Source organism: Streptomyces sp. NPDC056479, assembly GCF_042795335.1.
Taxonomy (GTDB): Bacteria; Actinomycetota; Actinomycetes; order Streptomycetales; family Streptomycetaceae; genus Streptomyces.
This window is the reverse complement of the sequence record NZ_JBHTRZ010000002.1, coordinates 906358-964028: the sequence shown is the minus strand read 5'-3', so window position 1 is coordinate 964028 and position 57671 is coordinate 906358. Positions and strand designations below refer to the sequence as shown.

Sequence of the window (57671 nt, the reverse complement as noted above, 5' to 3'; positions counted from 1 at the left end):
CACCGCCGCTGACCATCGTCGTCTCGGAGACACCGCCGCCGGGGGAGGGGGCGCCGGAGGCGGCCGAGCTGCTGGACCGGGCCGGGACCGACCGGACCGTCGTGCTCGGACCGGCCGTCACTCCGGACGGCGCCGGCCGCCCGGTTCGCGCCGCCGTCGAACTGACCCGCGAGGGACCGGGCGCCCCGGTCCGGGTCCGCCCGCTGACCGGCCCTCCGCCCACGGTGACGCCGGAAGGCGATACGGCCACCACACTCACGACGGAGACCGACTTCCCCGGCGCGGACGTACTGCTGCCGCTCGCCGATGCCCTCGGCCCGGTATCCCGCCCCGTCACCGAGAGCTCGACCCCACCACCCTCGAAGGTCGGCACCGAGTCCACAACCGCCGTACACGACAACGGAGTCGGCCCCGATTCCAAAGTCACCACCGTCACCAGCACCACCGAACCCCCCGCCGCCAAACTCGCCACCTTGTCCCGCCCCTGGACCGAACCTGCCACGGACCTGCACCTGGAGTCGGGGCACGGCAACGGAACCGACGGTCATGAACCCGGCCTCGGTGGCGGACGCGGGCCCGGGAACGACGGCACCCCGCCCCCACCCCCGCCCACCACGCAGGACACCCCCGAGGCGACTCCCTCCGTGCCGCCCCCGCCGCCGGGACGGATCGTCGTGCGCCCCGCGAACAGCGGCAACGGCAGCACCCCGCCCGCCCGTGAGCCGGTCGTCACCACCCTCGACGGTCACACAGTGCCCGTCGAGCAGCTGCGGCGCTTGGTGCCGGACACGTCCGTGAAGCCCCAACCCGGGCGCGCCGTACGGACGTTGACGATCTCGCAGAGCCCCGCCGAGGACAGTACGTCGCAGGGTGCGGCGCGCCAGAGCCTGCTCGGTCAGGACACCTTCCGCGGCGTGCGCACCACCTCACGTCCGCTCACCCCGGAGAACAACTCCGCCCAGCCCTCGCCGCGTACGGTGTTCACCGGCCCGCCGGTCGCGCTGCCCGGTTCGGGCACAGAGCACGGCGCCGACTACTTCGCGGGCCACGGCACCCCCCGTACCGTCACACTCGGCACCGACGACGCGGCGCGCCCCACCGTGAAGGTCAGCGGTGTGCAGCTCGGTGAGGTGCTCAAGTCCTGGGCGCAGGACGGCGATCAGGACCGGCCGCTGGTGCTGTTCTCCTGTGAGACCGGGCGGCAGCCGGAGGTGGCGGGGCTGCCGGTGGCCCAGCACGTGGCGAACCGCACCGGCCGGCCGGTGTACGCGCCGACCACCGAGGTGGGTACGGCCAGGGACCGGGACGGCGACGTCCGAGCCGTGCTCACCGAGGGCCAGGACGGGCCGGGACGGTGGCGGCTGTTCACCCCGGAGCCCGGCGGCGCCGACCTGGACGAACTGGCACGTGACGCCGGCCTGCACACCGGCCCGGAACCGGCCGACGCCTTCGCCCGGGCCCGCACCCTCCAGCAGATCCGCACACTGCGGGACGCCCTCGGCCCGGACGCCGAACAGCGGCCGGAGAACCGGGAGTTGCTCGCCGGGCTCGCATACGTGGACGGTCTGCGCTGGCTCAGCCCGGACACCGCGGCCCGCTACGGCGACGGACGGATGACCCCGGACCTGCTGCGCCGGATGGTCACCGACCGGCCCGGCGCCACCGTCGATCCGGCGGCCGGACCCACCCCGGAGCAGTACACCGAATTCCTCCGCGCCGCAGCGGAGTTGCGCTCCTCCGCCGGACCCGACACCACACTCGACGCCCTGCTGCCCCCGCCACCGCCCGCGCTCCCACCGAGCACCCTGGTCTCGCCGGAGGACGTGCGCGGTCTCACCTACGCACCGTCCGCGCAGATCACCTGGTCGCTCTCCACCACCCCGCTGCCGCTGTCCGAGCTGGGCCTGAGCGCCGAGGACTCCGCCGAACTCGCCCGCCGCAGGCCCGACCTGGCGCCCGCGCCGAGCCGCCCGGAGAGCCTCGCCGAAGACCTCACCCTGTTCAGCAAGGGCGCCGCGACCGCCGACCCGGCGGACACCGTGCGGGCGGACGGCCGGAACTTCAGGCGGCTCGACACTCCGGGCGGCGGGAACTGCCTCTTCCGGGCGCTGCTCGACAGCGCACGCAGCCAGGACGTACCGCCGGCCTGGGCCGCGCGGAACGTCGCCGGACTGCGCGGCCTGCTGCGTGACCGGCTCACCGGGTCCGAACTGGCCGCCGCGGCGGCCGAGGCCACCCCGGACCCGGTGCTCGCCGTGGTGGACGACCTGCGGCTGACCGCCCTCGCCGGCGTACGGGACGCGGACGCGCAGAGCCGGATCACCCAGCGCTGGAACCGCATCGCGCAGGCGGTCGTCAACGACGGCGACCCCCGCCGGTGGCGGCGCATCCTCCGCGACAGCGGCTACCCGCAGCTCGCCGACGTGGCGCCCACCCCCGCCGACGCCCGACGGCTCGGCACCGAGGGGCTCATGGCCGCGGCGGCCGAACAACCCGGGCTGTGGGCCTCACCGTTCGCCGACCTGCTCCCGCAGGCGCTCGCGCACACCCTCGACCTCGATCTGCGTCTCGTCCAACCCGACCCGCACGCACCGGGGAACACCTTCGTCACCACCCTCCACCCGGGCGGCCAGGACGGCACCCTGCACCTGGCCTACAACGGTACGGATCATTACGACGCCCTGGTCCCGGCCACGGCCCCGCTCACGCCCGTACCGGACCCCGACACCACCACGACGGAATCGGCCACCGACGATTCTGACGGCTCCGACCCCTTCGGCGAGTGGCTGCGCGGCATGGGCGGGATCACCGATCTCGACCGCCCCGACACCGAGTCCCCCGACCGGGGCGACCCGGTACCGCTGGAGACCCAGCTCGATCGGCACCGCCCGGCCCGCCTGCTGACCGGAGCGGACGCCCCGCCCCCGGGCCCGACACCGCGCACCGTCACCTTCGAGGACGGCAGCCGGCTGCCCACCCTGCTCATCGACCCGGGTGCCGATCCGGATCCGGCCGACGGCAGCCCCGAGCCCCGCACGGACGGCACCCCGCGACCCCGGCCGGCCGGCCTCTTCACCGGCCCGGGCGTCCTCACCCTGCGCTCACCCGAGCAGGTGGCCGAAGAGGTCCTTGGGCAGCTGCCGAAGAAGCTGCGCGATCAGTTCGACGAGGCGGAGCTGCTGCGCCTGCTGACCGAGCAGCCGGGCGCCTTCACCGCCCCGCGCGGCGCACGCTTCGTGGGCCGGGAGAAGTCCGGCGTCGGCCACGAGATGACCGTCGAGGCCATCCCGTACCACCGCTGGGAACGCTTCTCCGACGTCGACGGCGGCACCACCCGGCTGGACACCATGCGGCGCGGCCAGGCCGGCACCGGCGGCGGGCGCAGCGTCGGCTACGGACGCCGGATCGCCGCCGCGCTGAGCATGGGTCCGCCGCTCAACTGGCTGCTGAAGATCGGCGTTTCGCTGGGCTGGACCCGCCGTACCGACTACTCCCTGGGCACCCAGGCGTACCACCAGACCGAGCACCGCGCCCACGAGGGCTCGCACCTGCACCTGGACGACGTCCACTACCGGGTGCGGGTGGAGCGGGTCACCGAGGCGCCGAAAGCCACGGGGCCGGACACCTCGCCCGCGACGGCCCCGAGCTGGCGGCGCAGCCCGGTGCACACCGCGGAGTTCGCCATGCGGGACGGGCTGAGCTGGCGGCTGCCGGACGACCTCACCATCCCGTTCCAGGGGCCGCGCCGGGCGCCGGAGACGCTCACCTTCCCGGACGGGATCGAGCCGAGGATGGCCGACACCACCGGACTGCACCTGCTGGACCCGCCGGAGGACGTGGCCCTCGCCATCTCCGGTGCCCGGCCCGGCAGTTCGGCGCACCGGACACTGGTCTCGTACGTCCGTCCGGGGCGGCTGCTCGCGCTGTTCGGGCGGTTCTCCGGGCCGGTCAGCGGACCCGAGCTGACCCGGGGGAGCGGTCAGCATCCGCTCGGGCACCTCGTCGTCGAGCGGTCGATCCCGCACCGGGCCACCCTGGTCACCGAGTCGGTCAAGGCAGAGCTGCGCGACCTCACGCAGACGACGTACCAGAACGAGCGCGGCCACGTGCGCGACACCCGCTTCGGCGTCCAGGTCACCGCCGGCCCCAACTACACCATCATCGGCCCGGAGACCGACGTACGCCTCCAAGGCGGCCCACTGGTCCGCGCGGACCTCAGTACCGGGCGCGGCCACTACCTCGGCACCGACGCGGCCCGCAAGACGACCGGCCGCGTCCGCAACCAGCCGGTCGCGCTCTACCGGGTCGAGCGCACCCTGATGGTGCGCAAGGCCGGCGAGCCGGCGTCAGCGGCCCGCCCGCTCCGGGTGGTCAGCCTCGACTGGATCTCCACCCAGGACGCGCGACGGCTCGCGGGCTGGGACAGCCGTACGCCCGGACAGACGGGTCCGAACCCGGACGCCCAGCCGCCGGTGCCCTGGTATCTCACTCGGGAGGACCCGGTACACCTCAGCGGCCAGGTCCGCGCCGAGGGCTTCCGCCCCGACCGGCCGCAGAACGCCGTACCGAACCCTGTGCCGACCCAGGGACAGGGCCAGCAACAGAACCAGCAGCCGGATCCGCAGCAGAACCCGCCGCAGGGTCAGCAGCAGAACCCGCCGCAGAACCGGGATGGGCAACCCTCCCCCCAGGACCCCCTGCGGGCCTTCGCCGACACCGTCCTCGACACCCTGCACCGCTCATACCCGTCGCTCTTCGTCCCGCCACTGATGGTGCGGCACCCGCGGCTGGCCAGGTTCTGGTACGGCGACGGGCGGATGCGGACCGCGCTGCACAACGACCGTCAGGTGCGCGAGGCCCTCAACCGGCCCAGCCTGGCACAGAGTCTGGACGACCTGGCCACCACCGGAGTGCCGGTCACCCTCACCGAGGACGGCAAGGTGCGCCGCGGCCACCACACGCTGATCCTCCGCGCGCGGCTCACCGACCGGCGGTTCGAGACCACCATGAGCGAACGCTCGCTGCGCAACGCGGTGATCGGCACCGAGGTCTCCGGCCAGGGGCAGCAGGCGTCCGCCACCCTGTCCGGCGGTGTCGAGCTGGGCATCTCGCCACGTGATCACGACAAGGTGCCCGAGGCCGGACTGCCGCGCCAGACCGGCAACGTGTCCCTGGGCGCCCGCTATGCCAGGACCGACCAGAAGGCCACCCGCAATACGGTGGCGGTCAACCACGACCACCTGATGTTCCAGAACGGCGCCGACCTCTACAGCTACCAGGTCGAGCTGGGCGCCACCTTCGAGGGCCACCGCCGCCCGCGCGGCTGGGCCCGGCTCGCCTCGGTCGGACTCCTCGGTGCCGGCGTCTTCGTCAGCAAGGTCGAGGAACGTCCGCTGTTCAACCGGGGCAGCGAGACCGTGGGCCGTGTGGAACTGGCCGTGCCCGCGGCGCACGGCTCCGACCGGCACGCCCCCGCGGACCCGGCGCCCACCGGACCGGCACCGGCGCCCGCACCACCCGTGCGGCTCTCCGCCGTCGAGGCCGATCAACTCCTCGACGGCACCCGCCCGTTGCCGAGGACGGACTCGGCCGGCCAACGGCTCGTCCGCAGGCTGCTGCGCGCCCCGCACGTGGTGCTCAGCACCGAGGGCGGCGGGGAGCGCCAGCAGCTGATGCAGGACACCGCCGACCGCGCCTCGGGCACCTCCTGGCACGTCAGCGCGCCCGGCGCCCCGGTGCGCGGCGCGCTGCGCCGGGCGATGGCGAACCTCCACGTGGCCGGCCAACTCGGCCAGTACCTGGGCCCGTTCGGCTCCCGCATCACCGGACTCAACGGCGCAGGACCGCTCCAGACCCACTATGTGAAGGGCGCGATCCGCGGCGAACTGGACAACCTACGGGTCAAGAGCGACCCGAAGCCGGCCACGCTCGAAGCCACCATCGGCAACGAGCACCGCGTCGCCGGCAGCGCGAGCACCGTCTCGCGCACCACTGTCGGGGTCCAGGGCGCCGACATGCCGCTCCAGCAGGCTCCCGGCGGGCCGGTGGTGGTCGGCTCCTACTCGACCGCCCTGCAGTACGCGTGGGGCAAGGGCCGCAGTGTCGCGCAGACCCTCACCCGGGGACGCAACACCACCCTCACCTACGGCGGGCGGATGTACCTCGTGGTCGCCGACGCCGTCGAGACCGTCGCCGTACGGGACCGCTGGACGGCCGCGATGGGCGCGGTGGGCACCCGCGCCGGGGCCGGCATCAGCTCCGCCGCCGGACGCCTGTCCGAGCGCCTCGGCCGCGCACTCGCCCCGCGCCGGGCGGCCGCCGCGCTCCAACGCGTCCGTGACGCGGTGATGTTCCATCTGCCGATGCAGGACGTCATCGAGGCCGGGCTCGCCCAGGACGGCCTGGGCACCACCACCCCGCGCAACCTCGGTGGCGGATACCGGGTGCCCCCCTTCCTGCGCGGCCGCCGCTTCCCCAGCCACCCCAGCGGCCAGCTCGACGCGAGTCACGCCGCCCAGCAGCTCATGGGGCGGATGGCGAAGATCGGAGTGCCCTCGCACGACCGGGAGCAGGTCCTCCAGCGGCTCTCCCCGGACTTCCTGCGCGCCCATCTGCACGAGCTGACGACCGACGGGATGACCCTGCCGGTCCGCTACCGCACCTGGTCCAGCCCGACCCACCTCCCGGTCGGCGGCAGCCCCGGACAGGTCCGCTTCAAGCTGACCCCGGTCACCACGACCGTGGAACGGCTGCGCACCGGCTTCGAGTTGGAGGACTACCGCACCACCGCCCGCGACGACGCCGGCAGCTCCTCCCAGGACCGCGGCGCCGACGTGACCCTCGGCGTCGGCCAGCGCGCGGCGGACAGCGGCGTCCTGCTCGCCAACCCCTCGATCCAGGGAACCGCAGCCAAGGGCCGGTCGAGCACCCGGACCGAGACCACCGGCAACACCTCGATGCCGAACATCGCCACCACCCAGGCGCACGCCGAGATCGTCACCAGCTACACCCTGACCGTCACGATGACGGACGCGACCGGCGAGACGCTCTCCCCGCGCGCCGTCGCGTCGGTCGGCACCCTCAACGAGATCGTCCCGGCCGGGCTGCTCACGCCGGACGGTGACAGCGCTGACGGCGCGCTCACCGAGGAGGACGTGCCCGAACCGGAGCGTGCGGTAAGGATGCTGACGGCGGATCAGGCACGCCCGCAGGGCATCGCCGCCTGGCGCACCGGCGACGACGGCACCGGCACCGCCGACCCGGACGTCCTGCCCTTCGACGACCGCATCGGCTCCGGCATCCTCGCCGTGGACATCCGCGGCGCGGCCAACGTCCAGGACGCCCTGACCCTCGCCACCGCCCGCGCCGACGGCCTCGGCGACAGCGACCTCGGCCGTCGCCACACCGGCACGGTCCTCTCCGAACGCGTACGCATGGCCCGCCTCACCCCCCTCACCGGCCTCGGCACCGCCCCCGCGCAGGCCCAGCAGGAGGCCACCACACAGGTCGGCCTGACCTCCGGTTTCCGTGAGGCGCTCGGCACGGACGGCTCACCACTGCCCGCCCAGGCCTCCGCCCGCCTCTTCGGCCAGTCCCACACCGCCGACTCCCGCCTCTACGCCAAGATGCACCGCCGCGGCGCCAGGCTGCTGGCCGTCGAGAGCAAGCCGCGCATGGAGGCCATGCAGCGCTCGAAGACCTCCGACGCGCTGGAGGCCGGCATCACCGACAGCGTCGAGGGCGTGGTCGGCACCGCGCCGCTGGCCGGCAACAGCAACGCGGGCGTGATGAACCCGGGCGCTTCCGTCCCGATCGGCGGCGCGACCGACGGCACCGCGCTCAAGGGCACCGTCGACACCACCCTCGGCACCCATCTCAAGGTCGTCACCGACCGCAGCATGCTCTTCGCGGTGCCGGTGAGCTGGCTGTCGGTGGCCGAAGTGGACCATCGCCTCACCGACAGCCGCCCGCTGCACGCGCTCGGCAAGGCCAAGCGCGGCCCGCGCGCAGCGGAAGCCGAAACCACCGCCCTGGTCTGGCTGCGCGAGGACATCGCCCGCGACTACGGCCTCCTGGACGACGCGACGTTCCCTGGAGAGGTCGGCGCGGCCTGGGACGACATGGCCAAGGCGGCGGGCGACCTCGCCGCGGCCGAGAAGAACTACTACGACGCCCGGGCGCGAGCCCGCGAGACGTGGCTGGACCTGAGCGCGCAGGAGCGGGCCGCGCTCGGCGACGACCACCCCGACCGGCCGACCGTCCTGCCCCGGGCCGTGGCCCAGTCCCCGGCCGTCGTCGCCTGGCAGGCCGCCCGTGAAGAGGTCCGCCGCTGGGAGGGGCACACCGATGCCGCCGCAGCCGACCACCACCGGCTGCACCTCGCGGCCTCCCGTCTCACCGCCCACCACCAGGGCCGGGCGGCGGTCCCGGTGCCGGACCGGCAGCAGGAGTACGCCGAGCCGGACTGGCGCTCCGAGGTGCCCGAGCCGTACCGGATCACCGACGGCACCGACTCCGACCCGCGCACCCTCACCTCGCCGGACGGCACCACGGTGCGCGAGGTGCACGACATGCCGCACGACGGCGCCTCCTTCTTCCATGCCCTCATCGCCGTGGCACAGGACCGCGGGCGGCTGCCCCACCTGCTCGGCACCGACCTCGCGGCCCGGTTCGCGGCCGACCCCGGCGACCCGGCGGTCACCGCGCGGGCCGTCCGAGCAGCCCGCAACCGCCTCGCCTGGGAGCTCGGCGAGGACCGCAACCAGGACCTGCTGGACACCCTCGCGCTGGATGCCGCGGACACCTTCACCCAGGACGAACTCGACTTCGCGGGAGTGCGGTTGACCCCCGCCCAGCAGGCCGAGTTCGACGCCTTCGGCCGGCTCCCGCAGACGCTCTGGCCCACCCCCGCGCAACGGGTCGGGCTGGCCACCGCGGCCATGCTCCGCCCGTTCACCGGCGAGGCACGGCCGGACGGCACCGGGCGACCGGACGGCGAACCGGCCCCGCCCGAGCGCCGCGCCGGCGACCACGGCGGCGCCGACCTGCTGCCCGCCCTCGCCGCCCGGGTCCTCGGCACCCCGGTCACCGTCGTCACCGGTGAGGGACGCGAGCAGAGCTTCCTCCCGCCGGGCACCGATCCGGCCGCCGTCGACCCGGCCCGCGATCCGGTCCTCCTCGCCGCCGACGGCTTCTTCCACGCCACCCTTCCGCCCGGCACCCCGCCCCCGGTCGCCACCCCGCTGCCGGCGACGGCGACCACGGCCGGCACCGATACGGACGCCGGGACCCCGGACACCGGGCTCACGCGTCCCACGCCCGCGCACCGCAGCCACGCCACCCCGCCCTGGCATCCGCCCGTCGAGAGCGCGGGCCCGAGTTACCGTCTCGTCCGCGACGGCGTCCTCACCGCACCGGACGGCGCCACCTACACCCAGGGCACCCCCACCGGCCGCGGCAACGGCTTCTTCGCCGCGCTCTCCACCGCCCTGCACCACGCGGCCCAGCAGCCCGGCCCGGACCGTCACGAGGCGACCCGCCTGCGTCTGCGCGCCGAGACCCCGCCCGGCCGGCTGATGCGTCTGAACGGCCTGCCCGGCGCCAGGGCCGAGCGCGACTCGCTGTTCACGCCGCCGCCCTTCACCGTCCGCCCGGGCGCGCCCCCGCCGAGCCAGGACGCCCGCGACGGCCATCTGCGCCGCCATCTGGCCGAGGCCCCCTGGGGCCCCGGGGCCGACCGTGCGGTGGCGGAGTGGGCCGCCGCCGCGACGGGCGCCACCGTCACCCTGATCGAGGAGAACGGCACCGCCCACACCTACCCGGGCCCCTCCGGTGAAGCCGGCCCGCACCTTCGACTCCGCCGTCGCGGCGGCGACTTCGTCCCCCTGATCCTGCGCACCCCGGCACCCCGGCCGTCCCCGCCGCAGCCGGAACAGAACCCGGCGGCAGTCCCGTTGCCCCCGGCGCCCGTGTCCCCGACCGGGAGCGCCCTTCCGGGCCTGCCGGACGAGGAGGAGGCGTACGGCCTGAGCACACTGTCCGGAGCCGGCGAGACGACGGACATGGGCGCGGACCCGGACGTCGAGATGGACCTCGACTCCGGTTCCGAGAGTGAGCAGGCGGCCGTGCGGACCAGCCCGGAGACCGAGTTCGCGGCCGCGTTCGCCGACCTGCTGGACGAGCCCGAGCTGCGGGCCGACGCCCTGCTGGACGTGGTGCGACGGCGCAACGCGCGTCTCGGCGGATTCCCGGACGTGGCGTTCGACAGCGCGTTCACCGAGCACACGGGGATCGGCGTGCCCGAGGCCCTGGACCAGGTGGAGCAGGCCGGCAGGCTGTCGACCGAGGAGTACGAGGGGCTGCGCGAGGCGCTCGGCCTCGGCATCGGCGTCCCCTTCACACAGACCACCCCGCCCGGCACGTCACAGCGGGACCGCGAGGTGACGCTGCGGATGCTGGACCGCGTGGCCCGCCTGGTGAAGGAAGCGCTCCGCAAACCGGATCGCCAGGCCGACGCCCAGGTCACCCCGCACATCGCCGTCACAGTGCTGCCGGACGGATCGCTCGGCATCGCCGGCAACACCGGCGCGAAGGCGCTCACCGCGGACGAGGCCGCCCTGGTGGAGGCGGAGCTGCGCTGGTTCGTCTCGGGACAGGAGCCGGGCGGTACACAGCGGGTGCGGGAACTGGAGAAGTGGTCCCGGGACGAGGAGTCGCACCGGCAGTGGTCGGCGCGGCTGGACCAGGAGGAACGGGACCTCGCCCACCGGTCCGGGGAACAGGCGCAATTGCGGACACGGCTGGAGGAGCAGTACGAGTCGGGTGCGTGGGACGACGGGTTGCAGCAGCAGTGGGACACCCTGCTGGAGGACGAGGCGGCCGGCGGCCAGGACCAGCGGCGCCTGACGGGAGAGCGACAGCAGTGGCGGCGCGACGAGCGGTGGCTGGCGCGCAGGCGGCCCGGTGTCGCCCGGGACACGCGGGACCGTACGAAGCTGCGGGCCCTGGCCACCGGCTGGTACCGGCTCTACCACCCGGACTCACCGGAACTCGACCTCGTCAAGCGGGCGTTGGCGAACCCCCGCATCCTCAACGTGGCGGGCCGGGACGGGACCCCGGCGCCCGGAGCGCACGGCTCCGAACACGGCGAACTGACCCTCCTCGGGCACTGGGTCGAGCACTGGGAGAACAACCCCGGCGACCCGAACGCGCCCCGGACCCTGCCCCTGGGCGGGTTCAAGATGGCCTGCGCCTCCTGCGACCTCGCCTACCAGGCGGTCAATCAGCACATCGGGACCGCGCTCGGCCACCGGGTGCAGGCGTCCGGTACCCACGGAGTGTTCTTCCCCGGCTGGCGCATGCCGGACTGGATGCGGCAACGGCCTCAGCTGGTGCAGCACATCAGGGACAACGCGGAGAACATCGGCGCGTACCTGGACCAGGGCGGGGTGCTCCAGGGCGAGCGGACCGGGGGCTCGAACGAGCAGTATCCCGCCGGGTCGTCGTCGGAGTACGAGTCCGGTGACGAGGCGATGGACACGGACGGCATGCCCGGCTCCCCGGCCCCGGGTACGGAACCGCGGTTGCCGCAGACCCTGCCGCCCGGGCTGGACGAGCCCGCCGCCACCCCGCCGGTCCCGCGAGGCCCGCGCGACAACCGCCCTCGCTTCGTGGTGCGTTCCGGCTTCGACGCACGGCGGTTCTCGCACGGCGGCGAGCCGGTCACCGACCTCACGGTGCGCCTCGCGATACGCGGCCCCGAGGGCCAGGCCGCACACGTACGTGATCAACTCGCCATTGGCGTACGAGAGTTGCTCAACAGTCCTGCCTACCTCCTGGCCAACGGCGACCGGCTGCACGTGACCGTCGAGCATGTGGACCCCGCCGACTCACCTCACCTGACCGTGGACCTGGCAGGGCGGGACCGGGCGATGGACCAGACGACGTGGTGGGCGGACGCGGCCCCGGCCCACCTCGTCCACGAACTCACCCACCAGCTGGGCCTGCGCGACGAGTACCGGGACGCCGACTCCCCGCACCGCCCCCACATCCCGGGCAGCCTGCTCGGTGCCCTCGACGAGCAGCCCGAGGACTCCTCCCTCACGGCCACCGGCCTGCGCGACCGGCACCTGGCCCTGCTGAGCGCCCTGATCGGCGATGTGACCCCTCAGTCGCAGCAGAACGAGGGGAGCTGGGAAGCGGCCCGCACGGCCACCACGCCCGTCCCTCGCAAGTCGGTCTGGGTGGACCCGGTTTCGCTGCCCCGGTCCAGCGAGACCGCGGCCGACGTCCCGGCGCGCATGCCGCAGGACGCGACCATCACCCCCTTCAGGTCGGGCAACTTCGAGTTCACGAACCTGAAGCACACCAACGAGAAGTACCGGGACAAGGCCGTCCGCATCATCGATCTGCTGCGCAAGCACGACACGATCCGGGACTACATCGGCAACCGCCCCTGCCGTATCACCTTGCACCTGCGCACCACGGAGACCCCGGCCGATGTGACGGATCACGGCGAGGCCGGCGTCGAGATCAATCTCGCGAGTTACTACTTCGAGAAGTACGACATCGGTTACGTGATGGGCATGCTGGCCCATGAGATCGGCCTGCATCCCCTCGCCTCCCGGAACACGAACATCCCCGACGAGGAGGCCATGTTCGAGGGCGTGCCACTGGCCGTGCCGGGCCTGGCGGACCTCAAGACGCCGCGCACCATGAGCACCGAGGGTGCGGGCCAGGCGGACCACATCATGGCGGCCTTCCCCAGCAGCACCCGGCACGGGATCTACCGGGACATCGTCGTGAAGATGGCGGGTGTGCTGGCCGAGGACGCGCGAGCGGGGGAGGAGGGCGCCAGGGCCAAGGACGTCACGGACCTGATCGACACCTATCTCATGGACCTGGCGACGATCGCGGTCACCGGCGACCGACGCAAGGACGCGGCCTGGGAACCCCGCAACACGGCGAGGGTCTACAACGCGTACAAGGAGATGTTCGTCGCGCGGTTGGCCCAGGACAGCCCGGTCCGCTCGCTGCTGCCGGCGGACAAGAGCTGGTACAACGTCACCGGCAACTTCCTCGGCCTGGGCTCCAGCTTCACCTTCAACAACCAGGGCGACAGCATCCAGACCGGCACCGCCACAGACATCGACACCGCCGCCGACTCCGGCGAGGCCCGTCCGCGGCTTCCCCAACCCGGCACCGACACCGCCCCGCGGCCGGCGGACCCGCACAAACCACGAGGCCCGCGCGACCGCCGCCCTCGATACGTGGTGCGTTCCGGCTTCGACGCCCGCCGGTTCTCGTACGACGGCGAGCCGGTCACCGACCTGACCGTCCGTATCGCCCTGCGCGGCACCGACGCCCAGGCGACCCAGGTGTACGACCGACTCACAGCGGGCGTACACACATTCCTGAACAACCCCGGCCACCGGCTCCCCAACGGCGACCGACTGCACATCACCGTCGAACTGGTCCAGCCCACGGACTCCCCACACCTGACCGTCGACCTCGCCGGACACGACCGGGCGATGGACCAGAACACCTGGTGGACGGACGCCGACCCGGTCCATCTCGTCCACGAACTCACCCACCAGCTGGGCCTGCGCGACGAGTACCGGGACGCCGACTCCCCGCACCGCCCCCACATCCCGGGCAGCCTCCTCGGCGCCCTGGACGAACAGCCCGAGGACGCCTCCCTCACGCCCGCCGGCCTGCGCGAGCGGCACCTCGCCCTCCTCGGCGCCCTCATCGGCACGGTGACCCCACACCCCCAGCACGACGACCAGACCTGGGAGGGGGCCCGTACGGGCACCACACCCGTCCCGCGTCAGTCCGTCTGGGTGGACCCGGTCTCCCTGCCCCGGTCCGGCGAGACCGCGGCCGACGTCCCGGCGCGCATGCCGCAGGACGCGGCGCTCACCCCCTTCAAGTCGGGCAAGTTCGAGTTCACCAACCTCAAGCACACCAACGAGAGGTACCGCGACAAGGCCATCCGCATCATCGAACTCCTGGGAGACCACCCGACGATCCGGGACTACATCGGCAACCGCCCCTGCCGCATCACCCTGCACCTGCGCACCACGGAGACCCCGGCCGACGTACGCGACCTGGGTGACGAGGGTGTGCAGATCAACCTGGCCAGCTACTACTTCGAGAAGTACGACATCGGCTACATCATGGGGATGCTGGCCCACGAGATCGGTCTGCACCCCCTGGCCTCCAGGAACGCGAACATCCCCGATGAGGAGGCCATGTTCCAGGGCGTTCCGCTCCCGGTACCGGGGCTGGCCGAGCTGAAGACGCCGCGCACCATGAACACCGACAGCGCCGGGCAGGCCGACCACATCATGGCCGCCTTCCCCAGCAGCACCCGGCACGGGATCTACCGCGACATCGTCCTGAAGATGGCCGACATGCTGGCCCGGGCCGCGCAGACCGGCGCGGAGGGAGCCAAGGCCAAGGACGTCACCGACCTGATCGACTGCTACCTCATGGACGTCGCCTCCATCGCGATCACCGGCGACCACCGGATGAACGCGGCCAAGGAGCCCGGCAACACCGCCAAGGTCTACAACGCCTACAAGGCCCTGCTCGTGCAGCACATGGCCGAGGACAGCCCCGCCCGACCTCTGCTGCCCGCCGACAAGGGACTGTTCGGCGTCGTACGGGACTTCGCCCAACTCGCCACCAGCCTCGCGACCAACAACCGCGGCGACAGCATCCAGCAACCCCTCGCGACGGACGAGGCGCACCCACGGCTCCCGCGGTCCACCCAGGCCACAGCACAGCAAACCCAGGCCGCCACACCGCAGTTGCGGGGTCCGCGCGACGATCGCCCGCGTTTCGTGGTGCGGTCGGGCTTCGACACACGGCGGTTCTCGTACGAGGGCGAGCCGGTCACCGACCTCACGGTACGGCTCGCGATACGGGATCCAGAGGGCCAGGCCGCCCAGGTACGCGAGCGACTCGAGGCGGGGGTGCGTGAGTTCCTGAACGCCCCGGCGTACCGCCTGCCGAACGGGGACCGTCTGCACGTGACCGTCGAGCACGTCGACCCGGCGGACGCCCCGCACTTGACGGTGGACCTGGCGGGCCGGGACCGCATGATGGACCAGAACACCTGGTGGTCGGACGCCGACCCGGTCCATCTGGTCCATGAACTGACGCACCAGCTGGGCCTGCGTGACGAGTACCGTGACGCTTCCGCCCCGCACCGCCCGCACATTCCGGGCAGCCTGCTGGGCGATCTGAACGAGCCCCCCGAGGACTCCTCTCTCGCCGCGTCCGGCCTCCGCGGCCGGCACCTGGCCCTGCTCGGCGCGCTCATCGGGGACGTGACGCCGGCCCCCGGGCAGGACACCGAGCAGACCTGGGACGCGGCCCGTACCGCTGCCGTATCCGTCCCGCACAAGTCGGTGTGGGTGGACCCGGTCTCCTTGCCCGAGCCGCACGACGGTACGGCGGCCGACGGAGTTCCGGCCCTGATGCCGCAGGCCGCGGCGCTCACCCCCTTCAAGTCGGGCAACTTCGAGTTCACGAACCTGAAGCACACCGACGAGAAGTACCGCGACAAGGCCGTCCGCATCATCGAGCTGCTGCGCAAGCACGACACGATCAAGGACTACATCGGCAACCGTCCCTGTCGCGTCACCCTCCGTCTGCGCACCACCGAGACACCCGCCGACGTGATCGACCGTGGCGAGGACGGCGTGGACATCAACCTGGCCAGCTACTACTTCGAGAAGTACGAGATCGGCTACATCATGGGGATGCTGGCCCACGAGATCGGTCTGCACCCCCTGGCCTCCCGGAACAGGGACATCCCCGACGAGGAGGCGATGTTCGAGGGAGTCCCGCTCGCCGTGCCGGGCCTCGCGGACCTGAAGACGCCGCGCACCATGAACACCGAGGGTGCGGGCCAGGCGGACCACATCATGGCGGCCTTCCCCAGCAGCACCCGGCACGGGATCTACCGGAACATCGTCCTGAAGATGGCCCGGATCCTGGCGGAGGACGCGGCGAACGGGGAAGAGACGGCGAAGTCCAAGGACGTCACCGACCTGATCGACTGCTATCTCATGGACCTGGCCTCGATCGCGGTCACCAACGACTACCGGATGAACGCGGCGAAGGAGCCCGGCTACACGGCGAGGGTCTACAACGCCTACAAGGAGGCGTTCCTGGCCCAGTTGGCGGAGGACACCGCCCTGCGAACCCTCCTGCCGTCGGACAAGAGCATGTTCGGTGTGATCAACGATTTCCGGCGCATCGGCACCTACATCGCGATCAACAACCGCGGCGACAGCATCCAGCAGGCCGACGCGAGCTGAGCCCCTCGCCCGGAAGTCGCGGCGCGTCTACACCTCGATGTACGAGCCCATGATGACCGTGCGGTCGCGGGGGAGGCTGAAGTACTCCACGGCGTCGGAGGTGATGTACGAGGTGGCGATGAACAGCCGCTTGCGCCACGGCGCCATCGAGGGTGCCTCGCCCCGCCGGAGGTCGATCTTCGACAGGAAGTAGGAAGCCTGATCGAGCTCCAACGGTCCTTCGGTCGAGGCCGGGTCGAGCAGCGCCAGGGTGCCGGGCACGTCCGGCGTCTCCATGTAGCCGAAGCGGGCGGTGACATGGATGATTCCGTCGTCGGCATAGCCGAGGTCGTCGACGACGATCCGCTCCTCGACCGGGACCCGGGGCACGGGTTCGGTCTGGATGGCGAGGATCACGACCTGCTCGTGGCGCACCCGGTTGTGCTCGACGTTGGCCCGCATGGCCAGCGGTGCGGTCTGCTTGCCCCGGTTGAGGAAGACCGCGGTGCCGGGGACCCGAAGCGTCGGCGCTTCACCGCTGCGCAGACGGTCGATGAACTCGGGCAGCGGGCCTTCGCGCTGTTCCCGTTCCGCCGTGACCACTTCGCGGCCCCGTTGCCAGGTCGTCATGACCGTGAACGCCGTCAGTCCGATCAGCAGCGGCAGCCACGCGCCGTGGACGAGCTTCGTCAGGTTGGCCGCCACGAACAGCAGGTCCACGAAGAGGAGCAGGCCCGCTCCGATGGCGAGCAGCCACCGGGGCGTGCCCCACTTGGCCCGGGCGACGTAGAAGAACAGCAGGGTGGTGATGGTGATGGTGCCGGTGACCGCCATGCCGAAGGCGAATGCCAGCGCCGCCGACGTGCGGAAGGCGAAGACCAGAGTGAGGACCGAGACCATCAGCAGCCAGTTGACCCAGGGGACGTAGATCTGGCCGATGGTGGATTCCGAGGTGTGCGCGATCCGCAGCCTCGGCAGATAGCCGAGCTGGGCCGCCTGGGAGGCCACCGAGTACGCGCCGGTGATCACCGCCTGGGAGGCGATCACGGTGGCCGCCGTCGCCAGCAGGATCATCGGCCACCGGCCCCAGTCGGGTACGAGGAGGAAGAACGGGCTGCTGATGTTGTCCGGGTCGTCGAGGATCAGCGCGCCCTGGCCGAGGTAGCTCAGGACGCACGCGGGGAATACGAGGATCAGCCAGGCGCGCGTGATCGCCGGGCGGCCGAAGTGCCCCATGTCGGCGTAGAGGGCCTCGGCGCCGGTGACCGCGAGGACGACGGCGGCCAGCGCGAAGAAGGCGATGCCGAAGTGGTTGACCAGAAAGCCCAGGGCGTAGCTGGGCCACAGCGCCTTGAGGATGTCCGGGTGATCGGTGATGCCGACGACGCCGCACGCGCCGATGGCCACGAACCAGACGATCATGATCGGCCCGAACACCCGGCCGACGGCCGCTGTTCCATGGCGCTGCACCAGGAACAGGATCACGATGATCACCGCGGTGATGGGCACGACCGCGCTGTCCAGCGACGGCTCCACGACCTTGAGCCCCTCCACCGAGGACAGCACCGAGATCGCCGGGGTGATCATGCTGTCGCCGAAGAACAGCGATGCGCCGAAGATGCCGAGTGCGGCCAGTACGGCGGTCGCCCGCCGGCCCCGCTGCGCACTCCACCGTCGCAGCAGGGTGATCAGCGCCATGATGCCGCCCTCGCCCTCGTTGTCGGCGCGCATCGCCAGCAGCACATAGGTGACAAGGACGATGATCACCACCGACCAGAACACGAGCGACACCACCCCGTACACGTTGTTCGTGCTCACCGGGACGGGGTGCGGGTCATCCGGATTGAACACGGTCTGGAGGGTGTAGATCGGGCTGGTCCCGATGTCGCCGAAGACCACGCCGAGAGCACCGATCACCAGCGCGAGCCGCGCCGTGCCGTGCGCGCTCGGGCCACGAGCCTCCGACGGGCGCGATGCGGATCCGCCGTCCGACGCGGACCCGTGTCGGCGATCGGCCATGGTGAACCTCCTCCGCACAGGCTGCTGTGCTGCAAGCCAGGTGCATCAGGGCGGACGATACCGATCCCCTCGCGTCACCGTTCGTATGAGCGCGCCGCATGTTCGAACGGCGTCATGTCCTCCGGTAGCGCCAGCCGAACGGGGAAGGAGCCCAGCGCAGACGTACCCCGGTCATCCGGGCGATGGCACGAAGGTGTGGACCGGTGTTTCCGATGAACCAGACCGAACGATCCGCGTGCGGCCAGACGTAGGCCGGAACGCCCTCGTCGAGGAGGGATGTCAGTCGCGGCTCCTCGAGTGCCCGGGCCGCGAACTCGTAGAGCGCGGGAAGACGGGGAGCGATCAGGCCGTAGTCCAGCATGCGGGCGAGGGCATGCTCGGCGAGGACGACTTCCTCGACGGTGCCGGCCACCGGGTACTCCCTCGGAAAGGACCGACCGAGGTCGAGGAACAACTTGACGCTTCGATGACGCGGGTCCACCAGCCGGGGGCCGGGGAGGGACAGCCGCCCCAGCGCGAGTCGGGGATTCGCCAGCATCGCGTGGGTGAAAAGCACTCGAAGCAGCGCGACGTTCATCATGAATCGCTCTACTTTGAGTTCCTGCGCCGCCAGGCTTTCGTACTTGAGATAGCCCGCGACAATGCTGGCGTTGTGCGCACGGTACCAACGGGTCGGCGACGGTTTCTCAATGAACTCCACCCAGCACTGAACACCATGGCTGCTGGCATTCCGTGAGGCACTGGTCGTCAAGAGCCTGGCCTCGACCTTGTCCCGCAGCAGGGTTTCATTCACTTTGCGCCACCAAGGACTGCCGGCCGGATCCGAGGACTCCGGCTCGAGCACCCCGCGAGCGGCCGACCAGCGCATAAAGCTCAACTCGGCATGCCCGAATCGTGCGAAGCGGTCAGGCGCGGCGCGATAGAAATCCTGCGCCAGCGCGAGACGTTCAGCCGTGTTGTTCTCCACGAGCTTCACCTGCTGCCGTGCGCGAGCGGCGGCGTCAGTCACGGCGACTCAATCGGATCGGCGTCATGCGAGAACCTCATGAACCTGAGGGCTGGACCTTTCGATGATCAGGATCACGGTACCGCGGCAGAGACACCCCTTGCAGGCCGAACAGGACGAGAAGCTCGACCGCGCCGCCGTCGGCGCTGCCCAGCCAGTGGGCAAGGACGTGTCGAACCCGGCTGTCCCACCGGCCGGCAACGAAACCTTCATGGGTCTGAGGGGTCGGTTCGAGTGGTTCCGGCTGCGCGGGGATGATCATCTTGAACGCGTGCACGCCGCCCGGTCGCCGGGCCAGGTGCACGAAGGTCATACCGAACCGTCTGATCGGCTTGAGGTGCATCCGGGGGTCGCCGGTGCGCGGGGGGACAGGGTGCTCTCCGACACGCCGGTCCTCGCCGCGAGTTCGGCGAGGGTGATGCCGCGGTCTCGACGCGGCACGCGAAGCCGCGACCCCACCGCGTCGAGCACCTCGTCGTCCGTCTTGCTTGCCATGGGCGCCATCTTGCCGTAATCGCAAAATTCCGTGCCAGGCCGTGGGGTGCCCGGAAAGACTGAGCGCGCAGCGACGCAAGGACTCTGGAAAGGAAGGGACACGACTATGCCCGGCACCACCCGCCGCAGCCGCCGCGGCGACACCCCGCCGCCCCGGACCGGAAGGGACGAGAGCGAGGTCCTTCGCGGCTTCCTCGACTACCTCCGGAATTCGATCGCCGCGAAGGTCGACGGGGCACCCGAACCGCGTGTACGAACAGCCGCGGTGCCCTCGGGTACGAACCTGCTCGGCCTGCTCAACCATCTGACCTTCGTCGAGCGCTCGCTCTTTCTGGGGGAGGACGTCACCGACTGGAAGGCGACCTTCCAGGCCGCGCCGACCGACGGTGTGGCCGATGTCGTGGCCCGCTACCGAGACGCGGTCGAGCGCGCGAACGAAGTGCTCGACGGGTGCGCCGATCTTGGCGCGCCGGTCCCTCGACCGCGGCCGGACCGCCCCGGCCCCAGCGTCCGTTGGGCACTCACCCACATGATCGAGGAGACCGGCCGCCACGCGGGCCACGCGGACATCCTCCGCGAACTGATCGACGGCTCGACCGGCCGCTGATCCGCCTTCTCCCGTGGCGCGGCATACAGCTCGCAACCGACAAGGGGAACGCCATGTCCAGCAAACGCAGCACCAGCGTCCACGCCGCCCTCCTCACCGTCCCGCTCGTCATCGGAGCCCTCGGCACCGCCGCCGCACCGGCCGGGGCAGTCGGCTCGAACTCCAGCAAGTCCCTCACCTGCCGCGGGGCAGGCGTCGACCCCGATGCTCTCGTCCGCTTCAGGACCGAGACGGTGATCCACGCGCCGCTGAGGACCATCTGGAAGCTGCAGACCGATGTGGAGCGCTGGCCGTCCTGGCAGGCCCCCGTCGAGAGCGCGGAACGTCTCGACCAAGGCCCCTTGCGGAAGGGATCGGCGTTCCGCTGGACGACCCCGGCGCCCGCCACTCCCACCACGCCCGCCACCACCCTGGAGATCACCTCGACCGTCGAGCAGTTCAAGCACCACTCATGCATCCGCTGGACCGGCCCCGCGGTCGGTGACGGACTGCGTATCGACGGCGTTCACGTGTGGACCTTCACCGAGGTGCGGGGCGGCGTCCTGGTGCGGACCGAGGAGACCCACACCGGGGAGCAGGTGGAATCGAACGTGCCCCTGGCGACCGAGATCCTCGCCGACGGCCTCAAGGGATGGCTGCGCGACCTGAAGACCACCGCGGAAGCCCGCGACTGCGAACGGCCTCGCGGTCACCGCTGACAGAAGGAACGTGACGGGGGAGCGGGCGGCCCGTCGGGACCTGGTGGTCACGACGGGCCGCCCGACCGCGTCGTCAGGAGATGCGGATGCTCGACCAGTTCGTGGACTTGCCGACCTGCGACCGGTTGCCGAAGCCGCCCTGGCCGTTGCCCCGGTTCAGCCAGGCGCGGCCGTCCTTGTCCAGGGAGACCATGTCGGCCCGGCCGTCACCGGACAGGTCGAGCCCGCCGACGACGTCCTTGTAGGAGGTGCCCCAGTCCTTGAAGACCAGCGACCGGGACGTGAAGGTGCCGGCGCCGGTGCCGTTGAACCGCCACAGCTCGTTCGACGCGTCGATGGCGAGGAGGTCGTTCTTGCCGTCGCGGTTGAGATCCCCGGCGGCGATCAGCCTCTTGTAGCCGCCGAACCCGGACCCGGCGAGCGTGCGGGCCTTGAAGCCGCCCGTGCCGTTCTGTGCATACAGGTACAGCTTCCCGGTCGAGGCGGACCGGGTCAGCAGGTCGGCCCGGCCGTCGCCCGTCAGGTCGCCCGGCGAGAGCACCGTGTCGTAAGCGCTCCAGTCCGACGAGACCTTGACGTGGAACGACTGCAGGTCGGGCAGCCCGCCGCAGATCGTCGGGTACACGTCGGCCTCGCCCCTCCGGTTGCGGACGAACACGTCGTTGCAGCCGTCGCCGTCGAGGTCGCCGAACGGCAGCACCTGGGTGCCCGTCACCCAGGTGCTCGCGCGCTGCCCCGCCGACAGCTTCGTCGCGTCGCCCGCGTACACCTTGAGTCCGGTGCTGCCCTGGCCGAACAGGTCGGCCTTGCCGTCGTCCGTGTGGTCACGCCACTTGGGCAGCGCGCGGGCGGCGGTGGTGGCCTGGTAGACGCCGTACAGGATGGCGCTGTTGGTCTCGCTCCGCTTGTACTCGTCCCACAGCACGACGGGCCGGCCGAGCGCGTCGGCGGCCACCTCCGGCGCCCCGGTGAACTGGGCGGTCGTCGCGCTCAGCCGCCGCGGGGTGGACCAGGTGCCGCCCTTGAAGACGGCGGCCATCGTGTACTCCTCGTACGAGTAGCCCTCCCGCCAGGTCAGGGTGACCGTGCCGCCCGAGGTGGCCGCCGCGCCGACCGCGCGCACCTTCTTGTGCGTGGAGAAGCGCTGTGTGTACGGCTGCCAGACGCCGGCCGCGGAGCGCACCGAGTACCAGGCGCCGGTCGAGTAGCCGGGGTCGCCGGCGATGAAGAGGTCACCGTTCGGCAGGTAGACGGGCGTCGTCATCCCGTACGTACTGCCGTAGTTGGCGGCGGACCGGGGAGCGCTCCACTGGGTGGTGCCGGCGGCCCGGCGCGTGTGCATGAGGTGCGCGATGTTGTCGTAGAACACGTCGAAGCCGCCCTGCGGACCGGCGAACACCTTCGGGCGCGCCAAGTCCTCGGCCGGGATCGAAAGGCCCTGGGCCGCCGTCCAGGCGGTTGCGCCGGGGGCCTTCTCCAGGGCGACGACGGCGTTGCTCGTCCGCCACTGCCACACCAGCAGCGCGGTGCCGTCCTTGGCGACCGCCAGGTCCATGCTGGAGATGTCCCGGCTGCCGGACGGCGGCTGCTCGTTGAGGTCGGCCGGAGCGGTCCACGCGCCCTGCGGGCCGGACTTCTCGGCGGCCTTCACGACGCCGTGGACCGACCACACGGCGATCAGCCGGCCGTCGGGAGCCGCCGCCAGGTGGTGGTAGCCCTTCTCGGGGACCGCGGCGACGTACTCGGGCTCGGAGAAGGCGGTCGCGCCGGGCGCGAGGGTGGCCACCTTCAGCCAGTAGTTGCTGTGGTCGTCGGCACGCTTGGCCCGCCAGACCAGGCGCACCGAGCCGTCGCCGAGCGAGACCAGCTCGGTGTTGTACCCGCCGGCGTCCGGCCAGTTCTGCGGGGCGAGCCAGCCGGTGGCGCCGGCCGGCCGGATCCGGGTGGAACGGGAGAGACCGTCGCCGGTGAGGGAGACGAGCGCGCCGTTTCCGGCCGACACCAGGGCGTTCAGCCCGCCCGATGCGGAGTCGGCGTTGGGGTTCGCCGCGTGCAGGGCGCGGGTGCCCCACGGGCCCGGCGCGCGCGTCTCCACGGCGGCCGCAGCCGAGGCCGTGGCGGTGGTGCCGGTGGCCGAGGCCGTGGCGGTCGCTCCGGCGACGGCCGGGGCCGCGGCCGACAGGGCGAGGACGGGAGTGAGCGCGATGCCGAGCACCGCGCGGGACTGCGAAGTCATGGGAATGCCCCCCCGGGCAGGGCGTATCCGGTGGCCCGGATTCGCCGAACTGTTCAATCAAACCTGGCGTAGCGTATATCAGCCAAGATCGTCCCGCGTGGGGGATCCCTCCCGCTCCTCGGCGGAGCGCTGTCGGCGGCGGGGACAATGAAGCATGCGCCCGGATGACTGGCACCTCACGGAAGACGTCGACGACTTCCTCGCCCGAGCCGGAGACTTCCTGCGCTCGCGTCCCGCCCTGCACAACACGCCGCTGACCGACATCGAGAAACTGCGCACTCGTGGCGGGGCGGACGCACACGGCGGTGCCGAAGCCATCGTCTTCGGCCGGCTGGAATCAGGAGGCGAGGTCCGCGCCGTCTTCTACCGGACTCCGGGCGGCCGCCTGGGCCTCACCCCCCTTCCCGCCGAGCAGACCGACACCCTCGCCGCCCACCTGGCCGGCCTCGGCCACGCTCCCTCCCACGTCATCGCGGACCACGACACCGCCACCGCCTTCGCCAAGGCATGGCAGCGGCACACGGGCGCAGCGCCGGTCCCCTTCTGGGGGACGCATCTCTACCGTCTCGGCACGCTCGCCCCACCGCAGCCGCGCCCGGAGGGCCGGGGCCGCGCCGTGGGCGAGAGGGACCGCGAGCAAGTCGTGCGCTGGTGCCGTGAGTTCTGTGTCGACGTCGGGGAGCAGTCCTCCATCGACCTGATCGACGCCGGCTCCTGGGCCGACTCGCGCTTCGGCGACAGACACTTCACGTTCTGGGAGACCGGGGACGGCACTCCCGTCTCCATGGCGGCCGCGACCTCGATCGTCGGCGGCATGGTCCGGGTGGACCCCGTCTACACCCCGGCCCACCTCCGGGGCCGCGGCTACGCGGGTGCCGTCACGGTCGAGGTGAGCCGTGCCGCGCTGACCGCCGGCGCGACCGATGTCGTCCTGTTCGCGGACCCGGCCAATCCCACCAGCAACGCCCTCTACCAGCGCATCGGATACGTCCACGTCACCGACTTCACCGGGTACAGATTCTCCTACCGCGCACCAGCTGCGATCACTGGGCCGTGATGCCCGCTAGTCGGTTGCCGTGGTCCGCAGCGCATAGCGCACCGCATCTGCGCACGTCATGGCGGCGCCCTCGGCCCGAACCCGTTCGAATGCGGCAGCATCCGACAGGTGTGACGGCGGCTCCCCGGACGGACCGGTCGGTGCGGCACCGATCGCCTGCAGCCAGCCACCGCCGGCCGTTCTGAACAGGCTCTCCGCGGCCCCGTGCAGGCGGCCGGCCCGCTCGAGGTCGTTCTGCCGCCGGGCCACCGCCGCAAGCCCGGACTTCACGGTGCGAGGCTTCGCCCGACAGGTCCGGGCCGCGATCGCGGCCGCCTCCGGAAACGAAGGCTGAAAGTTGTTCGGGGCGGGTCAGAACCCGTCGATCACCGTACTGGCGTGCAGCACCTCAGGAGTCCCGGCGAAGAAGGGCATTATCGCGCCGGCGAATTTCGTGAACGCCTCGCTCTTCACGAACACCTCGGTGTGATGCTCCAGCGACTGCCACAACACCCACAGCAGGACAATGCCCTCCTTGTCCACGGCTCGAAGCAGCTTCACGTCGAGACAGCCGTCGGCCTCCTCGAGGAGCGGCAGGTGCGACCGGACGGCGGATTCGAACGCGTCCTGATCACCCGCGGCGACCGGCATCTGAACAACTTCCCAAACAGCCATGTTCTTGTCTCCTGAGTCGGTTCTCTGCCCCTGCCCTTCGGCCAGGATCGGCCGGGCATGCGGCAACGCTAGAACCTCACGCCGACGTCAGGGGCAACTCAGGAAGGCGCAAAGGGGCTGGAAAGCGGTCAACCCGTCGTGCGGGGCGGAATACTGGTCCCTTCTCGCGACGTGGTGATCAAAGGGGGAGTGGTCGGTGAACTCTGCTGTGGAGACGGGCGGTCCGGGCGTGGACGGTCGCTGGGGCGGACGGCATGCGGTCGTTGTGGGCGGGAGCCTCGCGGGGCTGCTCGCAGCGCACGTTCTCGCCGGGCACGCCGACCGGGTGACCGTCGTGGAGCGCGACCGGTTCCCGGAAGGGGCGGAGCCCAGGTCCGGTGTACCGCACGGCCGGCATCCCCATGTGCTGCTGGAGGGCGGGCAGATGGCCATGGAGTCGCTGCTGCCGGGCTTCGTGGCGGAGCTGGGCGCGGCAGGGGCGCCTCGGGTGGGCATGCCGTCGGACATGGTGCTGTGGCAGAAGGGCCGTTGGTTCCGCAGGGTGCCCGCGACGACGCACATCTACACCGGTTCCCGCGCGCAACTCGAGGAGCTGGTACGGCGTCGAGTTCTCGCCAACCCTGTGATCAGCACCATGGAGGGGACCGATGCCGTCGGGCTCCTCGGTGACGCCTCGCGCGTGCGGGGCGTGCTGCTGCGGGACCGCTCCGGCGACGCCCGCGGGGAGCAGCGGGCCGTGGAGGCCGACCTGGTCGTCGACGCCTCCGGCAGCGGCTCGAAGGCCCCGGAGTGGCTCACGGAGATCGGGGCCGAGGCCCCGCACGAGGAGACCATCGACACCGGGCTCGCGTACGCGTCACGCGTCTACCGCGGCAGGAGCGGTGTCCTCGACGGCGACACCACCGGGTACTACGTCTATCCGAACCCCGACCAGGTCCACGCCGGCGGTGCGCTGCCGTTGGAGGACGGCAGCCATCTGGTCATCGTCTCCGGCCTGCGTGGCGACGAACCCCCCAGGGGGGACGACGAGTTCGTGACGTACGCCAAGAGGCTGCCGCATCCTCCGCTGCACCGGTGGCTGGACGAGGCCGAACCGCTCACATCGGCGTTCGGCTACCGGCGGACCGCCAACGCCCGCCGCCGCTACGACCTTCCCGGCCGCCGCCCGGCCGGATTCCTCGCCGTCGGCGACGCCCTGTGCATCTTCAACCCGATCTACGGGCAGGGCATGGCCGTCGCCGCGATGAACGCGGTCGCCCTGCGCGATGCGCTGGCCGATCCTCGGCGTACCCCGACCACGCGGCGCGTCCAGCGGGAACTCCTCGCGTCGTCGCGGCAGGCGTGGGACATCTCCGCCGGGGCGGATCGCAAGATGCCGGGCGCGGTCGGCAACGCGGTCGACGGCGGGCCCGCGGACCGCTTCGCCGACTGGTACCTGGGGCGCGTCCAGGAGTGTGCCCCGGGCGACCCGGTCGTGGGGCGCGCCTTCCGTGCCGTGCTGGTGCTGGCCGCGCCGGTGTCCGCCCTGTTCGCCCCGCCGGTGGCCCGGGCCGTCCTCTTCCGCCAGCCCGCGCCGTCGCCCACCGAGCCGCCGGAGACACGGGAGGAAACTGAGGTTTGAGCGAGGGCGGCCGCCCCAGGGGACCTCGCTCGCCGGCACCAGATGGGAGTTGACCCAGACGGTGCCGAAGTCGAGTCGGGCGGCGATGGCGTGGCTGCGGCGCACGTTCTCGGTCCACACCGATGCCGACGGGCCGAGAGGGACGTCATTGGCTCGCCGTACGGCCTCCTTCTCGTAGGCGAAGGTCTCGACGGTGATCACCGGGCCGAAGATCTCCTCGCGGGCGGCCTCCGCCCCTTCGGGGAGGTCGACCAGCACGGTCGGGGCCACGAAGTAGCCGCGGTCGTCGAGGGCGCCGCCGGTCGCCACGCGCAGGCCCTCGCGCTTCGCGCGCTCCAGGTAGCCCGTGACCCGGGTGAAGATCGAACGCTGCGTCCGCTACATGATCGCCCAGCTGCCCGAGGACCACGTCGCCCAGTATCCCGGACCACCTTGGCGGGCAGGCCGCGGATGCGCCCGGGGAGTCCCGGGGCGCCGTGCACTGACGCGAGCGTCAGATGGCCTCGCGAACGGCCCGCTCGAAGCGCACGACGTGACGGCCGGCGAGCTGCGCCGCCTGGTCCGGGCGGCCGTCGACGATCGCCTCGATCAACGGGCCGTGCTCTTCGACATGGCCCGCCATGTCGGACAGGCGCTCGATGAACAGGCACCAGATGCGGGTGGCCAGGTTGTCGTAGCGGACGAGGGTGTCGTCCAGATAGGGGTTGTGGGTGGCGGCGTAGATGGCGCGGTGGACCTGAAGATCCAGGTGCAGAAGCTCGACGGGCTCGGGCCGGCGGGAAGCCGCGCGCGCCAGCTCCTGCCGTAGCGCCGTCAGGGTCGCCCGGTCCGCCGCCGTCGCCCGCCGCGCGGCCTGGGCGGCGGCCAGCGGCTCCAACTCCTGGCGCACCTCGGAGATATGGGCCAGGTCGGTGATGTTGACGTCGGTGGCGAAGGTGCCGCGTCGCGGGTAGGTCGTGATCAGGCGCTCGTACTGGAGCCGCTTGAGCGCCTCGCGCACCGGGGTCCGTCCCACACCGAGTGACTGTGCCAGCTGCTCCTCGTTGATCGGCGCGCCCGGGCGGATCTCCAGCAGCACGAGCCGGTCACGGATGGCGCGGTAGGCGCGCTCGGCGAGCGACAGCTCCTCGCCGTCCGGCTGGGTCGCCACCTGCTGCATAAGGCCCCCTTGACCAGTCCGGTGAACTCCCATACCTTACCGCACAGGCTGATATATCAGATGGCCTCCAGTCGTCTCCCAGGATGGTCCAGCAGATGGCAGCGACCTCGTCGAACACCACGGTCACCTCCCCCCTGTCCCTCCCGCTGGGCGAACTAGATCCGGACGTCGCCGCGGCGGTCAACGCCGAGCTGCACCGTCAGCAGGCGACGCTCGAAATGATCGCCTCGGAGAACTTCGCCCCGGCCGCAGTCATGGAGGCCCAGGGCTCCGTCCTGACGAACAAGTACGCCGAGGGGTACCCGGGCCGCCGCTACTACGGCGGCTGCGAACACGTCGACGTCGTCGAGCGGTTGGCCATCGAGCGGGTCAGGGAACTCTTCGGCGCCGAAGCCGCGAACGTGCAACCGCACTCGGGTGCCCAGGCCAACGCGGCCGCCATGTTCGCGCTTCTCCAGCCCGGCGACACGATCCTCGGCCTCGACCTCGCGCACGGCGGGCACCTCACCCACGGCATGCGGATCAACTACTCCGGCAAGCTCTACAACGTCGTGCCCTACCACGTGCGCGAGTCCGACATGCGCATCGACATGGACGAGGTCGAGCAGCTCGCGCTCGCCCATCGGCCCAGGATGATCGTCGCCGGCTGGTCGGCCTACTCCCGCCGGCTGGACTTCGCCGCGTTCCGGCGGATCGCCGACGCCGTGGGCGCCTATCTGATGGTGGACATGGCGCACTTCGCCGGGCTGGTGGCCGCGGGTCTCCACCCGAGCCCGGTGCCGTACGCCGACGTCGTCACGACCACCACCCACAAGACCCTCGGCGGCCCGCGCGGCGGTGTCATCCTCAGCCGTGCCGAGCTGGCCAAGAAGATCAACTCCGCGGTCTTCCCGGGCCAGCAGGGCGGACCGCTGGAGCACGTCATCGCGGCCAAGGCGGTGGCCTTCAAGGTGGCGGCGGGGGAGGAGTTCAAGGAGCGCCAGCAGCGCACCCTGCACGGCGCCCGCATCCTCGCCGGACGGCTGCTGGCCGACGACGTGGCCGAGGCCGGGATCACGGTGCTGACCGGCGGCACCGAAGTCCACCTGGTCCTGGTCGACCTGCGGAACTCCGCGCTCGACGGGAAGCAGGCCGAGGACCGGCTGCACCGCGTCGGCATCACCGTCAACCGCAACGCGGTGCCCTTCGACCCCCGTCCGCCGATGGTCTCCTCCGGCCTGCGGATCGGAACCCCGGCCCTGGCCACCCGCGGCTTCGGCGAGGCGGAGTTCCGGGAGGTCGCCGACATCATCGCCGAGGCGCTGAAGGGCGAACAGGCCGACGGCGAACTGCGCGCACGCGTCGAGAAGCTCGCCTCCGCCTTCCCTCTCTACCCCCACCTGAACGGAGCCGCGGCATGACCGCCGAGCCGCTGCCGGAGCACCCGGACTTCCTGTGGCGCAACCCCGAGCCGCGCTCCTCGTACGACGTCGTCATCGTGGGCGCCGGCGGCCACGGCCTGGCCACCGCCTACTACCTCGCCAAGAACCACGGCATCACCAACGTCGCCGTCCTGGAGAAGGGCTGGCTGGCCGGCGGCAACATGGCCCGCAACACCACGATCATCCGCTCCAACTACCTGTGGGACGAGAGCGCGGCGATCTACGAGCACGCCCTCAAGCTGTGGGAGGGGCTCCCCGAGGAACTGGACTACGACTTCCTGTTCAGCCAGCGAGGCGTCCTCAACCTCGCGCACACCCTTCAGGACGTCCGAGAGGGCGTGCGCCGCGTCAACGCCAACCGCCTCAACGGAGTCGACGCCCAGTGGCTGGAGCCGGACGAGGTCGCCAAGGTCTGTCCCATCCTCAACGTCTCGCCGCGCACCCGGTATCCGGTCCTGGGCGGCACCTTCCAGCCGCGGGCCGGCATCGCCAAGCACGACCACGTCGGCTGGGCGCTGGCCCGCCGGGCCGACGAGCTGGGCGTGGACCTGATCCAGGGCTGCGAGGTCACCGGCTTCCTCAAGGACGGCGACCGGGTCGTCGGCGTCGAAACCAACCGCGGCCGCATCCTCGCCAGCCGGGTCGGGCTGGCGGCCGCCGGACACAGCAGCGTGCTGGCCGAGCGGGCGGGCGTACGGCTGCCGGTGCAGTCGCACCCGCTGCAGGCCCTGGTCTCCGAACTGCACGAACCGGTCCACCCCACCGTCGTCATGTCGAACCACGTGCACGTCTACGTCTCCCAGGCGCACAAGGGCGAACTGGTGATGGGCGCGGGCGTCGACACGTACAACGGCTACGGCCAGCGAGGCTCCTTCCATGTGATCGAGCAGCAGATGGCCGCCGCCGTGGAGCTGTTCCCGATCTTCGCCCGCGCGCATGTGCTGCGGACCTGGGGCGGCATCGTCGACGTCACCCCGGACGCCTCCCCGATCATCGGCACCACCCCCGTCGAGAACCTCTACGTCAACTGCGGCTGGGGAACGGGCGGTTTCAAGGCCACCCCGGCCGCCGGCTGGACCTTCGCGCACACCATCGCCACCGGCGAACCGCATCCGCTGAACGCCCCCTTCACGCTCGAACGCTTCACCACGGGCGCGTTGATCGACGAACACGGCGCCGCGGCCGTGGCCCACTGAGGAGGACAGGTGCTGCTGATCAAGTGCCCCTGGTGCGGTCCGAGGGACGAGACCGAGTACCACTACGGCGGACAGGCCCACGTCCCCTACCCCGAGAACCCCGCGGAGCTCACCGACGAGCAGTGGGCCGAATACGTCTTCTACCGCGACAACCCCAAGGGCCCTTTCGCCGAGCGGTGGATGCACAGCGTCGGCTGCCGCCGCTGGTTCAACGTCCTGCGCGACACCGTCACCTACGAGGTGCTGACGTCCTACCGGCTCGACGAGCCCCGCCCCGCACTGCCCCAGGCCGGAGGGAACCGATGACAGACCAGCACTTCCGGCTCCCGCACGGCGGCCGTGTCGACCGCGGCACCGTGCTGCGGTTCGTCCTCGACGGGCGGGAGCTGACCGGGCACCCCGGAGACACCGTCGCCTCGGCGATGCTGGCCAACGGCCTTGTCGAGGTCGCCCCCTCCCTCTACCGCGGCCGCCCGCGCGGCATCGTCACCGCGGGTGTCGAGGAGCCCAACGCCCTGCTGCGGATCGAGGGCCCGTGCGCGGAAGGCATGCTTCCGGCGACGACGGCAGAGCTGTACGACGGCCTGGCCGCCACCACCCTGTCCGGGATGGGCCCACTCGATCCGACCCCCGACCCCGCGGTCTACGACAAGAAGTACGTCCACACCGACGTCCTGGTCGTCGGCGCCGGACCCGCAGGACTCGCGGCCGCCGCGGCCGCCGCAGGCTCCGGCGCGCGGGTGATCCTCGTCGACGACCAGCCCGAGCCCGGCGGTTCACTGCTCGCCGGCGCGCAGAGCGACCTCAAGTGGGTCGCCGACGTCCGTGCGGCACTGGACGCCGCCCCCGAGGTCGTCGTACTGCACCGCACCACGGCCTTCGGGTCGTACGACGACAACTATGTGCTGGCCGTGCAGCGGCGGACCGACCACCTGGGACCCGCCGCGCCGGAAGGCGTCTCGCGCCAGCGGCTGTGGCACATCCGCGCCCGCCAGGTGGTCCTCGCGACCGGTGCGCACGAGCGTCCGCTGACCTTCGCGGGCAACGACCGACCCGGCGTCATGCTCGCCGCCGCCGTACGGACGTACCTCAACCGGTATGCCGTTGCGCCGGGTTCGCGGGCCGTGGTCGGCACGACCAACGACAGCGCGTACGACACGGTCGCCGATCTCCATGCCGCCGGGATCGACATCGCCGCCGTGGTGGACGCGCGCTCCGAACTGACCGACCGGGCCGCCGAGGTCGCCGCGGCGACGGGAGTGCGGGTGCTGACGGGCAGCGCGGTGGTCGGCACCGAAGGAGACGGCAGGCTCACCGGCGTCACCGTCCGGGCCCTCGACGCCACCGGTGGACCGCGGTCGTTCGACTGTGACCTGCTCGCCGTGTCCGGCGGGTGGAGCCCGGTGGTGCATCTGCACAGCCAGCGCCAGGGGAGGCTGCGCTGGGACGAGGACCTCGTGGCCTTCGTCCCCGACGGCAGCGTACGGGACCAGCAGATCGTCGGTGCGGCGCGCGGGACGTACGACCTCGACGGCTGTGTCGCTCAGGGGGCACGGGCCGGTGCGCGAGCGGCGGCGGATGCCGGGTTCCCGGTTCCCGTACTGTCGCCCGACGATGTGCGGCCCGGACCCGGTCCGATGCGTGCCCTGTGGCTGGTCCCCGCGACCGACGGCGAACCCGCCACCTGGGACACCCACTTCGTCGACCTCCAGCGCGATGTCACCGTCGCCGACGTCTGGCGCTCCACCGGCGCCGGCATGCGGGGCGTCGAGCACGTCAAGCGCTACACCTCGCTCGGCACGGCGAACGACCAGGGCAAGACCTCGGGCGTCAACGCGATCGGGGTCATCGCCGAGGCCCTCGGCGGCGCGCTGGGAGAGATCGGCACCACGGCCTACCGGGCGCCGTACATGCCGGTGGCCTTCGCTGCCCTGGCGGGGCGTGAGCGGGGCGAGCTGTTCGATCCGGAGCGGACCACCTCCATCCACCGGTGGCATGTGGCGCAGGGGGCGGAGTTCGAGGACGTCGGCCAGTGGAAGCGCCCCTGGTACTACCCCCGGGCCGGCGAGGACATGGACACGGCCGTGGCGCGCGAGTGCCGGGCGGCCCGCGAGGGGGTGGCGTTCATGGACGCCTCCACCCTCGGCAAGATCGAGATCCGGGGCGCGGACGCGGGGGAGTTCCTCAACCGCATCTACACCAACGCCTTCAAGAAGCTGAAGCCCGGCATGGCCCGCTACGGCGTGATGTGCAAGCCCGACGGCATGATCTTCGACGACGGGGTGACGCTGCGCCTCGACGACGACCGGTACTTCATGACCACCACGACCGGCGGCGCCGCCGGCGTCCTGGACTGGCTGGAGGAGTGGCTGCAGACCGAGTGGCCCGGACTCGACGTCCACTGCACCTCGGTGACCGAGCAGTGGACGACCATCGCCGTGGTCGGCCCGCAGTCGCGCGAGGTCGTGGCCCATCTCGCCCCCGAAGTCGACCTGTCGAACGAGGCGTTCCCCTTCATGGCCTTCCGCGAGACCACCCTGGCCTCCGGCATCCCGGCCCGCATCTGCCGGATCTCCTTCTCCGGCGAACTGGCCTACGAGATCAACGTCTCCGCGTGGTACGGGCTCGCGGTCTGGGAGGAGGTGTACGCGATCGGGCGGCCCTACGACATCACGCCGTACGGCACCGAGACCATGCACGTCCTGCGGGCCGAGAAGGGCTACATCATCGTCGGCCAGGACACCGACGGCACTGTCACCCCGCAGGACGCGGGCATGTCCTGGGTGGTCTCGAAGCAGAAGGACTTCATCGGCAAACGGTCCTACTCCCGGGCCGACACCTCCCGCACCGACCGCAAGCAGCTGGTCGGCCTGCTGCCGGTGGACCGCGCGACCCGGCTGCCCGAGGGCACCCAGCTGGTCGCCCCCGAGGTGCCGATCACCCCCGAGGCCGGGCCGGTGCCGATGCTCGGCCACGTCACCTCCAGCTACCACAGCCCGGCCCTCGGCCGCCCCTTCGCCCTCGCCCTCGTCGCCGACGGGCGGACAAGGATCGGCGAGACCCTGCTCGCCCCGGTGGGCGACGGCCTGGTGCCCGTCGAGGTGGCCGACTGCGTCCTCTACGACCCCGAAGGGACCAAGCGAGATGGCTGAGCCGACGATCGACGCTGGCGCCGGCCCGGTGGCCCTGCGCACCAGCCCGCTGGCACATCTGGAGGAGCGCATGCGCGAAGCCGGGGTCACCGGCGCTCGGGGCGTCACGCTGACCGAGCGACCGTTCGCCACGATGGTGAACCTGCGGGTCACTCCGGGCACCGATGCGGCCGGCCGCATCGAGAAGGCCCTGGGCGCTTCACTCCCACGCCAGTGCGGCCACACCACCACATCCAGCCCCCGCTCGGTCCTCTGGCTCGGCCCCGACGAATGGCTCGTGGTGTCCCAGGCCGACGACTCCGCCGTGCTGGCCGATCTGCACGAGGCCCTCGGAGCGGACCCGGGCTCCGCCGTCGACGTCTCGGCGAACCGCACCACGCTTGAGCTGAGCGGTCCGGCCGCCCGGCAGGCGCTGGAGAAGGGCTGCCCGCTCGACCTGCATCCCCGGTCCTTCGGCCCCGGCAGGGCGGTGTCCACCACGGTCGGCCCCGTCGCCGTACTGCTCTGGCAGGTCGACGACGCGCCGACCTACCGCCTGCTCCCGCGCTCGTCGTTCGCCGACTACCTGGCACGCTGGCTCATCGACGCGATGGACGAGTACGGCGGGCCGGAGGTGCCGTAGCCGGGCGGGGCATTCAATCCCATGGTGTGTTAATTCGGACAAATCATGTCAATAAGTCATAAATTGGAGGTGGTGTGTTCTGACGTAAGGTCAAAATGAAAGGCTGCCCATGCCGTCCAGACTCCGCACACGTCTGAGAGCCGAACTCGCCGCGGGCGTCGTCATGGCGATCGCGGCAGTCCATCCGGGCACCGCGCACGCCCAACCCGCCAAGGCCGCACCGCAGTTCGAGCAACGAGTCATCTTCAGGCCGTCCCAGGACCCGGGCTACGCCTGCTTCCGGATCCCGGCGATCGTGCAGAGCACCCAAGGCACGCTCCTCGCGTTCGCCGAGGGACGTCACAGCACCTGCGGTGACGCGGAGGACATCGACATCGTGCTGAAACGCTCGACCGACGGCGGCCGCACCTGGGGACCGCTCCAGGTCGTCAGCAACGGTGCCGGCGACACCCACGGCAACCCGGCCCCGATCGTGGACCGGACCACCGGCCGCATCCTGCTCCCGCAGACGCACAACCCTTCCAGTGCGGACGGCTCGAGCTGCGCCGTCCCCTGCAACCGCAGCCCCCATCTGCAGTACAGCGACGACGACGGCCGCACCTGGTCACAGCCGCGCGACCTGAGCGCGCAGATCAGGCCCCCGAACTGGAACTCCTGGTACGCCAGCGGCCCCGTCCACGGAATCCAGCTCACCCGCGGCAGCAACGCCGGCCGACTGGTCTTCGGCGTCAACACCGAGACCTGGAACGGCAGCCGGGTCACCGCCAACCACGCCGCCCTCATCGTCAGCGACAACGGCGGCAACACCTGGCGAAGGGGCGCCACCGACTCCTGGCCCATCGCCACCGACGGCACCTTCCACCAGAAGCCGTCCGAAGTAACCGTCACCGAGCGGACCGACGGCACCCTCCTGGTCAGCGGCCGCGAGCAGGACGGCACCGATCTGGGCCACCGCACCCAGACCTTCAGCCAGGACGCCGGCGACAGCTTCACCCACCCGTTCCGACCCCTCCCGGACCTCTACACCCCGCAGGTTCAGGGATCCACACTGCAACTGGGCGGCCGACTCCTGCTGTCCTGCCCCGGTGATCCGGACCGCCGCCGGACCATGATGATCCGCTCCTCCTATGACGGCGGCAACACCTGGGAGAGCGTGGACCGCGGCACCGTGGTGACCCAGGACTGGTCGGGCTACTCCGACATGGTGCACATCGGCGCCGATGTGGTCGGACTGATGTACGAGGGCGGAACCGTCGACGCCCGCGACGAGATCCGCTTCGCCCGCTTCAACGAGGAATGGCTCAAACCGCGCCGCGGCCCCGACCCCACCACTGTCGACCGCGCCCCGTCCGCCCAGCGCGCGAGCGTACTCGGCGGGGCCACGCCCACGACCGGCCGGTTCGGCGGCGCCCGGGCCTTCGACGGCACCAACGACGCGGTGCGCCTGCCCTTCCGTCCCCAACTCGAGCTCGGCACCGAGAACTTCACCGCTTCCCTGTGGTTCCGCTACACCCGCCGCACCGGTGAGCAGCCACTGCTGTGGATGGGCGGCATCGGCGGCAACCAGCCCCAGTTCTGGCTGCGGGGCGAACCGGAGAACAACCGGGTGCGCGGCTTGATGACGGTGCGCAGCGGCGCGACGACCGTGCGGTCGGCGTCCGTCAGCACCACCGCCGCGTACAACGACGGCCGGTGGCATCACCTCGCCCTGCGCCGCGGTGGCGGGCGGCTCACCCTGTTCATCGACGGCAGGGCGACCAGCACGGCCGGTGTGTCCGGATCCGTCAGCCGCAACTCGCCGTTCGGCGTGCACATCGGCCAGCGCATGGACAGCCGGGCGTTCTTCACCGGCGGCATCGACGAGGTCCGCGTCTGGAACCGGGCCCTGACCGACGCCGAGCTCACCCGCGTACGCCAGACGAACGTCGGCCCGTCCTCGAACACCACACTGTGGCTGCCTCTGGACCAGGTGACCGCGGGCGGCTGACATCCCGGAACGTGTGCGAAGGGCGGACGCCGCCCCGCTGTCGAAGGGCATCGCGTCCACATGGCCGTGCCGCTCGTCTCGCGAGAAGCCGGGCGGCGCCATAGGGTCGCGGTGCCGTTACGACTGGACGGGCGGCGCGGCCCTTCGCATGCGTACCAAGCAGTCCCCTCGGCCCCGAAGGAGTCGCGGGCACGCCCAGGCTCAAGAGATTGAGGAGTGCTCATGTCAGGACAGTTCGAAGCGACGGTCGAGGTCGATCGACCTGCCGATGCGGTGTTCGACTACCTCGCCGACGGACGCAACGATCCGCAGTTCAGCCCGCGCGTGCTCAAGATCGAGCGGGTTCCCGACGCCCCGACCACCGTGGGCACGGTCTTCCGCAGCACGGTCAAGGACGCCGGGATGAAGACGGCCAGGGAGTTCCGCATCAACGACCTCCAGGCCCCGTCGAGGATCCGGTGGGTCGAGGTGTCGAAGAACATCGTGACGGTCCGTGAGGGCGGCTACGACCTGGAGCCGCTCGCGGACGGCAGGACGCGAGTCCGTATCTTCAACGTGCTGGAGGGCCACGGCATCGGCAAGCTCCTCGTCGGCCTGGCCGTCTCCGCCGCCCGCAAGGACGCCGACGCCTTCGGCGCCCGGATCAAGTCAGCGGCCGAAGCGGCGATCGGCCCGCGCTGACCTCGACGGCAGGACGCGTCCGCTCACACCCGCGAACAGCAGTCCGGCCACCATGCAGACCCGGTACGGCCAGGGGCGGTTCGGACCAGCCGGGCAGCGGGGCGGCGGGCGCGTCGAGCGGCCGGGCGGGAACGCGGTGTTCCAGGGTCAGTGCGATCACGGCTCCCACGCAGAGCAGGCCCAGCACGAACACCAGCCCAGGCCGAACCCCGAACAGGCCGACCAGGACGATGGCCAACGGGTACAGCAGCGTGCGCACTTCCTCCCAGCGCTCCGCCCGGCCGACGGCGAACAGGCACGGCGCGGTGCCCAGCATGGCGGCGCCGATCAGGCCAGGGTCAAGCGACGGGGGAGGAAACGGGGGACGACGGCGTGGCAGCAGGGGCGGCGCTCGCGCGCTTGCGCAGCTCGCGGGCGTACATCACGCGCAGGCTCACCACCGAGGTGGCCGTCGTGGCGAGGACACCGCAGCCGATGGCGAGACCGGCGGACAGTGCCGTGTGGTGGTCGAGACCGAGCGTGCGCTCGAAGACCGGGGTCGCGCCCGCCGACAGCACCGGGGCCAGGCACAGCGCCGTCAGGTGCAGCCGCCACTCCTCGCGTGCCCAGGTACGCCCCTGCCGTCCGGCGCGCCGGGCGCTGACGGCCATCACGGCGTAGGTGACGGCGTACGGCAGCAGGTAGGCGAGCAGCAGACGCCGTCCGACCGCCCCGAGATCCAGGAACGAGTACCCGATCCAGGCCAACGCGGCGGCGCCGGCCAGATGGGCCGCGGCCAGCACCGGAAGCGGGGCCCACGACCCGGACACCCCGTCGACCGCCCTGCGCCGGTCGAGTGTGCGTGAGGCGAGGAGCGCGCCGAACGCGACCACCGACCCCAGATGCATGATCGCCACCTGGTTGATCTCTTCCATGGACAGTCCCGGCAGCAGCCGCGGCAGGCCGCCCCACTCCAGGCGCAGCAGGGGCGCGGTCAGCAGAAAGCCGTAGCAGAGCAGCATCCACCGCTGGTGCAGGTCCGGGAAGCCGCCGACGGCGGCCAGGATGCCGAAGGTCACGCTCATCACGGTGCCCACCAGGATGGTGGCGAGCACGATCCAGAACGCCGCCCCGCTGAAGGCGTCTTCCGGAGCGGTGCGCGCCAGATACAGTCCGGCGCCCGTCATCGAGGCGTACGCCGTGACCGCGAAGACCACGCCGAGTACGCGGTGCGCACGCGTACGCCGCCGGGCCGCCGTCAGCAACTGCGCGGGCCCCAGGAGCATGAGCAGGCCGCCGAGCACCGAGTGCACGATCATCGGCACCAGGCTGTGCCGGTACGGCTCGACGCGGGTGGCCAGCGCATCGGCGACATAGCGCGGGGACACGATCTGGCCCATCACCCACTCGCCGAACGCGGGGGCGCCGGGGCTGGCGTACGGCCACAGTTCGGTCATCGCGATCGGCGCGTAGGCGACGCACATGACGGTGACCCCGACAGCGGCGCCACGGCGCCACATGCCGCTCGTCGGACGGCGCACGGCTACCTCCTGCTCCTGGCCGCTGCTCGGCCGACCGATGGTCTCGATTCAATAGTCCAGACTGGACTGTCGAGACGCTAGAGCGGGCTGCCGTCGAGGTCAACGGTCTGTCAGGGTCGGGAATCGTCAGGAATCCGTGGAGGTGCGGTCGTCCCGGTGCCGCACCCATGTCCAGAAGTCGACCATCATCCGCTCATAGCGGATCCCGAACTCCAGCGCCTCGCGTTGCCCGGGCGTCAGCAACTCCCCGACCTCGTCGGCCAGTTCCTCGTACGACCGCAGCGCCTGCCGGTGCTCGTCCACCTGAACCGGGGACAGCACCTCCGGGCGTCCGCCGAACCAGAGCTTGAGGATGCCGCGCTCCCTGGCCTCCACCGGCACGAACGCCGGATCGGCGAGCCATTCCTGAAGTGCGGCCCGCCCCTGTTCCGTCAGCGCCAGCACCCTGCGGTTGCGCCCGCTCTCCTGCCGTACCAGGGAGACCAGCCCTGCCTCCAGCAGCCGGTCGCACTGGGCGTACACCTGCGCGTGCGGCACCGACCAGAACGGCGCCACCGTCCGCGCCGCCTCCCCCTTCACGTCGTAGGCACTCGCCTCGCCCAGCTTGTCGATGATCCCGAGCACGAGGTACGAGGAGGTCGTCAACCGCACGTCAGCCATGGAGGGACCGTATCGCCACAGGTGGCGGCGTTGGGCTGAGTACCGGCGCTGCGCCAAAGGCGGGGAACGGAACATCCTGACGGGGGCGTCGTCGTTGAGCCGGGCATGAAGATCATCGCTACCGCCGCGCTCGCCGGCGCCGCACTCCTCACCGCTGCCATCCCCGCCTCGGCGGACGACGGGCCCATCGACTTCGGCATCTTCCAAGGTGTCAACGACACCAAGGGCTCGAAGTCCACGGACGCGAACGCGGCCTGGGGGCAGACCAACAGCGAGTCGAACGGGACCGTCCCGAAGTCGGCGCTGGGAATGCTGGTGAACGACCTTCTGACACCTGGCCGGCAGTGACCGGTCGCCAGAGCCGATGAGAGGAGGACTCCCCCGGCGCCGGACGGAACGGGGCATGATGCGTTCATGCGCCGGAGGAAGGAAGTACCAGCGTGATCGAATGGGTGGCCCTCGGGCGGGAATCCAGGCCCGTTCCCACGCCCGTGCCCACACCGCTCGTGTGGGCCGGGGCCTTCGGCGGCGCGCTGGTACTGGTGGCGCTCGTCAACACCCTAGTCGGCCCGGGCCGGCCGGTGTTCGCCCTGACCGTGCTGTCGCTGCTGGCCGCGTTATTGGGCCTGTGTGCACGCTTCAGTGCCGCGCCCGGCATAGCCGTACTCTGCTGGCTGTTCCTCAACGGGTTCGCCATCCCGCCTGCGGGCACCCTGACTTGGGCCGGCTCGCGTGACACCTTCTGGCTCGGCTGTCTGCTCACCGCCGCCCTCGTGGGCACGGTGCTGGCCCGCGTCATCCATGCGCGTGCCGCCTACCGGCGTATCAGCAGAGGGATCTCTGAGTGACAACAGGGTTTCACTCACGCGACAACAGCTCCACTGCCCGCTCGACGATCAGGCCGGGAGCCGCGCTCGCCTCCAGGGTTGCTCCCCGCTCGTCCGGTCCGAGCGGTTCGAGCGCGGCGAGCTGGGAGTCGAGCAGCAAGGTGGGCATGAAGTGGCCGGCGCGGTGTTCGATCCGGTCCACCAGGACCTCACGGTCGGCAGTCAGGTGGAGGAAGAAAGCGTCCGGACAGGCTGCTCGCAGGGTGTCCCGGTAGCGTCGCTTCAGTGCGGAGCAGGCGGCCACGCAGCCCGTGCCGGCCGCGCCGCGTTCCCGCAGCCAGCGGCCGACGGACTCCAACCAGGGTTGTCGGTCCTCGTCGTCGAGCGGGACACCGGCCGACATCTTGGCGATGTTGGCCGGCGGGTGAAAGTCGTCCGCCTCCGCGAAGGGGACGTCCAGCCGCTCGGCGAGCAGCAGCGCCACCGTGGTCTTCCCGGTGCCGGACACCCCGATGACCAGGATGCAGGGAGGGCGGCGCTCGGCGCTGGGGGACATCAGGGTGCTCGCGTTCCTCGGTCGATGGGTGGCCGTCAGATGTCGTCCAGCAGGGTCTCCTGACCGTGCAGCAGGGTCTCCCGCTGCCGTTGGAGGTCTCGGTACCGCTCACGTGGGGGTGGACCGTCCGACCCGGCCGGATACTCCTCCAGCGGGACAAGGTCCCGCTGCCAGGCGGACAGTACGGGCTCCAGGACCCGCCACGCCTCCTCGGCCTCGTCGCCGCGGATGGACAGGGCGGGGTCCCCCGTCAGGACGTCCAGCAGGAGGCGGCCGTAGGCGGGCAGGCCCGGCGGGTCCATCCGCGCGGTCAGTGAGAGTGGGACGAGTTCGTGGGCATGGGCCCCGATGCCCGTGAGATCCAGGGTCAGCCCTTCCGGTTCGAGCTGGAAGCGGAGCACGTTGGGGAGGGCTTCTCCGGTGTGGCCGAAGGGCAGGTGCGGCACCGGACGGAAGCGCACCGCCACCTCCATGCGGTTCGCCTTGAGCGCCTTGCCGCTGCGGAGCCGGAAGGTCGTCCCGGCCCAGCGCCAGCTGTCCAGTTCCAGTTCCACCTCGGCGAAGGTCTCGGTACGGCGCCGCGGGCGCACGCCTTCCTCGTCGACATAGGCGCCAACGTCGTGGTCACCGATCCTGCCGGGCAGATAGCGGGCGCGGCGCGTGCGGTTCACGACGTCGTGCTCGGTCAGCAGCCGTACGGAACGCAGTACATCGACCTTGCGGTCGCGCAGATCCCGCTCGCCGAGGGTGATCGGCGGTTCCATGGCCACCAGGCAGAGCAACTGCAGGAGGTGGTTCTGGACCATGTCCTTGAGCGCTCCGACGTGGTCGTAATAGCCGGCCCTGCCTTCCAGCGCGAGGGTCTCCTCCCAGACGATCTCCACCTCGGCGATGTGGGTGCTGTTCCAGATGGGCTCCAGCACGCGGTTGGCCAGGCGGCTGCCGAGGACGTTCTGCACGGTGGTCATCGCCAGGAAGTGGTCGACCCGGAAGACGGCCTGCTCCGGCACCAGGTCGGCGAGCAGCCGGTTCAGCTCCTGGGCGTCGGCCAGGTTCTCGCCGAATGGTTTCTCCAGCACGATCCGGCTGCCCGCCGGCAGACCTGCCTCGTGCAGTGCGGTGACCACCCGGGGGAAGAGTGCCGGCGGCAGGGCGAGGTAGACGGCGACAGGTCCGTCGCCGGCGATGGCCGCGGCGACGTCGGCGGGGGCGGTGACATCGGCCCGCAGATAGCGCGCCGAGGCCACGATCGCCTCCTTGGCGTCGGCCGGCGTGGATCCGCTGTGCCGGTCGAGCCGGGCGGCCATCCACGCGCGGTACTGCTCGCTGTCCCAGTCCTCTCTGCTCGCACAGGTCAACTGCACCTGTTCGGTGAGATGTCCTGCCGCCTGCAGGGCCGCCAGCGCCGGAAGCAGATAGCGAGCGGTGAGGTCGCCGGTCGCGCCGAACACGGTGAGCCGCTTGATCATCCTTGCGCGCCTGCCTTCGCTCGGGCGAGGTTCACACCGCTGGCAATGATCCCGATGTGGCTGAACGCCTGAGGGAAGTTGCCCATGAACTCTCCTGTGGACGGATTGATCTGCTCCGACAGCAGCCCCAGGGGACTGGCCCGGGCACACAACGAGGCGTACAGCTCTTCGGCCTCTTCGATCCGGCCCTGGCCGATCAGGTTGTCGACCAGCCAGAAACTGCACAGCACGAACGCGCCCTCGTCGCCGGCCAGACCATCGGGTGACTCCTCGTGGAGATAGCGGTAGAGCAGGCCGCCACCCGCCGACAGGCGCTCGCCGACGGCCGCGGTCGTCGCCACCATCCGGGGGTGATCGGCCGGCACCACCTGCCGCAGCGGGAGGGCGAGCAGGCTCGCGTCCAGAACACCACCGCCGTCCAGATGCGCGCTCAGTGTCCCTGCCCGCTCGTCCCAGGACTCCTCCAGGATGAGCCGGCGCAGATGGTCGGCCGAGGCCCGCCACTGGGCGATCCGGCCGGGCAGACCGACCTGCTCACCGATCTGCGCGGCCCGGTCCAGGGCCACCTGGCACAGCCCGGCCGAGTACGTGAACACCCGGCCCTCACCGCGCACCTCCCAGATGCCCTGGTCCGGCTGCCGCCAGGCCCGCTCCGCGGTGTCGGCGAGCCCGGCCAGGCCGGCCCACAGCACGGGCTGGATCTCACCGCCGGTGCGCAGCCACTGGTGGGCACAGTCCAGGATCTCGCCGTAGACGTCGTGCTGGCGCTGGTCCGCCGCGCCGTTGCCCCAGCGCACCGGGGCCGAGCGCTGGTAGCCCTCCAGTTCGCCGTCCTCGACCTCGTCCGGCACCGGACCGCCCTGGAGGCCGTACATGATCCGGGGCCGCCGGCTGTACTCGAAGGCGTCGAGAACCCAGCCGAGGAAGGCGTCGGCCTCGCCGTCGAAACCGATGCGGCGCAGGGCGAACACGGCGTAGGCCGCGTCGCGGATCCAGGTGAAGCGGTAGTCCCAGTTGCGGATTCCGCCGATCGGCGCGGGCAAGGACGAGGTGGGTGCCGCGACCAGTGAGCCGTTGGCCCAGTCGTCGCACAGCTTCAGGGTGACCGCGGCACGTCTGACGAGGCGTTCCTCGGGGCCGCCGTAGTCGAAATGCTGCATCCAGCGGCGCCACGCGTCGGCGGTCGTGTGCAGCATCGCATCGGTGTCGAACCGGTGGTGGCGGTGGAAGCGGCCCCAGGACAGCACGAGATCGAGACGCTCACCCTGCTCCAGGTCATGGGTGGTGCGCAGGCCGGTCAGAGGGCGGTTGGACCGCAGGTGGAGCCGCAGATCCGGCCGCCGGGACGGGCACACCTCCAGTCCGCTGAACAGCGCCCGAGTCCGCGCACCGCCGCGGGGCTCCAGATGCGCGCGCAGACGGACGTTCCCGCTCAGCACCAGCGCCGAGCGCACGAGTTCGGACCGGTCGGCAGGTGCGTCGTCGGTGAGGTCGGCGCCGGCACGCAAGGTCAGCGCGTCGGTGACGCGCACCAGGCCGGTGGGGCTGCGCAATTCGGTGATCAGTACGCCGGTGTCGGGTTCGTAGCGCTGTCGCGCTTCCACCACGTCCTCCGGCGCCAGGGTGAAATGCCCGCCCCGTGTGTGATCCAGCAGACCGCAGAACAGGGGTTCGGCATCGAAGCGGGGCACGCACATCCACGAGATGGCGCCGTCCAGGCCCACCAGCGCGCTCGTCGCGCCGTCCCCGATGAGGCCGAGGTCCTCCAGCGGCAGGTAGCCCTGCCGACTGCGGAGCGGCCGGAAGGGTGGGTCGGGATCGTGCATGCCGTCTCGCTTCCGCAGCGTGGAGGACCATCGGGCGTCCAGAAGGTGATCATCACTGTGGTCGGCCGCGCCGCTCGTCTTCCCACCCTCCCGGGGTTCGTGGCGGAGCGCGATCGGGCCGTACGGACAGTGCTGCATTCCGGTGACACCGGGGGCTGCTCGGCGGCTCGGCCGAGTTCGTGACGCGCCCGGTCCTCCCGAGCCGCTTCATCGCTGCTCGACGGGGGCAACCAGGCGAGCGCGCCATGGAACTCCGGGAGGATCCAGGCGGTCACCCCCACCGCCACCGGTGAGCTCCGCCTGACGCACGGCCCAGCGAAGGGCCTCCTTCGACGAGTCCGAACCGTCCACCCCGACCACGATGCGGTCCGCGCGCTCGCGCTGCTCGGCCATGCTGCCTCCTCGGTTCGACGCCTCCAGCCTCATGCCGACCCCACCGGACGCGTTCTTCGACAGGTCCGGACGGAGCCGAGCTGCCGCCGTAGACTGTCCGGCCTGGTGGCCGGCTGGTCGGACGACCCGGAGCTCACCGGGCGGTTGGTGCCCTTCGCGCGAGCCACCTCTCTTGCCCTGAACGCCCGCCGTCAAGCGCGGGCCGACTCTGTGCACGGCATCCCAGGCCGTCACATTCCCGCAGGTCAGCAGGGGAGGGATCGTTCCAGGGCGGCGGAACCGGGGCAGGCGGTTGCGGTGACGGCTGTGACCGGTGATGCTCTCGGTGTCGCCCGACCGGGCCGGACCGACCATCCGTCCCGAGCCGGGAGTCGCGACACCCTTTTTCACGCACAACGCCGGGGCGGGCGGTAACCGGAACCGTCCGTACAATCCTGGCGATCACATCGGGGGAGAGCCGGCATGGAAACGATCATCGTCCAGCCGCCCGGTCCGTCACGGCCGGGCGCCGTCGGCATGGGCAGACCCGAACTGCTCCACATGGGGCCGGGCGACGTGGTCGAGTTCGGGCGCGGGCTGCCCGGCGGCGGAGGCGTCTCCATCGTCCTGCCGGACCCCGGAATCTCCCGGCGGGCGGGGCGGCTGGAAGCGGCCGAGGACTACTGGCGGCTTTCCAACTTCAGCCGTGACACGCCCTATGTGGTCGAGAACCTGGAGGGCGCGGGCGAGTACATCACCGTCGCGCCCGGACGGCTGGCAGCGCCCGTGCCGTTCGAGTTCTCCCGGGTCGTCCTGCCCGCGCTGAGCGGGAGCGCCGACTTCAAGGTGTTCGCCCCGCAACACGCCTATCTGGACGAGCGGTCCGCGCCCGATGCGGGCGAGCAGACCGTGCACCCCTACGCGCTCGACGTGACGGCCAAGTACTTCCTGGTCCTGGTGGCGCTGTGCGAACCGCGGTTGCGCGACCAGCCGGACAGCGCTCTGCCGGGTGCCGGGGACATCGCGGAGCGGCTGCGCCCCTTGGAGAGCTGCACCGGTCTGACCCGCTCCGCCGTCAACTACCACATCGACTACCTGGCGTTCGCGAAGCTGCGCCTGGACCTGGCCGACGAGCCGGGAGCGGACGGCAACGGCCGCACCGGCGCCAAGCGGGCCCGACTGGCCTCCCTCGCCGTGCGCTTCGGCCTGGTGCGGGAGGAACACCTCGCCCTGCTGCCGTCCCGCCGACGGCCCGTCGCGCAGGGGGCCGGCGCGTGACCTCGTCAGGCGCCGACGAGGGCGCCCTCGCAACGCCACGCCTTCCGGCGGGTTTCCGCATCGACGGCTGGGAGCTGGCCGCGGTCATCGGCTCGGGCGGCTGGGGCACCGTCTACGAGGCACGCGCGGTCGAGGACGGTACGACGGCGGCGGTGAAGGTGCTGCCGACCGGCGCCCTCGCACCCGGCCAGCGTGCCGCGCTCGGCGAACTGGTCGAGCGCGAGGTGCGGTTCAGCGCCGAGGCGAACCATCCGCACCTCGTACGGACCCGCGCCGTGTGCACCGTCGACGCGCCGGAGCTGCCCGCGCTGGACGGCGCCATCGCGCTCGTCATGGACCGCGCCGAGGCCAGTCTGCGCCAGGTACTGGACGCCGCCGAGACGGGCCGCCCGGTACCGGACGCCGTGCGCATCCTGCGCGGCGTCGCCGCCGGGCTCGCCCATATGCACGACGCCGGCTGGGTGCACGGCGACCTCAAGCCCGCCAACGTGCTGCTGGGCGCCGACCGCGAGGTGTGGCTCGCCGACTTCGGCCTCGCCGCCGAACTCGACGGCACCCACGCCCACTTGCCGCCCCTCGGCACGCTCGACCACCTGCCGCCCGAGTGGTGGTCCCAACGCACCGGAGAGGACGGGGCGGTGGTGCGGCCGACCGCCGACATCTGGGCCTTCGGCGTCCTCGCCCACCAAGTGCTCACCGGTGGCCTCCACCCCTTCCCCGGCGCCACCGCCCGTGCCCGCTCGCTCGCCGCCCAGGCCTACGCCCGAGGCACCTCACCGCTGCGTCTCGATGCCGGACTCGACGAGGAGTGGCGCCGGCTCATCGGGGACTGCCTGGCGCCGGACCACGCGACCCGGCTCCGGCACACCGCCGAGAGCCTCCTGACCCGGGTCGGGCGGCTGTCGGGTACACGTGGCAGGCGTCGACTGCTGCCGCTCGCCGTTGCGCTCGTCGGTGTCTCGGCCGCCGCCGTGGCCGGTTTCGCGTTGCTCGGAGGCGGTGACGGGGGTATCGGCGGTGACGACACTGACAGCGGCGGCACGCCCTCCGCAGTCACCGGCACGCCCATCGTGGCCGCCGGGGAGATCCCGGAGGATTCCGACGTACCCGACGCGCTGCGCCCCATCCTCGTGAACGCCGCCCGGCGCTGCACCGACGCGGAGGTCACGCCCGCGCTGCTCGCCGCCCTGGTCAAGGCGGAGAGCGGCTTCGACGCGGACGCGTCCCGCCCGGCGGCCGAGGAGTACGGCATCGCCATGTGGACGCCGTCGGTGTTCCGGGCCTGGGCGGTGGACGGTGACGGCGACGGCGACAAGGACTACCGGTCCCCGGCGGACGCGATCACCACGATGAGCGTGTACGTGTGCTGGCTCGACCAGCGCTTCAAACAGGCCCATCTGCCGACCGAGGACCTCCCGGCGCTGATCGCGGCCGGCTACCGCACGAGCGACCGCACCGTCATCGAGGAGCGCGGTGTCCCCGAACGCGTGCGGCCGCACGTGGACAAGGTGCTCCGCTTCCTCGCCGCGTACGAGCGGTGAGGAAGCGGTCCCCCGCCTTCAGCGGCCCATCTCGCTTCAGCAGTCCTTGACGTCCGGCAGACGGTTGTCGGGCGAGCTCATGTAGATGTTGGAGACCCAGCCGCCGTACTGGGGCAGATAGGCCCACCAGTCGTTGGTGTACGGCGGTACCTCGACCTGCTCGCCCCTCGCCTGGCAACCCACCAACACCTCGACGCCCGCCGGGAGTTGGGTGATCGGGGAGTTCTGCGTGGACGGGTCCCGGCGGACGTTCACATGGTCGCTCCACGTGCCGTACCACCGCCCCGCCGGCCGCGCCGCCCCCGGCACGTTCAGCGAGCGGGTCAGCCGGCCGATGTCCGTGAACGCCTTCCCGTACGACGTGCCGACCGGATGCAGCGTCAGTACGGCCACGACGAACCGGTCGCCGGCACCCACCGTCCCCGTGCTGTGCAGAGCGGGCCGGGTCAGGTCCACGTCCGCGGCGACGGCGGCCGGAGCCGGACCCGCCGTACGCGACGCGGTGGCCGTGCCGGGCGGGCCGCACGTGCCCTCCGGGTACGACGATCCCGCCCAGCCCTGCTTCACCGCCCACGGCTTCTCGAACGCCCCGGCGATGCCGAAGTGCTGGTCGAAGTCGTCCGAGGCGCAGCGGGTGGACTGGCGCAGGTTGCCCATCACGAAGTCGCGCACGGGGCCCGGCGCCGAGTCCAGGAGGTAGCGGTAGATCGTCACGGTGTCGCGGGCGGACAGTGAGACATAGCCCCAGTAGCCCTCGTATCCGACGGGCGGTGGTGCCGTGTCCTTCAGCCCGAGGCGGCCGACCATGCGGGTGATGATCGCCGAGCCGCCGTTCTCCGACCAGTAGTGGTCGGCCGCACTGTCCTTGCTGCTGCGCAGCATCGGCTCCAGCAGAGCCCGGTCGGCGGCGGGCACGGTGTAGTCGGGGCCCCGGTTCCACAGGAAGTCCAGCGCCAGCAGCAGCTTGACGACGGAGGCGGACCGGAAGCGGGTGCTGGTGTTCAGCTGCTCGGTGAAGGTACCGGTCTGCCGGTCGAAGACGGCGACGCCTGCTGTGACGCCGTCGGGCACCTGGACGGCCGCGGGGGCGGCCTGCGCAGTCCGCCCGGCGGGGGCATCGGCGACGGCGGACGCCGCCGTGCCACCGACCAGGAGCAGCGCGGCGGCGGCAGCGAGGATCCGACGCCTCACCGGTGGTGCTTCCTGTCCGCCGGTGAGCGGTCGTCCGCGGAGGTGAGTCTGGAGTGGAACAGGCGCATGAATGCCGTCTCCTCGTGTCTGTGGAGGGTGGACGACTCGAACCCTAGGAAGAGAAGCGCCGGCGACGGTCCTGACGAATGTCAGGTTGCGCGTCCGGCCTCCGGGGCCGGCTCAGCGCTTCATCGTGCGACCCAGGACAAGCCGTCCGCCGTGACCTTGAGCGCGTCGGGGGCGGCCGGGGCCGAGTCGTCGAGGGGGCCGCCGTACAGGGCCTGCTCCTGGAGGTCGTTGCCGGTGCGGAAGGTGTCGGAGACGACCCGGGTGGACAGCAGCGGGTTCACACGGTCCTCGCCGGTCGCCAATCGGTCCACCGCGCCCTCCAGTTCGGCCGCCGCGGCACTCCAGTGGGCGCCGAGCGGTCCGGTCGGGGCCACGGCCTCGTCGCCGGACGCCACTCCACCGGCCAGTTCGGCGAAGGCGGCGGCCTCGTCGACATCCACCCGGGTGACCTTCTTCGCCGACCAGAAGTACGAGCGCTCGTTGCGCTCCATGTCGTAGAAGGCGATGAGGAACTCGTAGAACACGCCGTACTCACGGCGGTAGCGCGCCTCGAACTCGGCGAAGCCGCGTTCCTCGGGGACGCTGCCGTCCAGGGCGGAGTTCACCGCGCGGGCCGCCAACAGGGCACCGTAGGTGGCCAGATGGACGCCGGAGGAGAGCACCGGGTCCACGAAGCACGCGGCGTCACCGACCAGCGCCATGCCCGGTGTCCACAGCGACTTCTTCCAGTAGGAGTAGTCCTTGCGCACCCGCACCCGGTCGTACGGCGGCTCGGTCGCGACCGGTACGTCCGTCAGCAGCCGGTCGACCTCCGGACAGGCCTTGATCATGTCCTGCCAGGCGGCACGCGGGTCCTGCTGAACGGCCGCGTAGTGCTCGGGCGCGATCACGGCGCCGACGCTGGTCAGATCGTCACGCAGCGGGATGTACCAGAGCCAGCCGGCGTCGAACGCGGCGCAGAAGATGTTGCCGCTGTTCGGCTCGGGGAGCCGGCGGCCGCCCGCGTAGTAGCCGAACACGGCGAGGTTGCGGAAGAAGTCGGAGTACACCCGCGCTCCGCCGACCTGGCCGTGGATGCGGCTGGTGTTGCCGGAGGCGTCGATGACGAACCGGGCGTGCGCCGTGCGCGTGGTCCCGTCCGGGTCGGTGTACTCGACACCGCGCACCCGCCCGTCCCCGGTGACCACACGGCGCACGGGGCTGCCCTCACGGACCTCGACGTCCACGCGCTCGGCGTTGCGCAGCAGGATCTCGTCGAACCGGGAGCGCTCCACCTGGAAGGCGGTCGCGGTGGGCTCGGGCAGCCGGGGTGTCATGGAGAAGGAGAACTGCCAGGGCTCCGGATCCCGGCCCCAGCGCAGCGTGCCGCCGCGTTTGAGGGTGAAGCCGGCCCGGGCGACCTCGTCGGCGACTCCGAGGATGCGGCACAGGCCCTGGACGGTGGCCGGCAGCAGCGACTCGCCGATCTGGTACCGGGGGAAGGTCTCCCGCTCCAGCAGGAGCACCCGGTGCCCCCGCAGGGCCACGGCGGTCGCGGCGGTCGAGCCGGCCGGCCCACCGCCCACGACGACGAGGTCGTAGTCCGAGGTCATCGAAGGACTCCTGTTCCGGTGTGCGGACACCTGGTCGGATGTGGCTGTGCGATCACCTGGTCAGCCAGGCGCGGATCGCCGCGGCCGTGGCGTCGGCGTCGCGTTGAAGGACGGAGTGGTGGTCGCCGGGGAGGTCCGCGCTGTCGTGCGGCAGCGGCCACTGCGGCTCCCAGTCCCGGTCGGGGGCTAGTCGCCGCATGTGCGGGGTGGGCCGGCCGCGGAGCAACAGGGTCGGGACCGGTGACGGTTCGGGCCGCCAGTTCTCGAGCACGCGCGCGTAGCCGCCCCCGGCGATCAGCAGGGAGTCGTCCAACTGGTCGACGAAGTCGTCCGGAAGGGCCTCGCCGGCGGACATCAGGGCCAGCCCGCGAGGGTCGTCGCGGCGCAGCAGTCCGGCGTGGGAGTCGACCAGGACGACGCCGGCCGGCGGCTGCCCCGTCCGCGCGAGATGGCCGGCCAGGGCGTGCGCGACCACACCGCCTGCGCAGTGGCCGACCAGGACGGGCGCCGCGTGCGTGGGCAGGGAGCGCACGGTGCCGGCGTGTGCCCGCACCAGCGTGGCCATGCTGTCCGGTACGGCACGGCGCGTTCCGAATCCGGGGTGTTCCAGCAGGAAGAGGTCGCGTTCGCCCTCGAACTCCTCGGCCAGAGCGGTGGGTACGCGCTGGTACGGCGACAGGTAGTCCGGGATGAACACCACCGGGGTGCCGCCGCCCTGCGCGAGCCGGGCCGGCGGGACCGCGTACGGGCCGCTCTCGCCCTCGCCGAAGGCCGGCAGCGCGTACGACCCGAGGAAGCGCAGCGCCATGGCCTCCAGCGGTCCCTTCTCGCGCAGCACTTGGTGATAGAGGGCGCTGAACCGGTACGGCGACCGACCGGCCTCGGAAGTGGTGTCGGACCCGGCCTGCGGCGAGGGCGAAACCGGTCCGTCCTGAGGCAGCCCGTCCGCGTCGGCCAGAGCCGTGAGGACGTGCGCGGCCAACTCGGGCAGCCGGGGGTACTCCAGCACGACGGTCGGCGACAGTCGTACGCACGTGTACTGGCTGAGCCGGTTGCGGACCTGTACGGCGGTCAGCGAATCGAAGCCGAGCTCGGTGAAGGACCGTTCGGCCGGCAGCTCGGCGGCATCGGTGAAGCCCAGCACCGCGGCGACCTCGGTGCGGATCAGCCCCGCCAGCACGGTCTCGCGTTCGTGCGCGGCGACGGCGGCGAGCCGCTCACGCCACGCGCCGGGCGCCTGCCCGACGGGCGGAGTGTCGGTGACGGGCGCCGCCTGTTCGGCTCGGACCGCAGGCTGCGGCAGGAGGTCCGCCAGGACGGGCGGCGCGGACGGTCCTGCCGCTGCGGCGAGATCCAGCGGGATCGGCACCAGCACCGGTTCCGGAACGCGCATCGCCGCGTCGAGGAGGCAGACGCCCTCCTGCTCGGTGACGGGCAGGACGCCGCCCTCGCCGAGCCGGTCGGGCGCGACACGGGCCGCCATCCCTTCGTCGCCAGCGGTGGACCAGGGACCCCAGGCCAGCGCCTGCGCGGGCAGTCCGTGGGCCACGCGATGCCGGGCGAGCGCGTCGAGGAACCCGTTCGCCGCCGCGTAGTTGGACTGGCCCGGCCGGCCGAGGACACCGGCGGCCGAGGAGTACAGCACGAAGGCGGACAGACCGAGGTCCCTCGTCGACTCGTGCAGGTGCCAGGCACCGTCCGCTTTCGGCGCGAGCACGGTCGCGAGCCGCTCAGCGGTCATCGTGTCCACCACACCGTCGTCCACGACCCCGGCAAGGTGGAAGACGGCGGTGGGCGCCGGACGGCAGGACGCGATCAGGGCGTCGACGGCCGTGCGGTCACTCACATCGCACGCCTCCACGCGCACCTTGGCGGGCAGATCGCCCGCCCAGTCCGGGATCCGGCCGCCACGGCCGGTCAGCAGCAGATGCCGTACACCGCGCTCGGCGACCAGATACCGGGCGAGGCTCGCGCCGAGCGCGCCGGTGCCGCCGGTGACGATCACCGTGCCCTCGGGGTCCAGGCCGGGCGGCTCGGTGGTCGGCGGATCCGCGGGGACCAGCCGCGGCACCAGGGCGACACCGTCGCGCAGGGCGACCTGTGGGGCGCCGGTCCGCAGTGCCGTCTCCAACTCCGCCGCCGAAGCGGGCACTCCACGCTCGTCGACCAGCGCGATCCGGCCGGGGTGCTCGGACTGGGCACTGCGCACAAGTCCCGCGACCGCGGCCTGGGCGAGGTCCGGGTCGTCGGCGGTGGCATCGTGGGTGAGCACCAGCAGGCGGCCGGGCCGCGCGTCGGCGGTCCAGTCGCGTATCCGCTCCAGCACGGCGGTGAGAACGCCGCGAGCGCGTTCGGGCTGGGAGGCGTCCTCGGGCAGGGCGGCGGCGAGGCGGGCCACGTCGAGCAGCTCGTGCTCGGGGCTCGCGTCCCGGACCGATGCCGCGGGCCGCCAGGCCAGCCGGTACGTCTCGGCGGGAGTGTCAAGCCCCTTGGATGGCAAAGGAGTTGGGATCACGCGGGTGACCACGGACTCCACGGCTGCCAGAGGGCGACCGGCCGGATCGGTGAGGGAGACCCGGAACTCGTCGGCGCCGAGCCGCCGTACGACGGCCCGGGCGGCGGACGCACCGGTGGCGTGCACCGTCACTCCGGTGCAGGCGAGCGGGGCCCGGGGCTCGCTCGGTCGCTCGCCCGGCACCTCGGCCAGCAGCGCGGCGTGCAACGCCGCATCGAACAGCGCGGGGTGCAGCGTGTACGAGCTCGCGGTCGCCGCTTCCCCGGGCGACAGCGCCAGTTCGGCGAAGACCTCGTCGTCCCGGCGCCACAGCGCGGTCACCGCGCGGAAGGCGGGCCCGTAGTGATGGCCGTGCGCGGCGAGCCGTGCGTAGTCGACCGGGATCCGCTCGGCACCCGCGGGCGGCCAGACGCCGGGCGGGTCGCTGGGCGGATCTGCGGGTGGGGCAAGGGTCGCCGTGGCATGGCGGTTCCATGCGCCCGTGGCGCCGACCGCGCGGGCCCAGACGGTGACCGGTCGGTCGCCGCTCGCGTCCGGAGCACCGGCCACCACCTGAACCTGCGTCCCATCCGCCGGGGACAGCACGAGCGGCTCGTGGAGGGCCAGTTCGGCCAGCCGGACGGGGCCCGGGGTGCCGGTGGCTCGGAAGGCCAGCTCCGCGTAGAGCGTCGCGGGCACCACCACCCGGTCGCCGATCGTGTGGTCGGCGAGCCAAGGGTGGCGGGTGTTGGACAGTACGGCGGTGTGCCGGATCCCCGGCCCGTCGGCATCGGGCTGCGGCTTCCCCAGCAGGGGATGACCGGACGGGCTCCGGTGCCGGACGCCGTCCAGCCAGTAACGCTGCCGCTGGAAGGGATACGTCGGCAGAGGGCGCCGTCGGGCACCGCTGCCCGCGTACACCGACCGCCAGTCCACCGGCACCCCGTGCACATGCAGCGCGGCCAGCCCTTCGAGTGCCGTACGCGCGTCGGCGCCCGAGGCGAACACCGCGCCGGCGTCAGGAGCGACACATTCCTCGGCTGCCATGCCGAGCGAGGCGGAGGGTCCGGCCTCGACGAACGCCGTGACGCCGACGTCGGCCAAGTGGCCCACGGCGTCGGCGAATCGGACCGTCTCACGGGCCTGCCGAACCCAGTGGTCGGCGGTGCCGAGCGCGTCCGGCTCGGGGCGTCCGGTCAGCGTGGACACCACCGGAACGGAAGGCCGGTGGTAGGTCACCGACTCGGCGACCGCACGGTACTCGGCGAGCATCGGGTCCAGCAGCGGCGAGTGGAAGGCATGGCTCACCCGCAGCCGACGGGACGGCCGGCCGATCCGCGCGGCCAGTGCCGTCACCGCGTCCTCGTCACCGGAGAGCACCACCGACGCCGGACCGTTGACCGCGGCGACCGCGACCCGTCCGGGCACCTCGTCGAGTCGGCGCGTCACCTCGGCCAGTGATGCGCGGACCGCGATCATCGCGCCGCCGATGGGCAGGGCCGCCATCAACCGCCCACGGGCGGCGACCAGTCGCACCGCGTCGGCGCGGGAGAACACCCCGGCGATATGGGCCGCGGCCAGTTCACCGATCGAGTGACCGACGAGGTGGTCCGCCCGCACCCCGCACTCGGCGAGGAGGGTGTGCAGGGCGACCGCGTGGGCGAACAGCGCGGGCTGCGCGTAGTCGGTGCGGTTCAGCAGGTCGTCGTCGGCGGCGTCGATGACCTCCGCCAAAGGCCGGTCGAGCCATGGTGTGAACTCCTCGCACAGCCCGGTGAACGCGGCGTCGAAGACGGGGAAGGCGGCGCGCAGTTCGCGACCCATCCCGGACCGCTGGGCGCCCTGGCCCGAGCAGAGCAGCGCCACCTTCGGGCGCGTGCGTGCGGTGCCCCGCAGCAGCGCCCGACCCTCGCCACCGGCGGCCAGGTCGCGCAGCCCGGCGAGCAGGCCCTCGGCATCGGTGGCCAGGACGGCCGCCCTGTGGGACAGCGGGGCCCTGGTGGTCGCGAGGGAGAATGCGGTGTCCAGCGCTGCGGAAGCGTTGGGTACGTCGGTGAGCGCGGTCGCCAGTTGCGCGGCTCGGGCACGCAGGCCGGCCTCGTTGGTGGCACCCACGAGCCAGGGGGTGATCGGCAGCGGGGGCGGCGACCCGCTGAGGGTGCGGTCCATTCCGGCAATGGAGCCGGCACCCGCCTCGACGCCCGAGTCGATCGCCGACGGCTCCTCGATGATCACGTGGGCGTTCGTACCGCCGATGCCGAACGACGAGATCGCCGCGCGTCGCGGGCCGTCCCGCCGGGGCCAGGGCCGCGCCCGGTCGAGCAGCCGTAGCGCTCCTGAGGACCAGTCGATGTGCGGCGACGGCCGCTCCGCGTACAGCGAGGCGGGCAGTTCGCCGTGGCGCATCGCCTCGATCATCTTGATCACGCCGGCCACGCCCGCCGCGGCCTGGGTGTGCCCGAGGTTGGACTTGACGGAGCCCAGCCACACCGGGTCGGCCGGGTCGCGGTCCTGTCCGTAGGTGGCCAGCAGGGCGCCGGCCTCGATCGGGTCGCCGAGCGCGGTCCCGGTGCCATGTCCCTCCACCGCGTCGACGTCGGCCGCCCGCAGACCCGCGTCGGCCAGCGTCAGCCGGATCAGTTCCCGCTGCGCCTCTCCGCTGGGGGCGGTCAGGCCGTTCGACGCGCCGTCCGAGTTCACGGCCGACCCGCGCAGCACGGCGAGCACCGGATGGCCGTTGCGCCGGGCGTCGGAGAGTTTCTCCAGCAGCACCAGACCGACGCCCTCGCCCCAGGCCGTGCCGTCCGCGCCGGCGGCGAACGACCGGCAGCGGCCGTCCGGCGACAGACCGCGCCGACGGCTGAACGCGATGAACGGCTGCGGACTCGACAGCACCGTCACCCCGCCGGCCAGCGCGAGCGAACACTCCCCGGCCCGCAGCGACTTGGCGGCCAGATCCATCGCGACCAGCGAGGACGAACAGGCCGTGTCCAAGGTCATGACCGGGCCGCGCAGCCCCAGCACGTAGGCGACCCGGCCGGAGGCCACACTGCCCGACGACCCGATGCCGATGTGCGACTCCAGCTCGTGCGGGGTGACCCCGGTGCCGTAGCCGACGTGCATCAACCCGACGAACACGCCGGTGCTGGTGCCGCGCAGGTCCGGTGCGGGGATGCCCGCACGTTCCAGCGTCTCCCAGGCGACCTCCAGCAGCAGGCGTTGCTGCGGGTCGGTGGCCAGGGCCTCGCGGGGCGACATGCCGAAGAACAGCGGGTCGAAGTCCGCCACGTCGTCGAGGAATCCGCCTCGGCGGGTGTACGTGGTGCCGATCCGGTCGGGGTCGGGATGGTGGAGGGAGGCGAGGTCCCAGCCCCGGTCGGTGGGGAAGTCGCCGGTGGCGTCCACCCCGTCGGCCGCCAGGCGCCAGAGGTCCTCGGGTGAACTCACCCCGCCCGGGTAACGGCAGCCCACGGCCACGATCGCGATCGGCTCGGCCTCCGGACCGCGCCGCGGCATCGCCGTCGCGGGCGCGGCCGTCCCGTGCAGCCGGGTGTCCATGTAGGCGGCGACGGAGGCCGGGTCGGGATGGTCCCAGACAAGCGTGGCCGGCAGCCGCAGTCCGGTGCGCACGCTGAGCCGGTGCCACAGCGTCATCGCGTCCATGGAGGTCAGACCGAGATCGGCGAACGCGGAGCCGGGATCGGCGGCGGTCCCACGGATAGAGGCGGTCTCCGCGCACACCAGGTCGGTGAGGGCGGCCCGCCGCTCGCCGGGCGTCCGGCCCGCGAGATCGTCGAGCATGGGCTCGGCCGGGCGCCCGGCAAGTGCCTCGCGCAGCAGGGCCCGGCGCGGCTTGCCCGCGGCGGTGCGCGGAACGGCCGGTGTGAACAGGACCTCGTCGGGCACCTTGTGCGCGGACAGCACCACGGCACACGCCCGCAGCAGACCCGCCGGATCGAGTGCCGGCTCCGCGGGCACCACGAAGGCCACCGGAACCTCGCCCAGCAGCGGATGGGGACGCGCCACTACGGCCGCGTCGCGCACTCCGGGCAGACCGCGCAGCACTCGCTCGACCTCGGCCGGGTCGACGTTCTCGCCGCCGCGCACGATCCGGTCGTTCACCCGGCCGGTGACGGTCAGACAGCCTTGCTCGTCGAGACGCCCCAGGTCACCTGTGCGGTACCAGCCGTCGCGTACGGCATCCGCGGTCTCCTCGGGCCGGTTGTGGTAGCCGAGCATGACGCCGGGCCCGCGTACCCAGATCTCACCTTCCGCGTCGGTGATGTCCCGTCCGCTCTCCGGATCGACCAGCCGGATCTCCATGCCGGGCAGCGGTGTCCCGCTGCCGCCGCGCGCCTTCGGCCCGCCCGGAGCTTCCATGGCGATCTTGCCGCAGGTCTCGGTGCTGCCGTAGCCGTCCAGGAGCGGGGCACCGAACCGTGTTTCGACCCGTTCCCGCAGGTCCGGGTCGCTGGGCGCGCCCGCGGTGACGCAGAACCGCAGCGAGGGCACGGTACCGAGGCCGGCGTCGAGCAACTGCCCGTAGGTGAGGGGTACACCGGCCAGAACGGTCGGCGCGTACTCGTCGATCAGCCGGACCAGTGCGGCCGGCTCGGGTGTCGCGGTGATCCGCGCGCTCGCCCCGGCCAGGGTGGTGCCCAGTACGCAGAGCGACTGGGCGTAGGTGTGGGCGAGCGGCAGGGGCCACAGCACCCGGTCCGCCGCCGACAGCCCGAGTCGGGGCCGATAGCAGGCGACCGAGGACCAGAGTGCGGACCGCTGGCTGGACACCGCGCCCCGAGGGGTGCCGGAGGTTCCGGACGTGTAGAGCAGCCACGCCGGTTCGTCCAGGCCGAGGTCGTCGGGGGGCGGGGACGACGGTTCGGTGGCGAGAACCTCGAAGCGCGCCGCGCCATCCGGCAGCGGTCCCTCGCCGGTCACCACCAGCCGGAGCGAGCGGCCGGCGGTCAGCCGGGCGATCCGTGGCAGGTTCCGCCGGTCGGTGACCAGCACGGCCGGATCGCAGTCGGCCAACAGCTCCGCGAGCTCCGCGTCGGTACCGCGAGACCGCAACGGCACCCCCACCGCGGCTGCCCGCACGGTGGCGAGGAGCCCCTCGACCAGCTCCACGCCGTCGTCCAGACAGAAGGCCACCCTGGCACCACGGCCGACCTCCAGCCGCACCGCCAACCGGCCGGTCCGGCGCTCCAGTTCACCCCAGCTCACCGTGCGCCGGTCGTCGGTGAACGCGGGCTTGTCGCCCTGGCGTAAGGAGTTCTCGACGAGCAACTCCGGTACGGGCCGCACCTCGAACGCTTCCGCCATCCCCACCCGACATCCCCCTCGGTCGTACGT

At 71.9% G+C, this 57671-nt stretch carries 31 protein-coding genes and 3 pseudogenes (1 of these 34 running past the window's edge); 16 read left to right on the top strand and 18 right to left on the bottom strand.

Annotated elements, in window-relative coordinates; all coding sequences use genetic code 11:
- Positions 1-16331: the 3' portion of a hypothetical protein gene (locus ACFQ6S_RS10470; protein WP_383405889.1), read on the top strand. 2326 nt of this gene lie to the left of the window's left edge; the window shows 16331 of its 18657 coding nt (coding positions 2327-18657); its start codon lies off the left edge, out of view; its stop codon occupies positions 16329-16331.
- Positions 16332-16358: 27 nt separating this feature from the next.
- Here ACFQ6S_RS10470 and ACFQ6S_RS10465 read toward each other — a convergent pair whose 3' ends face one another.
- The 3 genes and pseudogenes from ACFQ6S_RS10465 to ACFQ6S_RS10455 form a co-directional block, all read right to left on the bottom strand.
- Complete coding sequence (locus ACFQ6S_RS10465) at positions 16359-18329, bottom strand: potassium transporter Kup (protein WP_383405886.1); 1971 nt, start codon at positions 18327-18329, stop codon at positions 16359-16361.
- Between the two features lie 112 nt (positions 18330-18441).
- A complete protein-coding gene (locus ACFQ6S_RS10460; protein ID WP_383405883.1) occupies positions 18442-19338 on the bottom strand; it encodes a hypothetical protein in 897 nt (298 codons plus the stop codon).
- A 34-nt stretch (positions 19339-19372) separates the two neighbouring features.
- Positions 19373-19830: pseudogene (locus ACFQ6S_RS10455) on the bottom strand (helix-turn-helix domain-containing protein).
- A gap of 106 nt (positions 19831-19936) precedes the next feature.
- On the opposite strand from ACFQ6S_RS10455, the gene ACFQ6S_RS10450 reads away from it, so the two are divergent.
- Both ACFQ6S_RS10450 and ACFQ6S_RS10445 read left to right on the top strand, forming a co-directional pair.
- On the top strand, positions 19937-20437 hold the full coding sequence (locus tag ACFQ6S_RS10450) for a DinB family protein (RefSeq protein WP_383405880.1): 501 nt from the start codon (positions 19937-19939) through the stop codon (positions 20435-20437).
- A 53-nt stretch (positions 20438-20490) separates the two neighbouring features.
- Complete coding sequence (locus tag ACFQ6S_RS10445; RefSeq protein ID WP_383405877.1) at positions 20491-21135, top strand: SRPBCC family protein; 645 nt, start codon at positions 20491-20493, stop codon at positions 21133-21135.
- A 73-nt stretch (positions 21136-21208) separates the two neighbouring features.
- Here the strand turns inward: ACFQ6S_RS10445 and ACFQ6S_RS10440 are convergent, their stop codons facing one another.
- Entirely contained in the window at positions 21209-23371 is a 2163-nt protein-coding gene (locus tag ACFQ6S_RS10440; RefSeq protein ID WP_383405874.1) for an FG-GAP repeat domain-containing protein, read from the bottom strand.
- Positions 23372-23525: 154 nt separating this feature from the next.
- Between ACFQ6S_RS10440 and ACFQ6S_RS10435 the strand changes: the two genes are divergently transcribed.
- Positions 23526-24428 carry a GNAT family N-acetyltransferase gene (locus tag ACFQ6S_RS10435; protein WP_383405871.1) on the top strand — a complete coding sequence of 301 codons (903 nt, stop codon included), beginning with the start codon at positions 23526-23528 and terminating at the stop codon, positions 24426-24428.
- Positions 24429-24434: 6 nt separating this feature from the next.
- On the opposite strand, the gene ACFQ6S_RS10430 is transcribed toward ACFQ6S_RS10435, so the two are convergent.
- Together ACFQ6S_RS10430 and ACFQ6S_RS10425 are read right to left on the bottom strand one after the other, a co-directional pair.
- A complete protein-coding gene (locus ACFQ6S_RS10430) occupies positions 24435-24698 on the bottom strand; it encodes a hypothetical protein (RefSeq protein WP_383405869.1) in 264 nt (87 codons plus the stop codon).
- A gap of 81 nt (positions 24699-24779) precedes the next feature.
- On the bottom strand, positions 24780-25058 hold the full coding sequence (locus tag ACFQ6S_RS10425) for an antibiotic biosynthesis monooxygenase family protein (protein ID WP_383405866.1): 279 nt from the start codon (positions 25056-25058) through the stop codon (positions 24780-24782).
- 289 nt (positions 25059-25347) lie between these two features.
- Here ACFQ6S_RS10425 and ACFQ6S_RS10420 point away from each other — a divergent pair, with 289 nt between their 5' ends.
- On the top strand, positions 25348-26703 hold the full coding sequence (locus tag ACFQ6S_RS10420; RefSeq protein WP_383406527.1) for an FAD-dependent oxidoreductase: 1356 nt from the start codon (positions 25348-25350) through the stop codon (positions 26701-26703).
- 9 nt (positions 26704-26712) lie between these two features.
- On the opposite strand, the pseudogene ACFQ6S_RS10415 reads toward ACFQ6S_RS10420, so the two are convergent.
- A pseudogene (locus ACFQ6S_RS10415) lies at positions 26713-27066 on the bottom strand (aldehyde dehydrogenase family protein); the annotation flags it as partial.
- Between the two features lie 130 nt (positions 27067-27196).
- Entirely contained in the window at positions 27197-27862 is a 666-nt protein-coding gene (locus ACFQ6S_RS10410) for a GntR family transcriptional regulator (protein ID WP_383405863.1), read from the bottom strand.
- Positions 27863-27957: 95 nt separating this feature from the next.
- On the opposite strand from ACFQ6S_RS10410, the gene glyA reads away from it, so the two are divergent.
- The 7 genes from glyA (at position 27958) to ACFQ6S_RS10375 (ending at position 36921) form a co-directional block, all read left to right on the top strand.
- The gene (glyA, locus tag ACFQ6S_RS10405) at positions 27958-29262 is read left to right on the top strand and encodes a serine hydroxymethyltransferase (RefSeq protein WP_383405860.1); all 1305 of its coding nucleotides are present in this window, start codon (positions 27958-27960) and stop codon (positions 29260-29262) included.
- A complete protein-coding gene (locus ACFQ6S_RS10400; RefSeq protein ID WP_383405857.1) occupies positions 29259-30479 on the top strand; it encodes a sarcosine oxidase subunit beta family protein in 1221 nt (406 codons plus the stop codon). Before glyA ends, ACFQ6S_RS10400 begins: the two co-directional genes overlap by 4 nt.
- 9 nt (positions 30480-30488) lie before the next feature.
- Positions 30489-30785: a sarcosine oxidase subunit delta gene (locus ACFQ6S_RS10395; RefSeq protein ID WP_383405854.1), complete on the top strand. Its 297-nt coding sequence runs from the start codon at positions 30489-30491 to the stop codon at positions 30783-30785.
- Entirely contained in the window at positions 30782-33631 is a 2850-nt protein-coding gene (locus tag ACFQ6S_RS10390; protein WP_383405851.1) for a sarcosine oxidase subunit alpha family protein, read from the top strand. Before ACFQ6S_RS10395 ends, ACFQ6S_RS10390 begins: the two co-directional genes overlap by 4 nt.
- Positions 33624-34253 carry a sarcosine oxidase subunit gamma gene (locus ACFQ6S_RS10385; RefSeq protein WP_383405848.1) on the top strand — a complete coding sequence of 210 codons (630 nt, stop codon included), beginning with the start codon at positions 33624-33626 and terminating at the stop codon, positions 34251-34253. Before ACFQ6S_RS10390 ends, ACFQ6S_RS10385 begins: the two co-directional genes overlap by 8 nt.
- 109 nt (positions 34254-34362) lie before the next feature.
- A complete protein-coding gene (locus ACFQ6S_RS10380; protein WP_383405845.1) occupies positions 34363-36240 on the top strand; it encodes an exo-alpha-sialidase in 1878 nt (625 codons plus the stop codon).
- Between the two features lie 222 nt (positions 36241-36462).
- On the top strand, positions 36463-36921 hold the full coding sequence (locus tag ACFQ6S_RS10375; RefSeq protein WP_383405843.1) for an SRPBCC family protein: 459 nt from the start codon (positions 36463-36465) through the stop codon (positions 36919-36921).
- Here ACFQ6S_RS10375 and ACFQ6S_RS10370 read toward each other — a convergent pair.
- From ACFQ6S_RS10370 to ACFQ6S_RS10360, 3 genes are all read right to left on the bottom strand, one after another.
- A complete protein-coding gene (locus ACFQ6S_RS10370; protein WP_383405840.1) occupies positions 36884-37237 on the bottom strand; it encodes a hypothetical protein in 354 nt (117 codons plus the stop codon). The two genes, ACFQ6S_RS10375 and ACFQ6S_RS10370, sit on opposite strands and share 38 nt — an antisense overlap.
- Before the next feature lie 22 nt (positions 37238-37259).
- Positions 37260-38441, bottom strand: coding sequence for a DUF2306 domain-containing protein (locus ACFQ6S_RS10365; RefSeq protein ID WP_383405837.1), 1182 nt, complete (start codon positions 38439-38441; stop codon positions 37260-37262).
- Between the two features lie 126 nt (positions 38442-38567).
- Positions 38568-39101: a PadR family transcriptional regulator gene (locus tag ACFQ6S_RS10360; protein ID WP_383405834.1), complete on the bottom strand. Its 534-nt coding sequence runs from the start codon at positions 39099-39101 to the stop codon at positions 38568-38570.
- A 105-nt stretch (positions 39102-39206) separates the two neighbouring features.
- On the opposite strand from ACFQ6S_RS10360, the gene ACFQ6S_RS10355 reads away from it, so the two are divergent.
- Complete coding sequence (locus ACFQ6S_RS10355) at positions 39207-39449, top strand: hypothetical protein (protein ID WP_383405831.1); 243 nt, start codon at positions 39207-39209, stop codon at positions 39447-39449.
- A 92-nt stretch (positions 39450-39541) separates the two neighbouring features.
- Complete coding sequence (locus ACFQ6S_RS10350) at positions 39542-39949, top strand: hypothetical protein (RefSeq protein WP_383405828.1); 408 nt, start codon at positions 39542-39544, stop codon at positions 39947-39949.
- Positions 39950-39959: 10 nt separating this feature from the next.
- Here ACFQ6S_RS10350 and ACFQ6S_RS10345 read toward each other — a convergent pair whose 3' ends face one another.
- From ACFQ6S_RS10345 to ACFQ6S_RS10330, 4 genes and pseudogenes are all read right to left on the bottom strand, one after another.
- Positions 39960-40484, bottom strand: coding sequence for a gluconokinase (locus ACFQ6S_RS10345; protein WP_383405825.1), 525 nt, complete (start codon positions 40482-40484; stop codon positions 39960-39962).
- A gap of 35 nt (positions 40485-40519) precedes the next feature.
- Positions 40520-41953: a glucose-6-phosphate dehydrogenase gene (locus ACFQ6S_RS10340; protein ID WP_383405822.1), complete on the bottom strand. Its 1434-nt coding sequence runs from the start codon at positions 41951-41953 to the stop codon at positions 40520-40522.
- Positions 41950-43779, bottom strand: coding sequence for a glycoside hydrolase family 15 protein (locus ACFQ6S_RS10335; protein ID WP_383405819.1), 1830 nt, complete (start codon positions 43777-43779; stop codon positions 41950-41952). Before ACFQ6S_RS10335 ends, ACFQ6S_RS10340 begins: the two co-directional genes overlap by 4 nt.
- Positions 43780-44064: 285 nt before the next feature.
- A pseudogene (locus tag ACFQ6S_RS10330) lies at positions 44065-44172 on the bottom strand (universal stress protein); the annotation flags it as partial.
- A gap of 462 nt (positions 44173-44634) precedes the next feature.
- Between ACFQ6S_RS10330 and ACFQ6S_RS10325 the strand changes: the two are divergent.
- Positions 44635-45429 (top strand): serine/threonine protein kinase, encoded by a 795-nt coding sequence (locus tag ACFQ6S_RS10325; RefSeq protein ID WP_383405816.1) that lies wholly within the window; start codon positions 44635-44637, stop codon positions 45427-45429.
- On the top strand, positions 45426-46970 hold the full coding sequence (locus ACFQ6S_RS10320) for a protein kinase (protein WP_383405813.1): 1545 nt from the start codon (positions 45426-45428) through the stop codon (positions 46968-46970). The genes ACFQ6S_RS10325 and ACFQ6S_RS10320 overlap by 4 nt, the downstream gene beginning before the upstream one ends.
- 36 nt (positions 46971-47006) lie before the next feature.
- Here the strand turns inward: ACFQ6S_RS10320 and ACFQ6S_RS10315 are convergent, their stop codons facing one another.
- The 3 genes from ACFQ6S_RS10315 to ACFQ6S_RS10305 form a co-directional block, all read right to left on the bottom strand.
- Positions 47007-48161, bottom strand: a complete 1155-nt coding sequence (locus tag ACFQ6S_RS10315; RefSeq protein ID WP_383405810.1) for a hypothetical protein — start codon at positions 48159-48161, stop codon at positions 47007-47009.
- Positions 48162-48349: 188 nt separating this feature from the next.
- A complete protein-coding gene (locus ACFQ6S_RS10310) occupies positions 48350-49822 on the bottom strand; it encodes a tryptophan 7-halogenase (RefSeq protein WP_383405807.1) in 1473 nt (490 codons plus the stop codon).
- A 52-nt stretch (positions 49823-49874) separates the two neighbouring features.
- Positions 49875-57641 carry an SDR family NAD(P)-dependent oxidoreductase gene (locus ACFQ6S_RS10305; RefSeq protein ID WP_383405804.1) on the bottom strand — a complete coding sequence of 2589 codons (7767 nt, stop codon included), beginning with the start codon at positions 57639-57641 and terminating at the stop codon, positions 49875-49877.
- Positions 57642-57671 lie beyond the last annotated feature (30 nt).

What these genes read in the sequence shown, in the direction of transcription:
- ACFQ6S_RS10400 (WP_383405857.1), top strand. Translation starts at nt 29,259, where the DNA reads ATGACCGCCGAGCCGCTGCCGGAGCACCCGGACTTCCTGTGGCGCAAC.
- ACFQ6S_RS10370 (WP_383405840.1), bottom strand. Translation starts at nt 37,237, where the DNA reads ATGCTGGGCACCGCGCCGTGCCTGTTCGCCGTCGGCCGGGCGGAGCGC.
- glyA (WP_383405860.1), top strand. Translation starts at nt 27,958, where the DNA reads ATGGCAGCGACCTCGTCGAACACCACGGTCACCTCCCCCCTGTCCCTC.
- ACFQ6S_RS10380 (WP_383405845.1), top strand. Translation starts at nt 34,363, where the DNA reads ATGCCGTCCAGACTCCGCACACGTCTGAGAGCCGAACTCGCCGCGGGC.
- ACFQ6S_RS10425 (WP_383405866.1), bottom strand. Translation starts at nt 25,058, where the DNA reads ATGCCGGTCGCCGCGGGTGATCAGGACGCGTTCGAATCCGCCGTCCGG.
- ACFQ6S_RS10435 (WP_383405871.1), top strand. Translation starts at nt 23,526, where the DNA reads ATGCGCCCGGATGACTGGCACCTCACGGAAGACGTCGACGACTTCCTC.
- ACFQ6S_RS10305 (WP_383405804.1), bottom strand. Translation starts at nt 57,641, where the DNA reads ATGGCGGAAGCGTTCGAGGTGCGGCCCGTACCGGAGTTGCTCGTCGAG.
- ACFQ6S_RS10310 (WP_383405807.1), bottom strand. Translation starts at nt 49,822, where the DNA reads ATGACCTCGGACTACGACCTCGTCGTCGTGGGCGGTGGGCCGGCCGGC.
- ACFQ6S_RS10375 (WP_383405843.1), top strand. Translation starts at nt 36,463, where the DNA reads ATGTCAGGACAGTTCGAAGCGACGGTCGAGGTCGATCGACCTGCCGAT.
- ACFQ6S_RS10450 (WP_383405880.1), top strand. Translation starts at nt 19,937, where the DNA reads ATGCCCGGCACCACCCGCCGCAGCCGCCGCGGCGACACCCCGCCGCCC.
- ACFQ6S_RS10340 (WP_383405822.1), bottom strand. Translation starts at nt 41,953, where the DNA reads ATGATCAAGCGGCTCACCGTGTTCGGCGCGACCGGCGACCTCACCGCT.
- ACFQ6S_RS10465 (WP_383405886.1), bottom strand. Translation starts at nt 18,329, where the DNA reads ATGGCCGATCGCCGACACGGGTCCGCGTCGGACGGCGGATCCGCATCG.
- ACFQ6S_RS10360 (WP_383405834.1), bottom strand. Translation starts at nt 39,101, where the DNA reads ATGGCTGACGTGCGGTTGACGACCTCCTCGTACCTCGTGCTCGGGATC.
- ACFQ6S_RS10445 (WP_383405877.1), top strand. Translation starts at nt 20,491, where the DNA reads ATGTCCAGCAAACGCAGCACCAGCGTCCACGCCGCCCTCCTCACCGTC.
- ACFQ6S_RS10335 (WP_383405819.1), bottom strand. Translation starts at nt 43,779, where the DNA reads ATGCACGATCCCGACCCACCCTTCCGGCCGCTCCGCAGTCGGCAGGGC.
- ACFQ6S_RS10410 (WP_383405863.1), bottom strand. Translation starts at nt 27,862, where the DNA reads ATGCAGCAGGTGGCGACCCAGCCGGACGGCGAGGAGCTGTCGCTCGCC.
- ACFQ6S_RS10385 (WP_383405848.1), top strand. Translation starts at nt 33,624, where the DNA reads ATGGCTGAGCCGACGATCGACGCTGGCGCCGGCCCGGTGGCCCTGCGC.
- ACFQ6S_RS10390 (WP_383405851.1), top strand. Translation starts at nt 30,782, where the DNA reads ATGACAGACCAGCACTTCCGGCTCCCGCACGGCGGCCGTGTCGACCGC.
- ACFQ6S_RS10325 (WP_383405816.1), top strand. Translation starts at nt 44,635, where the DNA reads ATGGAAACGATCATCGTCCAGCCGCCCGGTCCGTCACGGCCGGGCGCC.
- ACFQ6S_RS10440 (WP_383405874.1), bottom strand. Translation starts at nt 23,371, where the DNA reads ATGACTTCGCAGTCCCGCGCGGTGCTCGGCATCGCGCTCACTCCCGTC.
- ACFQ6S_RS10345 (WP_383405825.1), bottom strand. Translation starts at nt 40,484, where the DNA reads ATGTCCCCCAGCGCCGAGCGCCGCCCTCCCTGCATCCTGGTCATCGGG.
- ACFQ6S_RS10355 (WP_383405831.1), top strand. Translation starts at nt 39,207, where the DNA reads ATGAAGATCATCGCTACCGCCGCGCTCGCCGGCGCCGCACTCCTCACC.